At 66.0% G+C, this 56555-nt stretch carries 52 protein-coding genes (1 of these 52 running past the window's edge); 30 read left to right on the forward strand and 22 right to left on the reverse strand.

Features of this window, described 5'->3' with window-relative positions; genetic code table 11:
• Positions 1 to 365: 365 nt before the first annotated feature.
• A complete protein-coding gene (locus ACQR03_RS12585) occupies positions 366 to 2273 on the forward strand; it encodes an acyl-CoA synthetase (protein WP_315751950.1) in 1908 nt (635 codons plus the stop codon).
• A 62-nt stretch (positions 2274 to 2335) separates the two neighbouring features.
• A complete protein-coding gene (locus tag ACQR03_RS12590; protein ID WP_315715210.1) occupies positions 2336 to 2845 on the forward strand; it encodes a GNAT family N-acetyltransferase in 510 nt (169 codons plus the stop codon).
• A gap of 223 nt (positions 2846 to 3068) precedes the next feature.
• Here the strand turns inward: ACQR03_RS12590 and ACQR03_RS12595 are convergent, their stop codons facing one another.
• On the reverse strand, positions 3069 to 4091 hold the full coding sequence (locus ACQR03_RS12595; protein ID WP_316203488.1) for a glycerophosphodiester phosphodiesterase: 1023 nt from the start codon (positions 4089 to 4091) through the stop codon (positions 3069 to 3071).
• Positions 4092 to 4301: 210 nt separating this feature from the next.
• Here ACQR03_RS12595 and ACQR03_RS12600 point away from each other — a divergent pair, with 210 nt between their 5' ends.
• From ACQR03_RS12600 to ACQR03_RS12610, 3 genes are all read left to right on the forward strand, one after another.
• The gene (locus ACQR03_RS12600; protein ID WP_434842297.1) at positions 4302 to 5600 is read left to right on the forward strand and encodes a flavin-dependent oxidoreductase; all 1299 of its coding nucleotides are present in this window, start codon (positions 4302 to 4304) and stop codon (positions 5598 to 5600) included.
• Between the two features lie 74 nt (positions 5601 to 5674).
• On the forward strand, positions 5675 to 6808 hold the full coding sequence (locus ACQR03_RS12605) for a glycoside hydrolase family 3 N-terminal domain-containing protein (protein WP_434842296.1): 1134 nt from the start codon (positions 5675 to 5677) through the stop codon (positions 6806 to 6808).
• A 199-nt stretch (positions 6809 to 7007) separates the two neighbouring features.
• Positions 7008 to 8132, forward strand: coding sequence for a caspase family protein (locus ACQR03_RS12610; protein ID WP_316203125.1), 1125 nt, complete (start codon positions 7008 to 7010; stop codon positions 8130 to 8132).
• A gap of 142 nt (positions 8133 to 8274) precedes the next feature.
• On the opposite strand, the gene secA is transcribed toward ACQR03_RS12610, so the two are convergent.
• The gene (gene secA / locus ACQR03_RS12615) at positions 8275 to 11127 is read right to left on the reverse strand and encodes a preprotein translocase subunit SecA (protein WP_316193280.1); all 2853 of its coding nucleotides are present in this window, start codon (positions 11125 to 11127) and stop codon (positions 8275 to 8277) included.
• A 392-nt stretch (positions 11128 to 11519) separates the two neighbouring features.
• On the opposite strand from secA, the gene ACQR03_RS12620 reads away from it, so the two are divergent.
• Together ACQR03_RS12620 and argJ are read left to right on the forward strand one after the other, a co-directional pair.
• The gene (locus tag ACQR03_RS12620; RefSeq protein WP_434842295.1) at positions 11520 to 12419 is read left to right on the forward strand and encodes a peptidylprolyl isomerase; all 900 of its coding nucleotides are present in this window, start codon (positions 11520 to 11522) and stop codon (positions 12417 to 12419) included.
• A gap of 255 nt (positions 12420 to 12674) precedes the next feature.
• Positions 12675 to 13916, forward strand: a complete 1242-nt coding sequence (argJ, locus tag ACQR03_RS12625; RefSeq protein ID WP_315715203.1) for a bifunctional glutamate N-acetyltransferase/amino-acid acetyltransferase ArgJ — start codon at positions 12675 to 12677, stop codon at positions 13914 to 13916.
• 63 nt (positions 13917 to 13979) lie between these two features.
• On the opposite strand, the gene ACQR03_RS12630 is transcribed toward argJ, so the two are convergent.
• Positions 13980 to 15308 (reverse strand): TadE/TadG family type IV pilus assembly protein, encoded by a 1329-nt coding sequence (locus tag ACQR03_RS12630; protein ID WP_316174461.1) that lies wholly within the window; start codon positions 15306 to 15308, stop codon positions 13980 to 13982.
• Between the two features lie 180 nt (positions 15309 to 15488).
• Between ACQR03_RS12630 and ACQR03_RS12635 the strand changes: the two genes are divergently transcribed.
• Complete coding sequence (locus ACQR03_RS12635) at positions 15489 to 15899, forward strand: (deoxy)nucleoside triphosphate pyrophosphohydrolase (RefSeq protein WP_315715200.1); 411 nt, start codon at positions 15489 to 15491, stop codon at positions 15897 to 15899.
• 31 nt (positions 15900 to 15930) lie between these two features.
• On the opposite strand, the gene ACQR03_RS12640 is transcribed toward ACQR03_RS12635, so the two are convergent.
• Both ACQR03_RS12640 and ACQR03_RS12645 read right to left on the reverse strand, forming a co-directional pair.
• Positions 15931 to 16353: a VOC family protein gene (locus ACQR03_RS12640; RefSeq protein WP_434842294.1), complete on the reverse strand. Its 423-nt coding sequence runs from the start codon at positions 16351 to 16353 to the stop codon at positions 15931 to 15933.
• Between the two features lie 62 nt (positions 16354 to 16415).
• Complete coding sequence (locus ACQR03_RS12645) at positions 16416 to 17261, reverse strand: methyltransferase domain-containing protein (RefSeq protein WP_434842293.1); 846 nt, start codon at positions 17259 to 17261, stop codon at positions 16416 to 16418.
• A gap of 78 nt (positions 17262 to 17339) precedes the next feature.
• Between ACQR03_RS12645 and ACQR03_RS12650 the strand changes: the two genes are divergently transcribed.
• The 5 genes from ACQR03_RS12650 (at position 17340) to ACQR03_RS12670 (ending at position 20374) form a co-directional block, all read left to right on the forward strand.
• Positions 17340 to 18143 (forward strand): ComF family protein, encoded by an 804-nt coding sequence (locus tag ACQR03_RS12650; protein WP_434842292.1) that lies wholly within the window; start codon positions 17340 to 17342, stop codon positions 18141 to 18143.
• A gap of 29 nt (positions 18144 to 18172) precedes the next feature.
• Positions 18173 to 18448 (forward strand): glutaredoxin 3, encoded by a 276-nt coding sequence (grxC, locus tag ACQR03_RS12655; RefSeq protein WP_315715197.1) that lies wholly within the window; start codon positions 18173 to 18175, stop codon positions 18446 to 18448.
• A complete protein-coding gene (locus ACQR03_RS12660; RefSeq protein ID WP_315825538.1) occupies positions 18445 to 19323 on the forward strand; it encodes a carbon-nitrogen hydrolase family protein in 879 nt (292 codons plus the stop codon). Before grxC ends, ACQR03_RS12660 begins: the two co-directional genes overlap by 4 nt.
• Entirely contained in the window at positions 19320 to 19796 is a 477-nt protein-coding gene (locus ACQR03_RS12665) for a DUF1178 family protein (RefSeq protein WP_315751936.1), read from the forward strand. Before ACQR03_RS12660 ends, ACQR03_RS12665 begins: the two co-directional genes overlap by 4 nt.
• Before the next feature lie 140 nt (positions 19797 to 19936).
• On the forward strand, positions 19937 to 20374 hold the full coding sequence (locus ACQR03_RS12670) for an EamA family transporter (RefSeq protein WP_315751935.1): 438 nt from the start codon (positions 19937 to 19939) through the stop codon (positions 20372 to 20374).
• Here the strand turns inward: ACQR03_RS12670 and ACQR03_RS12675 are convergent, their stop codons facing one another.
• The gene (locus tag ACQR03_RS12675) at positions 20375 to 21274 is read right to left on the reverse strand and encodes an EamA family transporter (protein ID WP_434842291.1); all 900 of its coding nucleotides are present in this window, start codon (positions 21272 to 21274) and stop codon (positions 20375 to 20377) included.
• Positions 21275 to 21507: 233 nt separating this feature from the next.
• Between ACQR03_RS12675 and ACQR03_RS12680 the strand changes: the two genes are divergently transcribed.
• Entirely contained in the window at positions 21508 to 21789 is a 282-nt protein-coding gene (locus tag ACQR03_RS12680) for a GIY-YIG nuclease family protein (protein WP_316170998.1), read from the forward strand.
• A gap of 102 nt (positions 21790 to 21891) precedes the next feature.
• Here the strand turns inward: ACQR03_RS12680 and ubiG are convergent, their stop codons facing one another.
• Entirely contained in the window at positions 21892 to 22656 is a 765-nt protein-coding gene (gene ubiG / locus ACQR03_RS12685) for a bifunctional 2-polyprenyl-6-hydroxyphenol methylase/3-demethylubiquinol 3-O-methyltransferase UbiG (RefSeq protein ID WP_409977941.1), read from the reverse strand.
• A gap of 47 nt (positions 22657 to 22703) precedes the next feature.
• On the reverse strand, positions 22704 to 23171 hold the full coding sequence (locus ACQR03_RS12690) for a PH domain-containing protein (protein ID WP_315715189.1): 468 nt from the start codon (positions 23169 to 23171) through the stop codon (positions 22704 to 22706).
• Positions 23172 to 23318: 147 nt separating this feature from the next.
• Between ACQR03_RS12690 and ACQR03_RS12695 the strand changes: the two genes are divergently transcribed.
• The 5 genes from ACQR03_RS12695 (at position 23319) to ACQR03_RS12715 (ending at position 30756) form a co-directional block, all read left to right on the forward strand.
• Positions 23319 to 24575, forward strand: coding sequence for an aspartate kinase (locus ACQR03_RS12695; RefSeq protein WP_315715188.1), 1257 nt, complete (start codon positions 23319 to 23321; stop codon positions 24573 to 24575).
• 302 nt (positions 24576 to 24877) lie between these two features.
• Positions 24878 to 27145: a phosphoenolpyruvate--protein phosphotransferase gene (ptsP, locus tag ACQR03_RS12700; protein WP_315715187.1), complete on the forward strand. Its 2268-nt coding sequence runs from the start codon at positions 24878 to 24880 to the stop codon at positions 27143 to 27145.
• Between the two features lie 62 nt (positions 27146 to 27207).
• Complete coding sequence (gene prfA / locus ACQR03_RS12705; protein ID WP_316203481.1) at positions 27208 to 28293, forward strand: peptide chain release factor 1; 1086 nt, start codon at positions 27208 to 27210, stop codon at positions 28291 to 28293.
• Positions 28294 to 28486: 193 nt separating this feature from the next.
• On the forward strand, positions 28487 to 29374 hold the full coding sequence (gene prmC / locus ACQR03_RS12710; protein WP_315825542.1) for a peptide chain release factor N(5)-glutamine methyltransferase: 888 nt from the start codon (positions 28487 to 28489) through the stop codon (positions 29372 to 29374).
• A 551-nt stretch (positions 29375 to 29925) separates the two neighbouring features.
• On the forward strand, positions 29926 to 30756 hold the full coding sequence (locus ACQR03_RS12715; RefSeq protein WP_315751931.1) for a DUF4167 domain-containing protein: 831 nt from the start codon (positions 29926 to 29928) through the stop codon (positions 30754 to 30756).
• Between the two features lie 87 nt (positions 30757 to 30843).
• On the opposite strand, the gene ACQR03_RS12720 is transcribed toward ACQR03_RS12715, so the two are convergent.
• Complete coding sequence (locus tag ACQR03_RS12720) at positions 30844 to 31620, reverse strand: class I SAM-dependent methyltransferase (protein ID WP_315751930.1); 777 nt, start codon at positions 31618 to 31620, stop codon at positions 30844 to 30846.
• A gap of 193 nt (positions 31621 to 31813) precedes the next feature.
• Between ACQR03_RS12720 and gloB the strand changes: the two genes are divergently transcribed.
• Together gloB and ACQR03_RS12730 are read left to right on the forward strand one after the other, a co-directional pair.
• A complete protein-coding gene (gloB, locus tag ACQR03_RS12725) occupies positions 31814 to 32581 on the forward strand; it encodes a hydroxyacylglutathione hydrolase (RefSeq protein WP_316166271.1) in 768 nt (255 codons plus the stop codon).
• A 14-nt stretch (positions 32582 to 32595) separates the two neighbouring features.
• Complete coding sequence (locus ACQR03_RS12730; RefSeq protein ID WP_315715181.1) at positions 32596 to 33030, forward strand: cupin domain-containing protein; 435 nt, start codon at positions 32596 to 32598, stop codon at positions 33028 to 33030.
• Position 33031: 1 nt separating this feature from the next.
• Here ACQR03_RS12730 and ACQR03_RS12735 read toward each other — a convergent pair whose 3' ends face one another.
• From ACQR03_RS12735 to ACQR03_RS12750, 4 genes are all read right to left on the reverse strand, one after another.
• On the reverse strand, positions 33032 to 35041 hold the full coding sequence (locus ACQR03_RS12735) for a putative bifunctional diguanylate cyclase/phosphodiesterase (RefSeq protein WP_316193272.1): 2010 nt from the start codon (positions 35039 to 35041) through the stop codon (positions 33032 to 33034).
• 227 nt (positions 35042 to 35268) lie between these two features.
• Entirely contained in the window at positions 35269 to 36141 is an 873-nt protein-coding gene (gene yddG, locus ACQR03_RS12740) for an aromatic amino acid exporter YddG (RefSeq protein ID WP_315751928.1), read from the reverse strand.
• Positions 36142 to 36294: 153 nt separating this feature from the next.
• Positions 36295 to 37020: a beta-ketoacyl-ACP reductase gene (locus ACQR03_RS12745; protein WP_315715178.1), complete on the reverse strand. Its 726-nt coding sequence runs from the start codon at positions 37018 to 37020 to the stop codon at positions 36295 to 36297.
• A gap of 272 nt (positions 37021 to 37292) precedes the next feature.
• Positions 37293 to 38471 carry an acetyl-CoA C-acetyltransferase gene (locus ACQR03_RS12750; protein ID WP_434842290.1) on the reverse strand — a complete coding sequence of 393 codons (1179 nt, stop codon included), beginning with the start codon at positions 38469 to 38471 and terminating at the stop codon, positions 37293 to 37295.
• Positions 38472 to 38853: 382 nt separating this feature from the next.
• Between ACQR03_RS12750 and phaR the strand changes: the two genes are divergently transcribed.
• Positions 38854 to 39447, forward strand: coding sequence for a polyhydroxyalkanoate synthesis repressor PhaR (phaR, locus tag ACQR03_RS12755; RefSeq protein ID WP_315751926.1), 594 nt, complete (start codon positions 38854 to 38856; stop codon positions 39445 to 39447).
• A 21-nt stretch (positions 39448 to 39468) separates the two neighbouring features.
• On the opposite strand, the gene ACQR03_RS12760 is transcribed toward phaR, so the two are convergent.
• Positions 39469 to 41136, reverse strand: a complete 1668-nt coding sequence (locus ACQR03_RS12760; RefSeq protein WP_316171117.1) for an EAL domain-containing protein — start codon at positions 41134 to 41136, stop codon at positions 39469 to 39471.
• Positions 41137 to 41503: 367 nt separating this feature from the next.
• On the opposite strand from ACQR03_RS12760, the gene ACQR03_RS12765 reads away from it, so the two are divergent.
• Positions 41504 to 41725: a hypothetical protein gene (locus tag ACQR03_RS12765; protein ID WP_316195412.1), complete on the forward strand. Its 222-nt coding sequence runs from the start codon at positions 41504 to 41506 to the stop codon at positions 41723 to 41725.
• An 18-nt stretch (positions 41726 to 41743) separates the two neighbouring features.
• Here ACQR03_RS12765 and ACQR03_RS12770 read toward each other — a convergent pair whose 3' ends face one another.
• From ACQR03_RS12770 to ACQR03_RS12780, 3 genes are all read right to left on the reverse strand, one after another.
• Positions 41744 to 42454 carry a hypothetical protein gene (locus ACQR03_RS12770; RefSeq protein WP_316195411.1) on the reverse strand — a complete coding sequence of 237 codons (711 nt, stop codon included), beginning with the start codon at positions 42452 to 42454 and terminating at the stop codon, positions 41744 to 41746.
• A 187-nt stretch (positions 42455 to 42641) separates the two neighbouring features.
• Positions 42642 to 42824: a 50S ribosomal protein L32 gene (rpmF, locus tag ACQR03_RS12775; protein WP_006610266.1), complete on the reverse strand. Its 183-nt coding sequence runs from the start codon at positions 42822 to 42824 to the stop codon at positions 42642 to 42644.
• A gap of 168 nt (positions 42825 to 42992) precedes the next feature.
• On the reverse strand, positions 42993 to 43664 hold the full coding sequence (locus tag ACQR03_RS12780; protein WP_315715422.1) for a transglycosylase domain-containing protein: 672 nt from the start codon (positions 43662 to 43664) through the stop codon (positions 42993 to 42995).
• 185 nt (positions 43665 to 43849) lie between these two features.
• Here ACQR03_RS12780 and ACQR03_RS12785 point away from each other — a divergent pair, with 185 nt between their 5' ends.
• Complete coding sequence (locus tag ACQR03_RS12785) at positions 43850 to 44773, forward strand: polyprenyl synthetase family protein (protein ID WP_315751923.1); 924 nt, start codon at positions 43850 to 43852, stop codon at positions 44771 to 44773.
• A 9-nt stretch (positions 44774 to 44782) separates the two neighbouring features.
• Positions 44783 to 45475, forward strand: coding sequence for a DUF1345 domain-containing protein (locus ACQR03_RS12790; RefSeq protein ID WP_316171004.1), 693 nt, complete (start codon positions 44783 to 44785; stop codon positions 45473 to 45475).
• On the opposite strand, the gene ACQR03_RS12795 is transcribed toward ACQR03_RS12790, so the two are convergent.
• Entirely contained in the window at positions 45476 to 47371 is a 1896-nt protein-coding gene (locus ACQR03_RS12795; protein ID WP_316195409.1) for a caspase family protein, read from the reverse strand.
• A 219-nt stretch (positions 47372 to 47590) separates the two neighbouring features.
• Between ACQR03_RS12795 and ACQR03_RS12800 the strand changes: the two genes are divergently transcribed.
• Together ACQR03_RS12800 and ACQR03_RS12805 are read left to right on the forward strand one after the other, a co-directional pair.
• A complete protein-coding gene (locus ACQR03_RS12800; protein ID WP_315756871.1) occupies positions 47591 to 47965 on the forward strand; it encodes a nuclear transport factor 2 family protein in 375 nt (124 codons plus the stop codon).
• Positions 47966 to 47995: 30 nt separating this feature from the next.
• The gene (locus tag ACQR03_RS12805) at positions 47996 to 49603 is read left to right on the forward strand and encodes a Na+/H+ antiporter (protein WP_316193269.1); all 1608 of its coding nucleotides are present in this window, start codon (positions 47996 to 47998) and stop codon (positions 49601 to 49603) included.
• A 143-nt stretch (positions 49604 to 49746) separates the two neighbouring features.
• Here the strand turns inward: ACQR03_RS12805 and ACQR03_RS12810 are convergent, their stop codons facing one another.
• From ACQR03_RS12810 to ACQR03_RS12825, 4 genes are all read right to left on the reverse strand, one after another.
• The gene (locus ACQR03_RS12810; RefSeq protein ID WP_315751918.1) at positions 49747 to 50259 is read right to left on the reverse strand and encodes a GNAT family N-acetyltransferase; all 513 of its coding nucleotides are present in this window, start codon (positions 50257 to 50259) and stop codon (positions 49747 to 49749) included.
• Positions 50260 to 50715: 456 nt separating this feature from the next.
• Positions 50716 to 52017, reverse strand: a complete 1302-nt coding sequence (gene ispG, locus ACQR03_RS12815) for a flavodoxin-dependent (E)-4-hydroxy-3-methylbut-2-enyl-diphosphate synthase (protein WP_315715167.1) — start codon at positions 52015 to 52017, stop codon at positions 50716 to 50718.
• A 13-nt stretch (positions 52018 to 52030) separates the two neighbouring features.
• Positions 52031 to 52984 (reverse strand): DMT family transporter, encoded by a 954-nt coding sequence (locus ACQR03_RS12820; RefSeq protein ID WP_315751917.1) that lies wholly within the window; start codon positions 52982 to 52984, stop codon positions 52031 to 52033.
• Positions 52985 to 53180: 196 nt separating this feature from the next.
• Positions 53181 to 53672, reverse strand: a complete 492-nt coding sequence (locus ACQR03_RS12825) for a Fur family transcriptional regulator (protein WP_315715165.1) — start codon at positions 53670 to 53672, stop codon at positions 53181 to 53183.
• A 173-nt stretch (positions 53673 to 53845) separates the two neighbouring features.
• Here ACQR03_RS12825 and ACQR03_RS12830 point away from each other — a divergent pair, with 173 nt between their 5' ends.
• The 3 genes in view from ACQR03_RS12830 to ACQR03_RS12840 are tightly spaced (at most 4 nt apart) and all read left to right on the forward strand, a layout consistent with a single transcriptional unit that may run on beyond the window.
• Positions 53846 to 54325 (forward strand): MarR family winged helix-turn-helix transcriptional regulator, encoded by a 480-nt coding sequence (locus ACQR03_RS12830; protein ID WP_434842289.1) that lies wholly within the window; start codon positions 53846 to 53848, stop codon positions 54323 to 54325.
• Positions 54318 to 55475, forward strand: a complete 1158-nt coding sequence (locus ACQR03_RS12835; RefSeq protein ID WP_315715163.1) for an HlyD family secretion protein — start codon at positions 54318 to 54320, stop codon at positions 55473 to 55475. The genes ACQR03_RS12830 and ACQR03_RS12835 overlap by 8 nt, the downstream gene beginning before the upstream one ends.
• Before the next feature lie 4 nt (positions 55476 to 55479).
• Positions 55480 to 56555, forward strand: partial view of an MDR family MFS transporter gene (locus ACQR03_RS12840; RefSeq protein WP_315751914.1) — the 5' portion only. The gene runs 481 nt beyond the window's last position; only the first 1076 of its 1557 coding nucleotides appear in the window; its start codon is at positions 55480 to 55482; the stop codon falls past the right edge of the window.

Consider the following 56555-nt stretch of genomic DNA (forward strand, 5'->3'; position numbering starts at 1 on the left):
TGCTTGACGAATCGAGCCGATTTTGAAGTGTCAACCATCTCCCCGAACACCCGTCAGCTATGTCCCCGGGCTGAACATCAGCGAAGCAATCCAGAGTCTTGGGCGGGACTCTGGATTGCTTCGCTGCGCTCGCAATGACGCGGAAATCGGAGCGGTCTTCGCGTCGCATCAAGACGACTTGACCACGCCTCGTCTCCTCGCCTGCGGCAAATCGGGCGGTCCGCCCGGCAACGCCGGGATAGACGCAAGACGAATCCTCCCTCATCCTGTCCTGTGACGATCGCGACGAACGGGCCGCATAGAGCCCGCGCGCGGTCGCCGGCCGCAATCGACCGGACGAGGACACGACACAGGGAGGACAGGCCATGGGCATTCACCTGCTCGATCGCGCCATCGGCAGCGATTATCCGACATTCGCAAGCACCGCTGACATCCGCGCCTTCGAGCAGACGCCGTATGGCGAACGGATCGCCGCGCAGAGCACCTATGAGGCGTTGAAGTGCGGCGCCTCGGTCAACCCGGATGCGCCGGCGATCCAGTTTCTGACCAACGCCGATCCGGCCGACACGCCGGTCGTGATCTCCCATCGCGACTTCATCGCCCGGGTGACGCAGGCGGCGAACATGTTTCATGCGCTCGGCGTCGGCCCCGACGACGTCGTCAGCTTCATGCTGCCTTTGGTGCCCGACGCCTTCGTCACGCTGTTCGGCGCCGAGGCCGCCGGCATCGCCAACCCGGTCAATCCGCTGCTCGAGCCGCACCAGATCGCCGAGATTCTCGATGCCGCCAGGACCAAGGTGCTGGTGGCGCTCGGCCCCCTGCCCGGCACCGACATCTGGCAGAAGGTCGAGAAGGTGCGCGGCGGCCTCAAGCACCTCAAGGCGATCGTGCAGGTGCATGGCGGCGGCGGGGACCCCGCCAACGGCATTCACGCGTTCAATGACCTGATCGGAGCGCAGCCGAGCGACCATCTCGTCAGCGGCCGGCAGATCAAGGCCAGCGACACCGCCGCCTATTTCCACACCGGCGGCACGACCGGCACGCCGAAGCTGGTGCGCCACAGCCATGGCAACCAAGTCTATCAGGCCTGGGGGATCAACCTGGTCCTGAAGGCCAAGCCCGGCGGCACCTTGCTGTTCGGCATGCCGCTATTCCATGTCGGGGGATCGCTGACCCAGGCGCTGCAGACGCTCTCCGCCGGCGGCAGCCTCGTCGTGCTGTCGGGCGCCGGCTGGCGCAATCCGAATGCGGTGCGCAACATCTGGGGCCTGGTCGAGCGCTTCAAGCCGGAGACGCTGTCGAGCGTGCCGACGGTGCTGGCGGCGACGCTCGCGGTGCCGCAAGGCGCCGCCGACATCTCCAGTCTGCGCTATGCCGCGGGCGGCGGCTCGGCGATTCCGGTCGCCGTGGGGCAGGCGATCATGGACAAGCTCAAGCTGCCGGTGATCGAGGTCTACGGCATGACCGAGACCGCGAGCGTGCACACCATGGCCTATCCGGACCAGCCGATCCGGCTCGGCTCGGTCGGCCTGCCGCTGCCTTACGCGAAGGTGCGGATCGTCAAGCTCGATGCCGACGGGCGCTATGAGCGCGACTGCGCAACGGATGAGATCGGCGTCGTCATCATGGCCGGGCCCGGCGTGTTCTCCGGCTATCTCGACGACGCCCACAACAAGGGCGCCTTCGTCCAGGGCCATTGGGTCAATTCCGGCGATCTCGGCCGGCTCGATGCCGACGGCTTCCTGTGGATCACTGGCCGCGCCAAGGACCTCGTGATCCGCGGCGGCCACAACATCGATCCGGCGCCGATCGAGGAGATCCTGTTCCAGCATCCGGCCGTGGGCTTCGCCGCGGTGGTCGGTCAGCCCGACGCCTATGCGGGCGAGCTGCCGATCGGCTATGTGCAGCTCAAGCCCGGCGCGAGCGTGCAACCGGGCGAGCTGGAGGACTGGGTGCGCGCCCGCACTCCGGAGCGCGCCGCGGTGCCGGTGCAGATCATCCCGATCGATCCGATGCCGGTGACCGGCGTCGGCAAGGTGTTCAAGCCGCAACTGCGCTGGGACGCCGCGACGCGGGTGTTCGCCAAGGTGTTGTCGCAACTGACCGACCGCGGCATCGATTGCAGCGTCAAGGTCGGACCGCACGGCAGCCACGGCAGCATCGCGACGGTGACCTTGCGCAACGTGCCGGCGGAGACCCGCGAGGCGGTCGAGAACGAGGTGCACACATTGCTGGCGCCGTTCGTGATCCGGCACGAGGTGGTGATGGAGTGAGCCGCGATTCCGGGTGAGACAGCCGTCTCGGCATTTGATCGGGACGGTGGTGCTCTGGCACGATGCTGACGCGTTTCGTCACGTTTGCCAGGCCGGGACGGATGAACCCAACCGACATCACCATCGCGATCGAAGATGCCAGACAGGCTGATGTGGCCGACCTCATCGCGGAGGCCAATGCCTTTCTGCGGACGCTATACCCTGCTGAAAGCAATCATCCCGTCGATGCCCACGCGCTTTCGGTGCCCGGGGCCGCATTTTTTGCCGCCCGTCGTGACGGGACGCTGCTCGGGTCGATCGCCCTTCGGCTCATTGGTCCAGGACACGCCGAGATCAAGCGATTGTTCGTCCGCGAAACCGCCCGCGGCTGTGGGCTCGGACGCAGGCTCCTCATGACGTTGGAAGACGAGGCCCAAGGTCGCGGGCTTGGCCGCGTGAGCCTCGAAGTGGGCATCAGACAGCCGCAGGCGATCCAGCTCTATCGCAGCTCCGGCTATCAGGATTGCGGGCCGTTCGGGATCTACCGACTCGATCCGCTCAGCCTGTTCATGACCAAACGGCTGGTGGCTTGACCAGGCTGGCGCGAACGGTGCTTGGGTGTCCGGATGCATCGAACGTGCAGTCAGGGGGAGTGACGACAGGTCGGACAACAAAGTATCCCCGCGCGGCGGCGCCTCACCCCGGCCTCCTCCCTCGTCAGAACGAGGAGAGGGAGCCGACTGTCTATGCCGCGACTCATCGCCTATGATCCTGTCAGGAGCCACGGATTCCGACGCGTGAGAGCTCTCGGCTCCGCTAGTCCGGATGCGCCCTTGGCTTCGTCGATTGCAGCCGCAGCTCACCCGTTGGATTTGCCACCCCCTTGTCGGCAGCAACCTTGCGCAGCACATCCGGCCGATCGGAAATGATGCCATCGACGCCGGTGTCGATCAGCCGCGCCATGTCCTCCAGCTTGTTCACGGTCCAGACCACGACCTGCAGCCCGAGCGCATGCGCTTCGGCGACCAACTCCGGCGTGACGTCGGCGAAATAGGGCGACCACACCTTGCCCCCGGCCGCTTTGATCGTGCGCGGCAGCGAGCCGCCGTGATCGGCAGGATTGAAGCCGGCGGTCCAGCGGGTGGCCGCGGTCAACGACACCGTCGGCGCCTTGCCCCGCTGCAGTGACAAATAGACGGTTGGAATCCGAGGTGCGCGTTGCTGTACCAACTGCAGGGTGCGCCAGTCGAACGACTGGATCATGACGCGATCCGCGAACTGCTCAGCATCGATCAGGCCGAGCAGCAGGCTGACGAACCGCGCCGGGTCAGGCGCTTCGTTGGGAAACGCCGGATCGAGCTTGGTCTCGATGTTGAGACGCACATGGTCGTCTCCCGAGCGCCTGACGAGATCGAACAGCTGCTTCAGGGTCGGAATGCGCGGCGGCACGTCGCCTGCGAGCGGCTGCGGCTCCGGAAACTGCCTGGCATAGTCGCTGCCGGGGCGAATCCGGCCGACATCGTAGGACTGCACCTCGGCCAGCGGCAGGTCGATCAGCAGCGGTCCGGGCGGCGCGACGTAGTTGCCGGAAGCGTCGCGGGCGAGATCGGGATTGAGCCGCCGCTCGTGCGAGACGACCAGCACGCCGTCGGCCGTGGCGCCGACATCGAGCTCCAGCGTATCGACGCCCAACGCGAGCGCTGCGGCGAAGGCCTGCAGCGTGTTCTCCGGATGCAGTGCCCGCCCGCCGCGATGAGCCTCGACGTCGAAGGCTGTCGCGGGACTCGCCAGACCGGCCAGCAACAGGGCCGCACAGAGGGAGAGAGTTGGACGGTGCATGGCACCAGCCTACCATGACGGCGCGGATTGCCCATTCCCCTTGTTTCGGCTGGCCTTCTGAATTAGGCCTTTGCCACAGACCGGCGGATAACGCTGGCCACGGATGGATCGAGGGAGGCGATCCGCGCGCTGCACGCGTCGTGCCAGCATCCCTATCGACCCTCCTTTCGAGCTTTGTTTCCCGAGTTCAGGCGCGACGGACCCATGCCCATGACCGACCTTCCTGTCATCATCGCCGGCGGCGGCATCGGCGGCCTGGCGACCGCGCTCACCCTGCAGCAGATCGGCGTGCCCTGCGTCGTCTACGAGAGCGTGCGCGAGATGCGGCCGCTCGGGGTCGGCATCAACCTGCAGCCCAATGCCGTGCGCGAGCTGTATGATCTGGGCATTGGCGCCGACGATCTCGATCAGGTCGGCGTGCCCGCGAAGGAATGGGCGCTGGTCGGGCTGAACGGCAACGACATCTATTCCGAGCCGCGCGGGCTGCTTGCCGGCTACAACTGGCCGCAATATGCGGTTCACCGCGGCAAGCTGCACATGCTGCTGTACAGCCGGCTGGTGCAGCGGGCTGGCGCTGATTGCGTGCGGCTCGGCAGCCGCGTCAGCGGCTATGAGAAGCATGCGGACGGCTCCGTGACCGCACGCGTCGAGCATGCCGATGGGTCGCGCTCCGAGCAGCGCGGGCGGCTCCTGATCGGCGCCGACGGCATCCACTCGGCGGTGCGCGCGCAGATGCACCCGGCGCAGCCGCCGATCCATTGGGGCGGCGCGGTGATGTGGCGCGGCGTCACCTGGGCGAAGCCGATGCGCACCGGATCGTCCTTCGTCGGCCTCGGCACCCATCGCCACCGCGTCGTGGTGTATCCGATCTCGCATCCCGACCCGAAAACGGGGCTGGCGCTGATCAACTGGATCGCGGAAGTGACGATGGACAACACCGAGGGCTGGAAGCAGACCGGCTGGTTCCGCCAGGTGCCGGTCAAGGAGTTCGCGCATCATTTCGCCGGCTGGACCTATGACTGGCTCGACGTGCCCGCGCTGATCGCCGGCGCCGATGGCGCCTATGAGAATCCGATGATCGACCGCGATCCGGTGCCGACCTGGGTCGACGGCCCGGTGGCGCTGATAGGCGACGCCGCGCATGCGATGTATCCGACGGGGAGCAACGGTGCGAGCCAGGCGATCGTCGACGCCCGCGTGCTCGGCGCCTCGCTGCTGGCGCACGGCGTGACCCCGGCCGCGCTCGCCGCCTATGACGAGAAGCTGTGCGGTCCGATCTCGCAGGTCATCCTGCGCAACCGCGGCGCCGGGCCGTTCGGATTGCTCAACCTGGTCGACGAGCGCTGCGGCGGGACTTTTACCAACATCGATGAAGTGATCCCACCCGCCGAGCGCGATGCGTTCATGGCGGGCTACAAGAAGGCCGCAGGCTTTGCGATCGAGCAGCTCAACGCGGCGCCGCGGACGATTGCGGAGGGGGCGAAGGTCGGCAGTCTGGCGACGATCTGAGCCGCTTTTGTCAGCGGCGCGATCCGAACCGGTGTAGACGAGCCGGTCGCCGAAACAGCCGCCCGGGGACCGCCATGCTCCGACGAATTGGCCGACTTTCCCTGGCCACCGTATTGCTGATGGTGTCGAGCCACGCCGGCCTTGCTGCCGGCTGCCACAACACAGCGGCAACGTCGCGGCTCGTTGGCGCGATGATCATGGCCGGCTTCTTCGGGACCAAGGCTTCCGATGCTGGATTTCAGCAGGTCCTGTCCGATCTCGAGGAGGGACTGATCGGCGGGGTCGTCATCCTCGGCCGCAATGTCGGCACCCGCGGTGATCTCGTTGGGATGATCGAGCGGATCCGAGGCTGCAAATGCGCGGCTCCTCCGTTCATTGCCATCGACGATGAGGGCGGCACGGTGGAGCGGCTCGGACCCAACATCGGCGTTGCGGCGACGCCGTCGGCCGCGGAGATCGCCCGCGGCTCCGTCGCGGCGGCGCGCGGGACTTACGCAACTCTCGCCGAGAAGCTCGCGGCGCTGCACATCAACATGAACCTCGCGCCGGTGGTCGACCTCGACACCAACCCGTCGAACCCGATCATCGGGCAGCGGCAGCGCAGCTATGGCAGCGACGCCGGCGCGGTCGCGCGCTATGCGACGGCGTTCATCCAGGCGCACCGGAAGCAGGGCATCATCACGGTGCTCAAGCATTTTCCGGGCCATGGATCGTCCACCGCCGACAGCCACGCCGGCATTGCCGACGTCACGACCACCTGGTCATCGGCGGAGTTGAAGCCGTACAAGCGGCTGATTCGGCGGGGGATGGCCGAGGCGATCATGGTCGGCCATCTCGCCAATACCCGCCGCTGGGGCGGTGTCGCAACGCAGAATGGCGCGCACGCGATCGACCGTCTTCTGCGCCGCGAGCTCGGCTATGACGGCGTGGTCATGACGGATGACCTCGCCATGAAGGCCATTCTCGACGCCAAGCCGCCGGCCACCGCCGCCATCGATGCCGTCAAGGCAGGCGCCGATATCATCATGTTCACCAAGCTGAGCGACGAGGACCAGACGTCCGACGTCGGCCGCGAGATCAACAGCGCGTTGACAGCAGCCGCTTGCTCACGTGAGCTCCCGTTGGATCTGGTCAAACGGTCGTATGCCCGTGTTCGTGGACTAAAGGCGATGAGCATCCAGCGAGATCGAAGCGGGGGGAGTCATTAACTTGTGTCTAAGCGCCAGATTTTTGTTGATCTGCTTAGCGGTATGTGCGTGGTCGGCCGCTGTATGCTCAGTACATGCGCGGCCTATCGAGAGCGATGCTTGGAAACGCTGCCAATCGTCGGATGCCGACCAGCGGATATCCGGCTGCAGCGAAGTAGTCTCTCAAGGTAGAAGTCCTAAGTCTCGGCTTGCCGACGCTTTGGACGGGCGCTGCTGGGCATACCACGTCAAGGGACTGTATGAACTGGCCGTTGCAGACTGCAGGGCAAGCATATCGCTTCGACCGAACTATTCGTACTCCTACAACAATCTGTCCTCGGCTTTCCTGGGATTGAAGAATTTTGGGGAAGCTGCCAACGCCGCGAGGAAGGCTATCGAGCTAAAGCCTCGGTTCTTTTGGTCCCATCTAAATCTGGCCCGATCACTCGCTGGGCTCGGTGAGCTCGATCGAGCCAGAGCGGAATACCAAATAGCTCTCGCTATTGAACCGAGCAGCTCAGAAGCCACCGAAGAGCTGAGAATTCTTTCAGCTCAGACAGCAGAAAAGTTAAATCAACCTTCTTCTTCTGAAACCTCTACGAGGCCTTCCGGTGGCGCCTCTCTACCTATTTGGTCTAAACCCAGCCGTCGGGTTGCCCTCGTGATCGGCAACTCGAAATACAGTTCCGTTCCGGAGCTTCCAAATCCTGTGAGAGACACGGACCTCATTTCACAAACGCTGAAGTCTATCGGGTTTGACGAGGTAATCGCAGGAAAGAACCTGTCGCGCGATGCTTTACACAAGTTGTTGTTGGAGTTCTCGAAGAAGTCTTCGGAGGCCGACTGGTCGGTCATCTACTACTCGGGACATGGCATCGAAGTGGGTGGCGCCGACTACATGATCCCCGTCGACGCTCACCTCGAATCCGACAGAGATGTAGATTTTGAGACCGTTCCACTCTCCTTGGCAATCTCTGCTGCGGACGGTGCAAGGAAGCTGCGCATGGTGATCATGGATGCCTGTCGCAGCAATCCGTTTCTGAGTCAGATGAAACGGACCATCGCCACCCGCTCGTTAGGGCGCGGCTTGGCTGCCGTCGAGCCGGAGCCGGGATCGCTAGTTATATTTTCGGCAAAGCACGGAGAGACTGCCCTCGACGGAGATGGCTCCAACAGCCCGTTTGCGATAGCGCTCGCAAGCCGGCTGAAAGTCGCCGGTCTTGAGGTCCGTCGCTTGTTTGATCTCGTGCGAGACGATGTGCTCCTAGCGACCAATCGCCGGCAACAGCCGTTCTCTTATGGCTCGCTCTCAGGTAACGAAGACTATTTCTTTGTTGCCAAATGAACTGACTGAATCAAGGGCAGTTTCGGAACTCGACGGCTCTTAAATCTAGCTCGATCGGCGGAGCGACATTCGGGTCTTTCCACCCATCCGTCGCTTCGCTCCTTTCACGCGAGCACGTCGAATGTTACTGCCCGACCCGAGCTTACGCGTAGCGGCCGTGGCAGTGCTTGTACTTCTTGCCGGAGCCGCAGGGGCAGTCCTCGTTGCGGCCGATCTTGCCCCAGGTCGAGGGATCGTTCGGGTTGCGTGCTTCGGCCGGGACCGGAGCGGCCCCCGAGGACGGCACCAGGGAGACGTTCGCGAAGGCCATCTCGTCCTCGCCGGTGCTGGGATCGGCGTGGTGCGCCTGCATCGGCGGCAGCACCGGCTGCTGCTCCTCCGGCGGCACGATCTCGACCCGCATCAGCTGCGCGGTGACTGCTTCGCGCAAGTGAGCGATCATGGCCTCGAACAGCGTGAAGGCTTCCGACTTGTACTCCTGCAGCGGATCGCGCTGGCCGTAGCCGCGCAGGCCGATGACCTGGCGCAAATGGTCGAGCATCACCAGGTGCTCGCGCCAGAGGTGGTCGAGCGTCTGCAGCAGGATGGTCTTCTCGACGTAGCGCATCACGTCGGGGCCCCATTGCGCGACCTTGGCGGCCATGCGCTCGTCGGCGTGGGTCTCGATGCGCTTGAGCAGCTCCTCGTCGGCGATGCCCTCTTCCTTCGCCCATTCGTCGACCGGCAGGTCGATGTCGAGCACGCGCTTCAGCTCTTCTTTCAGGCCGGCGACGTCCCACTGCTCGGCATAGGCGTGCTCGGGAACGTGCTTGGCGACGAGATCGTCGATGAAGGCGTGACGCATGTCGGTGATCGTCTCGACCACGCTCTCGTCCTGCATCAGCTCGACGCGCTGGTCGAAGATCACCTTGCGCTGGTCGTTCTGGACGTTGTCGAACTTCAGGAGGTTCTTGCGGATGTCGAAGTTGCGCGCCTCGACCTTCTGCTGCGCCTTCTCCAGCGCCTTGTTGATCCAGGGATGGATGATGGCCTCGCCTTCCTTCAGGCCGAGCCGGGTCAGCATGCTGTCGAGCCGGTCGGAGCCGAAGATGCGCATCAGGTCGTCTTCCAGCGACAGGAAGAATTTCGACCGGCCGGGGTCGCCCTGACGGCCGGAGCGGCCGCGCAGCTGGTTGTCGATGCGGCGGGATTCATGGCGCTCGGAGCCGATGATGTAGAGGCCACCCGGCTTGGTCACGGTCTTCGCCGCCTTCGAGCCCTTGGCGGGCTCGATCTCGACCGTCTCCTCGGCCTTCAGCACGATCTCGCGGAAGCGGGCGATGTCGGCCTTGATCTGTTCGATCTTGGCGGCCTTCTCGGCCTCGTCGGTGATCCCGGCGGTCTCCTGCTGCAGGCGCATCTCGAGCGAGCCGCCGAGCTTGATGTCGGTGCCGCGGCCGGCCATGTTGGTCGCGATCGTGATCGCGCCGGGCACGCCGGCTTCGGCCACGATATAGGCTTCCTGCTCGTGGAAGCGCGCATTGAGCACCGCGAACAGTTTTGCGGGCTTGCCGGCGCGGGCCGCCGCATAGAGCTTGTCGAGCGCGCGCTCGCTGCCGAAATCGATCTGCTTGTAGCCGTGCTGCTTGAGATAGGCGGCCAGCACCTCGGACTTCTCGATCGAGGCGGTGCCGACCAGCACCGGCTGCAGGCGTGAATTCGCCCGCTCGATCTCGGCGAGGATGGCGGCGTATTTCTCCTGCTGGGTGCGATAGACCTCGTCGTCCTCGTCGAGACGTGCGACCGGCAGGTTGGTCGGGATCTCCAGCACCTCGAGCTTGTAGATGTCGAACAGCTCGTCGGCCTCGGTGGCCGCCGTGCCGGTCATACCGGCGAGCTTCTCGTACATCCGGAAGTAGTTCTGGAAGGTGATCGAGGCCAGCGTCTGGTTCTCGGGCTGCACCGGCTGGTGCTCCTTGGCCTCGAGCGCCTGGTGCAGGCCTTCCGAATAGCGCCGGCCCGGCATCATGCGGCCGGTGAATTCGTCGATGATCACGACCTCGCCGTCGCGGACGATGTAGTCCTTGTCGCGGGTGAACAGCGTGTGCGCGCGCAGCGCCTGGTTGATGTGGTGCACGACGGAGACGTTCTCGACGTCGTAGAGCGACTCGCCCTTGAGTTGGCCGGCATCGCGCAGCAGGGTCTCGATCTTCTCCATGCCGGCTTCGGTGAGCGTCACCGTGCGCTGCTTCTCGTCGACCTCGTAGTCGGTCTTGTCGAGCTTCGGCACGAAGGTGTCGATGGTGTTGTAGAACTCCGAGCGATCGTCGAGCGGGCCGGAGATGATCAGCGGCGTGCGCGCTTCATCGATGAGAATGGAGTCCACCTCGTCGACGATGGCGAAAAAGTGCCCGCGCTGGACCATGTCCTCCAGACGGTACTTCATGTTGTCGCGCAGATAGTCGAAGCCGTATTCGTTGTTGGTGCCGTAGGTGATGTCGCAGGCATAGGCCGCCTTGCGCTCGGCATCGTCGAGGCCGTGCACGATCACACCTGTGGTCAGGCCGAGGAAGCCGTAGATCTGGCTCATCCAGCCGGCGTCGCGGCGGGCGAGGTAGTCGTTCACCGTCACGACGTGGACGCCCTTGCCGGCGAGCGCGTTGAGGTAGACCGCGAGGGTCGCCACCAGCGTCTTGCCTTCGCCGGTCTTCATCTCGGCGATGTCGCCCTCGTGCAGCACCATGCCGCCGATCAGCTGGACGTCGAAATGGCGCTGGCCGAGGGTGCGCTTGGAGGCCTCGCGGACGGTGGCGAAGGCCGGGACCAGGATGTCGTCGAGCGTCTTGCCGTCGGCGAGCTGCTTCTTGAACTCCTCGGTGCGCGCCTTGAGCTGCTCGTCGGTCAGCTTGGCGAGCTCCGGCTCCAGCGCATTGATGGCATTGACACGGGACTGGTAACCCTTGACGCGACGGTCGTTGGCGGAGCCGAATAGCTTACGGGCGAGCGCGCCGATCATTGCTGAAATCCTGCCTCTATGGGTCTGCGTTGCAGCCGTAACTCATGGTTTGGGTTTGCTGTTCCCGACGTGATGCACCGCAGCACCCGCGCCAGCCTCGACCTTCGGCGCCGGGCGGCGTCCGCCAGATGAGTGGGAGACAGGCAAACCAGGGTTCAACGGCCAAAAACGCAGCAAAATAAGCGCCATCGCCCTTGAAGCGACCGGGCAGAGATATGGCTGGGGGGGAACGTTGTCAACGGCGCCCGACAGCGGGGCCGTCGTCGCCAACCTGTCGCCGATTTCACGAAATTGACAGACTTTTCGCGTTGCCAAGGCACGGCGATTGGGCGAGTGTCCCGGCCGCCCTGAGGCCTCCCCCTCGAGCCCCCTCTTCTCAACAAGGATTTTCCATGACCACGTCGTTCCCGGTTACGAAAACCGGCCTGCGCCTCGGCCTTGCCACCGCTCTCGCCGGAAGTCTCGCGTTGTCCCTGCTTGCCGCGCCCGCACGCGCCGCCGACGATGCCAACCCGGTGCTGGCCAAGGTGAACGGCGCCGAGATCCGCAAGAGCGACGTGACGCTCGCCGAGGAGGAGCTCGGACAGAGCCTCGCGCAGATGGATCCGGCGACCAAGGACGAGAACGTGCTGTCGTTCCTGATCGACATGAAGCTGGTCGCCAAGGCGGCCGAGGACAAGAAGGTCGCCGATACCGAGGAGTTCAAGAAGCGCCTCGCCTTCACCCGCAACCGGCTGCTGATGGACAGCCTGCTCGCCACCGAGGGCAAGGCCGCGACCACGCCGGACGCGATGAAGAAGGTCTATGAGGAGGCCGCCAAGCAGATCGGCGGCGAGCAGGAGGTCCACGCCCGCCATATTCTGGTGGAGACCGAGGACGACGCCAAGGCCGTCAAGGCCGAGCTCGCCAAGGGCGCCGATTTCGCCGAGCTCGCCAAGAAGAAGTCCAAGGATCCCGGTGCCTCGGACGGCGGCGACCTCGGCTTCTTTACCAAGGAGCAGATGGTGCCGGAATTCGCCAACGTCGCCTTCTCGCTGGAGCCGGGCAAGATCTCCGATCCGGTGAAGACCCAGTTCGGCTGGCACGTCATCAAGGTCGAGGAAAAGCGCAGCCGCAAGCCGCCGGAGTTCGACCAGGTCAAGGGCCAGATCGAGACCTACGTCACCCGCAAGGCTCAGGCCGACTACGTCGGCAAGCTGCGTGAGGCCGCCAAGATCGAGCGCCTGGACAAGCCGGCCGCCGACGCCGCCAAGCCGGCGGACGCGAAGCCGGCCGAGCCGGCGAAGAAGTAAGCGGCTCGGCTACTTGGCTTGAGACGGGACATGGTCGCGTCATAAATGGTGTCGTCCCGGCGAAAGCCGGGACCCATACCGCGTGATGTTTGAAACAGGCACGCGGCCGATACCAGGGCTCCCAACTGGACCCTGTGGTTATGGATCCCGGCGTTCGCCGGGATGACAGCAGTGGGTGCAGTGACATCCACTCCCACAACGACGACCGAGATGATACAGAGCGCTTCCCGCTCATTCCTGCCGGAAGCCTCTCCGATGTCCTCAGCCGTCTCCCCGCTCGCCCCCACCGATGTCCCCGACATGCCCGCCGTTGCGGGCGTCAAGCTCGCGACTGCGGCGGCCGGCATCCGCTACAAGAACCGCACCGACGTGCTGCTGGCGCTGCTCGATCCCGGCACCACCGTGGCCGGCGTGTTCACCCTGTCGAAATGCCCGTCGGCGCCGGTCGAATGGTGCCGGGCCAAGCTGAAGGGCGGCAAGGCGCGCGCGCTGGTGGTCAACTCCGGCAACGCCAACGCCTTCACCGGCAAGACCGGCAAGCAGTCGACGGCCCTGACGGCGGCGATCGCCGCCAAGGCGGTCGGCTGCAAGCAGGACGAGATCTTCCTCGCCTCGACCGGCGTGATCGGCGAGCCGCTGGATGCGACCAAGTTCGACGGCGTGCTCGAAGGGTTGGCCGGCACCGCGGCGCCTGAGGACTGGATGGGTGCAGCGCGCGCCATCATGACCACCGACACCTTCCCGAAGGTCGCCACCGCCACCGTCAAGCTCGGAAAGGCCAAGGTGACGATCAACGGCATGGCCAAGGGCGCCGGCATGATCGCGCCCGACATGGCGACGATGTTGTCGTTCATCTTCACCGATGCGCCGATTTCGGCCCCCGCGCTGCAGGCCCTGCTCAAGGCCGGCGTCGAGGACACCTTCAACGCGGTGACGATCGACGGCGACACCTCGACATCCGACACGCTGCTCGCCTTCGCCACCGGGGCCGCCGCGGCGAAGGGCGCACCGAAGATCAGCCGCGCCAGCGATCCGCGCGCGAAGGCGTTCGTGAAGGCGTTCAATGCCGTGCTGGCCGACCTCGCCGAGCAGGTCGCGCGCGACGGCGAGGGCGCCCGCAAGCTGGTCGAGATCATCGTCGAGGGCGCCAAGAGCAAGCCGTCGGCGCGCAGAATCGCGATGTCGATCGCCAACTCGCCACTGGTCAAGACCGCGATCGCCGGCGAGGACGCCAATTGGGGCCGCGTCGTGATGGCCGTCGGCAAGGCCGGCGAGCCGGCCGACCGCGACAAGCTCTCGATCTCCTTCAACGGCATCCGCGTCGCATCGAAGGGCGCGCGCGATCCGTCCTATGACGAGACGGAAGTCTCCGAGGCGATGAAGGCGCAGAAGGTGCAGATCAAGGTGGCGCTCGGCCTCGGCAAGGGCCGCGACCGCGTGCTGACCTGCGACCTGACCAAGGAGTATGTCGCGATCAACGGCGACTACCGATCCTGATTCCGCAACCAACCGCGGCCAGGAAGCGCGCAGATGCCGGCGCGCTTCCTGGGGCCGAGTCGATCAGCTCGCGATCCGTGCGTCGGCGACCGCCTTCTGGAACAGCGCCTTCATCGCCTCCGCGATGCCCTGCGTCGGCGACACCTCGAAATAGAATCCGTCCGAGGCGCAGGCCTGCATCTTCTGCGCGATCTCGCTGTTCGGCGACGGGCCGAACGGCCCCTTGTTGAAGGGATCGATCCAGCTCATGTACCAGCTGTTGGTCGGCAGTTGCAGATAGGTCGTATAGAGGACCGCGATCTTGATGCCGCGGTTCTTGAGCGTGGTGCAGAGCGCCGGATTGATCGGCGACTGGCAGCGATTGCCGCTGGCCTTTGGCTTCAGGCAGGAGGCGTTGCTCTCGTCCGCGACGCCATCGGAGACAAAGAACAGGTATTTCAGCGGCGAGCCGGTCGTGCCGTCACCAGGCGTCGAGATCTCGTTGTTGATGGCGGGGAACACCGTGGTGAACGGCGTATCCTTGTCGGCCGTGTAGGAATCATTGTTGCCGTAGACGCCCATCAGGTCGATGTTGCCCGCGGCGCTCTTGGCGCTGGACAGGCTCGACGACAGCGAAAACAGCGCCCGCAATCCGATCGTCTTCGACGCTGCGCCGAAATCGTAGATCGCCATGCGGAACTGGTTCGTATAGGTCTGCGTCTGCTGCGCCGTGTCCATGAGCTGCTGGGTGGCGCTGCGCAGCACGTCGATCCGGGTGGTCACGTTGAGCGTCTTGGCGAGATTGTAGTAGTTGTTGGAGTCGTTGTAGTCGTGGCAGGCGAAGGCGCATTTGTCGGAGGTCGCATTGACCATCTTGGTCACGTCCGCCGGCGTCGCCGCCACGCCCATCGACGGCGAATTGTCGAGCAGCAGATAGAAATCGATGTATCGCGGCATCGAAGCCTTGGCGGTCGACGATCCCTGCAGGGTCATGGTCTTGAACCCGACGATGTTCATGAACATCATCGGCACGGTGGCCGAGAACGACACGGTGGCGGTCAGCACCGAGCCGGCCTTCTTCACCTCCGGCGTCAGGCTGGTCAGCGTATAGCCTGACGTGCCCGACATGTTGCCGTTGAAGATCTTCGCCGCGTCGTCATTGCCGGCGGCGATCACGCCGTCCGAGGTCATCGTGCCTGCGGCGATGAAGGCCGGCGAGGTCCGGGACACCGCGCCGACCGAGGCGGCGTCGACCGCCGCCTGCAGTTTGGCGCGCATCTGGTTGGCGCGGCTGTAGTCGACGCCGCAGCCGACCGCGGTGATCAGCGGGACGCAGACGATCGCGAACGTCACCGCGACGTTGCCGCTGACGTCGCGCCGCAGGCGGCCGAGCAGGCTGGATAAAATTCGCATGAATGATGCCTAACAAACCATGAGGGGGCCATGGCGTTCACCCGTGAAAATACGCGGCCGGCCATTAAGGTTGGCTTATTTCGACCGTGGAAACCGGGCTCGAAACGGCCTAGGTTAAGATTCCCTCAACAGGCGCACTTGGTTCTCGGACCGGCGCATCCCTCTCAAACCGATCGGACCATGCCCGACCTGAAACTCACGCTCGTGGTCGCCTGCGCGCTCGTCGACGCCGACAATCGTGTGCTGCTGGCGCAGCGGCCGCCCGGCAAGACGCTCGCGGGACTCTGGGAGTTTCCCGGCGGCAAGCTCGAGCCCGGCGAGCGCCCCGAAGCCAGCCTGATCCGCGAGCTCGACGAGGAGCTCGGCATCATCGTGCGCGAGGCCTGTCTCGCGCCGCTGACGTTTGCCAGCCACGCCTATGAGACGTTCCATCTGTTGATGCCGCTCTACATCTGCCGGCGCTGGGAAGGCGTGGTCACCGCGCGCGAGGGACAGCAACTGGCCTGGGTGCGGCCGAACAAGCTGCGCGACTACCCGATGCCCCCGGCGGACATTCCGCTGCTGCCGCATCTGATCGATCTGTTGATGTGAGGATCGTACGGCGACGTCTCTCCGGGCGAAGTCACGGCCCGTCCGGAATTCCCCGCTTCATTCTTGCAACGGCGTTTTCGTCGATCCAGTTCTGGTTATTATCGGAAATATAAAATTCATTGCCGTCTGGATCGTAGAACGACACGAATTCAAGCCCGCCATTGAGGTGACAGTGGAAGCGAACTCCCTTTGCAAGCAGAGCGTGGTAGGTCTGCTCCAAATCCGTACAGCTCAGCATGATCGGGGTGCTGCGCGAGGTGTCGCCGGGCGGGCGTAAGGTGAGTTGCAGCATCATGCGCTGCCCGGGCAGGCCTACGGTCAGATCATATCCCCAATTGATGATGCCGCCAGGCGAGCAATGCCGCAGTTCAAATCCGAGTGTATCGACATAGAAGTCGAGTGCAGCTCTTTGATCGGCGACATAGACCGCGACGTAGTCGATCCGGGTAAGCATGGCAGGCGATACCGTGCGACTTGATAGGCGACGACTATAAGGCCCGGCCTTCGGGAGAAAGTCTAGTCGCGGCCTGCTTTCTTCACCGCCGCCTCCAGGCTCGCCGTCGCCGAACCCGGCTTCAGCGGCTTCTGCTGGCTCTCGTGCGGGGCCCAGCCTGACAGCCAGATGATGTCGAAGGTGGCGCGGATACGGCCGTCGGGATCGGCGAAGCGCTCGGCATAGATCTCGGCCATGCGCAGCAGGGTGGCGCGGCGCAGCGGCGTGCGGCGGCGCTCGACCAGGCTGTTGGTCGCGCCCATGCGGCGGAGATCCTGCATCAGGCCGAGCGCGCTGGCATAGCGGACCACGACGCGGTCGACGTCGGTGACGGGCAGCGCGAAGCCGGCACGCTGCAGCAGACCGCCGATGTCGCGCAGATCGGCGAACGGCGCGACACGCGGCGAGACGCCGCCCTCGCATTCGGCTTCGGCGGCGGCGAAGCTCTGCCGGAGCTCGGTCAGCGTATCGCCGCCGATCATCGCCGCCAGCAGCAGACCATCGGGACGCAAGGCCCGGCGAATCTGCACCAGCAGTCCGGGCAGATCGTTGACGAATTGAAACGCCAGCGCCGACAGCGCGAGATCGAGCGATTGCGCGGCCAACGGCAGCCGCTCGTCCGCGGTGGCGGGCGCGGCGATATGCGCGAGCTGCGAGAGGCGTCCCGAAAGATACGGCTTCAAGCCGGCGGCCGGCGTCCAGACGTCGGCAGCCGCGGTGAAGGACCGGTTCACCGCGGCAAGGCGATCCGCGATATCCTCGGCGACGCGCTCCAGCAGGAAGGTCTCGGGCGCGCGCGCAGCCCGCCGCAGCCTGAGCGCGAGCAAGCTGCGATCGAACAGAACGGGAGCGGTGCCGGGCGGGGTCATGGGGGCTGGTTACGCCGATCCTGGTGGCCGGGCAATGCACCGCTTGAGCAGCGTGGGTTGCGGCGCTAGCCTCAACACATGGGTGTGACGTTTGCTCCAATCAGCGTCGGACGACTTCGTGCAGCCGTGGGCGCGCTGCATGGCAGTCTCGCGCGCGTTGCGAAGCTCGCACTCGACGTCGCGCTTCCCACCCTGTGCATCTGCTGCCGCGAGCCGGTCGACGGCGAGGGCGTGTGTGCGGCCTGCTGGGGCAAATTGTCGTTCATCGAGCGGCCGTATTGCCCGAAGCTCGGCATCCCCTTCGTCTACGATCCGGGCCCCGAGCTGCTGTCGATGGAAGCCATCGCGGCGCCGCCGGCGTACGCCCGCGCCCGCGCCGCCGTGCGCTATGACGAGGTCGCCCGCACCCTGGTGCATCAGCTGAAATATCAGGACCGCACCGATCTGGCGCCGATCATGGGCCGCTGGATGGCGCGCGCCGGCCGCGAGCTGCTGGCCGAGGCCGACCTCGTGGTGCCCGTGCCGCTGCATTGGCGGCGCGGCTTTTCCCGCCGCTACAACCAGTCCGGCGCGCTGGCGCGGGCGGTCGCCCGGTCCAGCGGCGTCCGCATGCAGGGTGATGCGCTGCGCCGCGTGCGGGCGACCGAGCAGCAGGTCGGGTTGTCGCGCGCCCAGCGCACCAGCAATGTGCAGGGCGCATTCCAGGTATCTTCAGACCGCCTGCATGACGTGCAGGGGCGCCGCATCGTCATCGTCGACGACGTGCTGACCACCGGCGCGACGGTGGATGCCTGCGCCCGCGCTCTGCTGCGCGCCAAGGCGGCCGAGGTCAGCGTGCTGGTTTTCGCCCGGGTTGTCGATGCGCCCCGCGCTCCCATATAATCTGTCGTTCTGAAACAGCTGAGCGCGACATGACCGCTGCGATCGAAATCTATACCCGTCCGGGGTGCGGCTACTGCACGGCCGCCAAATCGCTTCTGACCCGCAAGAACGTTGCCTTCACCGAGCATGACGCGGGCAAGGATCCGACGATTCGGCAGAAGATGTATGATCGTGTCGGCCCGGGCTCGACCTTTCCGCAGATCTTCATCGGCCACACCCATGTCGGCGGCTGCGACGACCTCTATGCGCTCGATCGCGAGGGCCGGCTCGACGCCATGCTGGCGGGAGACAAGGCGACATCATGAGCAACGACCGCAGCTTTACCGCCGCCATGGTGCAGATGCGCACCTCGCTCCTGCCCGAGCCGAGCCTCGAGCAGGGCACCAGGCTGATCCGGGAAGCGGTCGCGCAGGGCGCGGAGTATGTCCAGACGCCGGAAGTGAGCAACATGATGCAGCTCAACCGGACGGCGCTGTTCGAGCAGCTCAAGAGCGAGGCGGACGATCCCTCTCTCAAAGCCTATCAGGCGCTCGCCAAGGAGCTGGGCATCCATCTGCACATCGGGTCGCTGGCGCTGCGCTTCTCGGCAGACAAGGCCGTGAACCGCTCGTTCCTGATCGGCCCCGAGGGCAACGTGCTGGCGAGCTACGACAAGATCCACATGTTCGACATCGATCTGCCGGGCGGTGAGAGCTATCGCGAGTCCGCCAACTATCAACCGGGCGAGACGGCCGTGATCTCGGATCTGCCCTGGGGTCGTCTGGGGCTGACGATCTGCTACGACGTGCGCTTCCCGGCGCTGTATCGTGCGCTGGCCGAGAGCGGCGCCTCCTTCATCAGCGTGCCCTCCGCCTTCACCCGCAAGACCGGCGAGGCGCACTGGCACACGCTGCTGCGCGCCCGCGCCATCGAGACGGGATGCTTCGTGTTCGCCGCCGCCCAGTGCGGCCTGCACGAGAACAAGCGCGAGACCTTCGGCCACTCGCTGATCATCGATCCATGGGGCGAGATTCTCGCCGAGGGCGGCGTCGAGCCCGGCGTGATCATGGCGCGCATCGATCCGTCGCGGGTCGAGAGCGTGCGCCAGACCATTCCTTCGCTGCAGCACGGCCGCCGGTTCGGCATCGCCGACCCCAACGCGGGTCCGGACTATCTGCACCTGGTGCGGGGCTCGGCATGATCCGCTATGCGCTGCGCTGCGAGCGTGACCATACGTTCGAAAGCTGGTTCCAGAGCTCCTCGGCCTACGATTCGCAGGTGAAGCGCAAGCTGGTGGAATGCCCGACCTGCGGCTCGACCAAGGTCGAGAAGGCTATCATGGCGCCGCGCATCGTCAGCAAGAAGGGCCGCGAGGCCGTGCCGGTACCGGCCTCACCGACGCCAGCGCAGGAAGTGATTCCGCCGGGATCGACCGCGCTGATGATGGCGCAGGAGCGCGAGCTGCGCGCCAAGCTCAAGGAGCTGCGCGACCACATCGTCAAGAACGCCGACGATGTCGGCGAACGATTCCCGACCGAAGCCCGCAAGATGCATTACGGCGAGACCGAGCACCGGCCGATCTATGGCGAGGCCTCGCTCGACGAGGCCCGCGAACTGATCGAGGAAGGCATCGAGGTCGCGCCGATCCCGGTGCTGCCGGACGACCGGAATTGAGCAATAGAGACGCCCTCTCCGTCATTGCGAGCGAAGCGAAGCAATCCAGCGCCGGGCAAAGATTCTGGATTGCTTCGCTTCGCTCGCAACGACGGGAGAGAGATCTCGGCCTGCACTCTCTCTTTCGCCGGTGTGACGACATGTCCCCCCTCTCCTCGTCCTGGCAGCTCTGGGCCCTCCTCTCCGCGCTGTTCGCGGCCCTCACCGCCATCTTCGCCAAGGTTGGCGTCGAAGGTCTCAACTCCGATCTTGCCACGCTGATCCGCACCGCGATCGTGCTGGTGACGCTGGCGCTGATCCTGTTTGCGACGGGCCAGCTCACCAGCCCGGGACCGATCTCGACCAAGAGCTGGGTGTTCCTGACGCTGTCGGCGCTCGGCACCGGCGCCTCGTGGCTGTGCTACTTCCGCGCCTTGAAGCTCGGCCCCGCGACCTTGGTCGCGCCGATCGACAAGCTCAGCGTCGTGCTGGTCGCCTTGTTCGGCGTCGTGTTTCTCGGCGAACGACCGAGCCTGCAGGGCTGGATCGGCATCGCCCTGATCGCGGCCGGCGCCGTGCTGATCGCGATCAAGGGCTGACTACACGGCGACCAGCAGCGCCACGCCGGCGACGATCAGCGTGATGCCGCCGATCTCGCGCAGCGAAACCGGCTGCTTGAACGAATAGTACGACACGCCCTGCGCGAACAGTACCTCGATCAGCGCGAGCGTGCGGACGTTGGCGGCCGCGGTCAGCGCGAACGCCAGGAACCAGAACTGCGACGCGAAGGCGCCGACGAAGCCGGCCATCATCGATGGCCGCCACAGCGACAGGATTCCGCGCAGGATGTCGGGCGCGCGCGCCAGCAGATAGACGGTGAGGAGCGCCGTCTGCACGAATAGGCCCCAGACCAGCGTGTACGACGCGGCGGTGACGAAGGACACGCCGTCGACGGTGATGATGGCGCCGCGGAAGCCGACGGCCGACAAGGCGAACGACGCCGCGGCAACCAGGCCGGTTACGGTCGGCCTCAACTCGGCAAAGCTCTTCTCACCGCCGGGCCTGAGCGCGGTGATGACGACGCCGATAGTGGCGATCAGGATCGCGATCATCTTTGGAAGCGAGAGCGGATCGCCGAGAAAGATGAAGCCGAAGATCGCGGTCTGGATCGCTTCGGTCTTCAGATAGGCCGTGGTGACGACGAAGGAGCGGTCGGTCATCGCCAATAGCATCAGCCCGGTGGCGATGATCTGGCTGAGCGCACCGAGCAGCAGCCACGGCCAGAACACCGCCGGCGGCCACGGCAGGTGGTCGCCGGTGGCCAGCAGCACCGCGGTCAGGAACACCAGCGAGAACGGAAAGCCGAACAGGAAGCGGATATTGGTCGCCCCCCAGGTGCCGAGCTTCGCCGTCAGCGACCGCTGCATCGCATTGCGCGCGACCTGGCCGGCGGCGGCAACCAACGTGAACGGAATCCAGAGCGAGGTGATGGAGAGCATGCGGCACAATGCAGTAGTGAGATTGGCACCGTGACGACCACGGGGCGCTGGGTCAACAGCGGTGAGGCGGTTCAGCCGCATGTCAGGATTGCAGCTCTCGCCGGAAGGGCCAGGACGGATTGCGTCTTGTGGTAAGCTCGCGCCACACATCCGGTGTCGTCCCTGCGAACGCAGGGACCCATAACCACCGGCTTCAATTGGGTTAGGCGATCCATCCACGCGATGGTGCGGCGATGTACTATGTCTATATTCTCGCCAGCGGCCGTCACGGTACGCTGTACATCGGTGTGACCAACTCGTTACGGACGCGGCTCGAGCAGCATCGCAAGGGCGAAGGCTCGGAGTTCGTGAAGAAGTACGGGGTGTTTCGGCTGGTCTATGTCGAAATCTACACTGTTGCTGCGGAAGCGGTCACCCGCGAGAAGCAGCTCAAGCGCTGGAAGCGTGATTGGAAAATCGAACTGATCGAGCGCGACAATCTTGAATGGCGCGATCTCAGCGACCTGATCTCCTAGCGTGCCTCAAACCCCTCCCTGTGGTTATGGGTCCCTGCGTTCGCAGGGACGACACCGGTTATGGAGCGGCAGACGGGTCAAGCTGATGATTGGCCGCGCGCGCTAAACCATCTGCTCGGCGACCATCATGTAGTTCACGTCCATGTCGGTCGACAGGCTCCAGCGGTCGGCGAACGGGCTGTAGACCACGCCGCTCTGCTCGGTGATGACCAGGCGGTTGTCGAGCAGGTATTTCGTCAGCTCGTCCGGCGTGACGAACTTGCTCCACTCATGCGTGCCGCGCGGCAGCCAGCGCAGCACGTATTCGGCGCCGACGATGGCGAGCGCAAAGCTCTTCCAGTTGCGGTTGAGGGTCGAGACCACCATCATGCCGCCCGGCTTCAGCACCGCGGCACAGCGGCCGAGGAAGGCGCTGACGTCGGTGACGTGCTCGACGACCTCCATCGCCAGCACGATGTCGAAGCGCTCGCGCGGGTCCATCTCCTCGATCGTGGTGCAGCGGTAGTCGATCGACAGATGACCCTTCTCGGCATGCAGCCTGGCGGCGGCAATGTTGCTGGCCGAGGGGTCGACGCCGACGACCTGCGCGCCCAGCCGCGTGAACGGCTCGCACAGCAGTCCCGCGCCGCAGCCGATGTCGAGCATGCGCAGCCCCGACAGGCAGTTGAGGCTCTTGGCGTTGCGCTCGAATTTCCGGCAGGCGGCATCGCGGATATAGGTCAGGCGCAGCGGGTTGATCTTGTGCAGGGGCGCCATCTTGCCCTTGGGGTCCCACCACGTCTCGGACAGTTTGGAGAACTTCGCGATCTCGGCCGGATCGACGGTCGAGCCGGAGGGAACAGAAGTGCTGCGGGAATCCTGAGGCATTGTCATCGCTGAATACTCAATGATCGAAGCTGCGGCGCCGTACCGGGCTAACGCGCCGTGATGGCGTTCCGGAACGCCAGCGGCTCCGCGATGGTCGAAATGGTTTCCTTGCCCTCGCCCACACCCAAGATGGTGACATCGCCGTAATTGAGAACCCGTCCCATGATGGTCTGGTTGACGTCGACGCTCTCGACCTTGTCGAGAGCCATCTCGAAGGTACGGCGCTTGATGAAACCGGTTTTGTGCACGACACGGCGATTGGTGACGTCCGTCTCGGTGGTCAGGCGATGGAACCAGGCCCGGACCGTCCAATACAGGGCAACAATGGCGATGACGGCGGCGGTGGCCAGGCACAGCAGAACCAGATTGTCGTTCACGGTCATGCGGGAGAGGACGAGCAATCCAAACACGACGATCCAGGCCCCGATCGCCGGCAGGTAGAACATCCAATGTGCATTGGTCGAATACAGCACCTTCTCGCCGGGTTGCAGGATTTCGTCGATGTAACGCGCCATTCCAAAGCCTCTACCTGACCCTGTCACCACAAGGAACCGTCTTGCCCCCAGCCGCGGCGCTATGTATACGCGCGTTTCGGCTGGCGCGCCTCCGGTTTCGCGCCCAGCCGGTCAACTTATCCTCCTGATGGGAATGAGCGCGTCGTCATGGGTCGCCTCGTGCTGAAATTCGGCGGCACATCCGTCGCCAACATCGACCGCATCCGCAACGTCGCGCGCCACGTCAAGCGCGAGGTCGACGCCGGTCATGAGGTCGCCGTCGTGGTCTCGGCCATGTCCGGCAAGACCAACGAACTGGTCGCCTGGTGCACCGAGGCGTCGCCGATGCACGATGCGCGTGAATACGATGCCGTCGTGGCCTCGGGCGAGCAGGTCACGTCCGGCCTGCTGGCGATCGTGCTGCAGAGCATGGGCATCCAGGCCCGCTCGTGGCAGGGCTGGCAGATCCCGATCAAGACCAGCGACGCCCATGCCTCGGCGCGAATCGTCGATATCGACGGCTCCGAGCTGATCCAGCGCTTTCGCGACCGCAAGGAGGTCGCGGTCATCGCCGGCTTCCAGGGCATCAACGCCGAAACCGGGCGAATCACCACGCTCGGCCGCGGCGGCTCGGACACCTCCGCGGTGGCGATCGCGGCCGCCATCAAGGCCGACCGCTGCGACATCTATACCGACGTCGACGGCGTCTATACCACCGACCCCCGGGTGGTGCCGAAGGCCAAGCGGCTCGACAAGATCGCCTTCGAGGACATGCTGGAGCTGGCGTCGCAGGGCGCCAAGGTGCTGCAGGTCCGTTCGGTGGAACTGGGCATGGTGCACAACATGCCGATCTTCGTCCGCTCCTCATTCGACAAGCCCGAGGATATCGACCCGCACGCCAACCAGCCGCCGGGGACGCTGATCTGCAGCGAGGAACAAATCATGGAAAATCACGTCGTGACCGGCATCGCCTTCTCCAAGGACGAGGCCCAGATCTCGGTGCGCCAGATCGAGGACAAGCCGGGCGTCGCCGCCTCGATCTTCGGACCACTGGCGGATGCCAATATCAACGTCGACATGATCGTCCAGAACGTCTCCGAAGACGGCAAGACCACCGATCTCACCTTCACGGTGCCGGCCACCGATTACAATCGCGCGCGCGAGACCATCACCGCGGCCAAGGACAGGATCGGCTATCAGCGCCTGGATACCGCGACCGACGTCGCCAAGGTCTCGGTGATCGGATCGGGCATGCGCAGCCATGCCGGCGTCGCCGCCAAGGGATTCGCCGCGCTCGCCGCCCGCAACATCAACATTCGCGCGATCACGACCTCCGAGATCAAGTTCTCGGTGCTGATCGACGCCGCCTACACCGAGCTCGCCGTCCGCACGCTGCATACGCTCTACGGACTGGACCAGGCCTAGAAAATCCTCCTCCGCGACCACACCTGTCCCGTTCTGTGACAGCGGGACGGGCCGGAGATCGTTCGAAAGCCGTTGACGCCGCCCGCGGTGGCAGGCGTTTTGCTTGGCAAAACAAGCCCTAATTCGCTATACGCCATCGCAGGATGGCAGCCGCAAACTGTGCTCCAGTGAAGGTTGTTCTGGTTCGGGCCGGCACTCTGAGCGTGCGATAGTGCCGAATCGAGAAAGCTGTTCGATGCCGCGAGTTTAGCGCCAGATCCGGCCGCGTGCCGGGCTGGCCCCAGGAAGGGGGATTGTGCCACATGCGAAGCGCGTCGGGAGGCCCCCGCGTCCTGCTCAGACGGCTTCGCGAGACCATGGCGGAGCAGGTCTCGGCACAGGAGCGGCTCGACAAGATCGTGGTGCTGATCGCGGCCAACATGGTCGCGGAGGTCTGCTCGGTCTATGTGCTGCGCGTCGACAACACGCTCGAGCTCTATGCCACCGAAGGTCTGAACCGCGACGCCGTGCACATGACCGTGCTGAGCGCGCATGAAGGTCTCGTCGGCCTCGTCGCCAGCGAAGCGACGCCGCTCAACCTGAACGACGCGCAGAGCCATCCCGCCTTCTCGTATCGGCCGGAGACCGGCGAAGAGATCTACCACTCCTTCCTTGGCGTGCCGATCCTGCGCGCCGGCAACACGCTCGGCGTGCTGGTGGTGCAGAACCGAGCCAAGCGCACCTATGTCGAGGAAGAGGTCGAGGCGCTGCAGACCACCGCGATGGTGCTCGCCGAGATGATCGCCTCCGGCGAGCTCGCAGCACTGGCGCAGCCCGGCGCCGAGCCGGCGGCGCGGCACTCGATCCACAAGACCGGCACGGTGCTGTCCGATGGCATCGCGCTCGGCCATGTCGTGCTGCACGAGCCGCGCGTCGTCATCAACAACTACATCGCCGAGGACCTGCCCAAGGAGATCAAGCGGCTCGACGCCGCGCTGCTCAAGCTGCGCGCCGACCTCGACCGCATGCTGGAGCGCGGCGACGTCGCCGATGGCGGCGAGCACCGCGAGGTGCTCGAAGCCTATCGCATGTTCGCCAACGACCAGGGCTGGTCGCACAAGCTGCACGAGGCGGTGGCGACCGGCCTCACGGCGGAAGCCGCCGTCGAGCGCGTGCAGTCGGACACCCGCGCCCGCATGCTGCGCTCGACCGATCCGTATCTGCGCGAGCGGCTGCACGACCTCGAGGATCTCGGCTACCGGCTGCTACGTCAGCTCGTCGGCCAGGACCACGCGCCGCGGCGCGAGCACCTGCCGGACAACGCCATCCTGATCGCACGCGCGATGGGTCCGGCGGCGCTGCTCGACTACGACCGCAAGCGGCTGCGCGGCCTCGTGCTCGAGGAAGGCACCGCCAATTCGCACGTCGCGATCGTGGCGCGCGCACTCGGCATTCCCGCCGTCGGCGAGGTGCCGAACGCGCCGGGCATCGCCGATCCCGGCGACGCCATCATCGTCGATGGCACCTCAGGCTCGATCTATGTGCGCCCGTCGTCGGAGATCGAATCCGCCTATGCCGAGCGGGTGCGCTTCCGCGCCCGCCGTCAGGCGCAATATGGCGAGCTGCGCAACAAGCCCTGCGTGACCAAGGACGGCCAGCCGGTCGAGCTGATGATCAATGCCGGCCTGGTCATCGACCTGCCGCACATCGAGGACACCGGCAGCGCCGGCATCGGCCTGTTCCGCACCGAGCTGCAATTCATGGTGTCCGCCAGCCTGCCGCGCTCGAGCGACCAGCTGGCGCTGTATCGCACGGTTCTCGACGCCGCCGGCCACAAGCCGGTCACGTTCCGCACCTTGGACATCGGCGGCGACAAGGCGCTGCCGTACATGGAGACCGTGATCGAGGAGAATCCGGCGCTCGGCTGGCGCGCGATCCGCCTCGGCCTCGACCGTCCGGGCCTGCTGCGCGGCCAGATCCGGGCGCTGCTGCGCGCCGGCGGCGGCCGCTCGCTGCGCATCATGTTCCCGATGATCTCGGAAGTCGCCGAGTTCGACACGGCCAAGGCGATCGTCGAGCGCGAGCTGACCTATCTGCGCCAGCACGGCCATACGCTGCCGGAACGCGTCGACGTCGGCACCATGCTCGAGGTCCCGGCGCTGCTGTATCAGCTCGACGAGCTGCTTTCGAAGGTCGACTTCATCTCGGTCGGCTCGAACGACCTGTTCCAGTTCCTGTTCGCGGTCGATCGCGGCAATGCCAAGGTCTCCGAGCGCTTCGACACGCTGTCGACGCCGATCCTGCGGGCGTTGCAGCAGATCGTGCACAAGGCCAAGGCCGCCAAGCGGTCGGTGTCACTGTGCGGCGAGATGGCCTCCAAGCCGATCGGCGCATTGGCGCTGATCGCGCTCGGCTACCGCTCGCTGTCGTTGTCGGCCACCGCACACGGCCCTGTGAAGGCGATGATCCTCGAACTCGACGCCGGCAAGGCGGCGACGAAGATGGCCGAATGGCTGGCCGCGCCGGCCGGCAGCTTCTCGATGCGGCAGAAGCTGACCGAGTTCGCCGAGAGCGAAGGCCTCGCGCTGTAGCGGGTCTGTCGCGGCCTGCGCGTCTTCCGTTCGTATCGTTTGCTCCTAGAACAGATTGCATCATGTCGTCGCTTCCCCAAGCCAAACTGGATGTCCTGCTCGCGCATCACGCCTCGCTCGAGGCGGAGCTGCTCGGCCAGGTCAATTCCGACCGCTACGTGCAGATCACCCGTGAGCTGGCCGAGCTCAATCCGCTGATCGACGCGGTGAAGGCCTATCGCGCCGGCGTCAAGGAGCTCGCCGACACCGAGGCGCTGATCGCCGATCCCACCACCGATGCCGAAATGCGCGCGATGGCCGAGGCCGAGCGCGACGAACTGATCGCGCGCCGCGGCGAGCTGGAGCAGAAGATCCGCGTCGCGCTGCTGCCGAAGGATGCGATGGACGACCGCAACGTCGTGCTCGAAATCCGCGCCGGCACCGGCGGCGACGAGGCCTCGTTGTTCGCCGGAGACCTGTTCCGGATGTATGAGCGCTTCGCCGCCCTGCAGGGCTGGAAGGTCGAGGTGGTCTCGGCCTCCGAAGGCACCGTCGGCGGCTACAAGGAGATCGTCGCCGAAGTGCAGGGCCGCGGCGCCTTCGCCAAGCTGAAGTTCGAATCCGGCGTGCACCGCGTGCAGCGCGTGCCCGATACCGAGACGCAGGGCCGCATCCACACCTCGGCGGCGACAGTCGCCGTGCTGCCCGAGGTCGAGGATGTCGACGTCGACATCAAGCCGGACGACCTGCGCATCGAGACCATGCGCGCGCAAGGCGCCGGCGGCCAGCACGTCAACAAGACGGAATCGGCGATCCGCATCACCCATATCCCGACCGGGATCGTCGTGATGATGCAGGACAGCCGCTCGCAGCACAAGAACCGCGCCTCCGCGATGAACATCCTGCGCTCGCGCATCTACGACGCCGAGCGGCAGAAGGTCGACGCGGCCCGCTCGGCCGAGCGCAAGGAGAAAGTCGGCTCGGGCGACCGCTCGGAGCGCATCCGCACCTATAATTTTCCGCAAGGGCGCGTCACCGACCACCGCATCAACCTGACGCTCTACAAGCTGCCGCAGGTGATCGCCGGCGAAGCGCTGGGCGAACTCATCGACGCGCTGACGACCGAGCACCAGGCCGCGCAGCTCGCCGCGCAAGGTGCTGCGGCGTGATGCGCACCGGCGCATTGCAGGAGGCGATGCGACGCTGCCCCGACACAAACGGTGTCGTCCCGGCGAACGCAGGGACCCCTAACCACCGGCCTTCGTGGCTGTCACAGAAGGCAACTCCGACCGCCCGTCCCGCCACGGCACGGCGTATGGCTCCCCGCGTTCGCGGGGATGACGCGTGGAGGGAGTTTGCGCGATGACCGGCCTCATCGCCGGCGTGACGATCGATGCCGCCCGCCGTGCCCTGGCCGCGCGCTTTGCAGATGCGGGCCTCGACTCGCCCGAGCTCGATGCGCGGCTGCTGGTCGGCCATGCGCTGCAGCTCGAGCTCACCGGGCTCGTGATGCACGGGAGACGACAGCTCTCCCATGACGACGCGCAGCGCCTGGAAACGCTGGTGCAGCGCCGGCTGGCCGGCGAACCGGTCGCCCGCATCCTCGGCACCAAAGAGTTCTGGGGCCTGGACCTGCGATTGTCGGCCGACACGCTGGTGCCGCGGCCGGACACAGAGACTGTCGTCGAGCTGGCACTGGAACATCTCGCGGCCGGCGGCGACCTGAAGCGTCGCTTGCGCATCGCCGATCTCGGCACGGGCTCCGGCGCGATCCTGCTGGCGCTGCTGTCCGAGCTGCCGCGGGCCTTTGGACTCGGTACCGACATCAGCTTGGCCGCGCTGACCACCGCGCGGGATAATGCGCGCGCGCTCGGATTAGCCGACCGCGCCGGCTTCGTCGCCTGCTCCTACGCCGCAGCGCTGTCTGCGGGTTTCGACCTGATCGTGTCGAACCCGCCCTACATCCCATCGTCCGAGATCAGCGAGCTCGACGTCGAGGTGCGCACTCATGATCCGCTGCGCGCCCTGGACGGGGGCAAGGACGGGCTCGACGCCTACCGCGCGCTGATCCCGCAGGCGGCGGCCCTGCTGCGGCCGGACGGCGCTGTCATCGTGGAGGTCGGGCTTGGCCAGAGTGACGAGGTCGCTGCATTGATGGTGAGGGCTGGCCTGACGGCCGATTCCTCGACGATCCGGGCCGATCTGGCCGGTATTCCCCGAACCGTCATGGGCCTAAAAAAGCTCCGGTAAAGGTCGGGGAATGCAGAAAAAGCTCTTGGAATATCCCCCGGGAGCGACTACGTTCCATCCATAGCACCGGTGCAGGCCACGACGAGCGGTATTCACGGAACACCGCCGCGGTCAGATGCCAGAGAGCCGCGCCGGGCGATAGGTTCCAGAACGCAGATCTGCTGAGCGCGAGAGCCCGGATGGCTGCGCAGCCCGCGACTGCAAAGCGAACGAAAGCCTGACTTTGCACTTGAGGTCTTACGCTAAGCAAACTGGGTCGGTCGTGGCGCATGTCGCCTTGGCTGGCTGAATGACGTGGTTCGCCGGTCCCAGGGGCTGGCGGGTGGGGAACGCGTTTTGAACGCGCTTTTGTCGAGAGAATCGGCTGTCGATCACATCGGCATGGGTCAAACCGGCATGTCGGAACCGACATGGGTCGGATGGGACCATTTGGACCGCGCGCGAGGCGTCCGAGCCCGGCGAAGGTATTTCAATACACTCTCGGTATTCCGATAACAATCAGTGCTCAGACAATCGGTGCTCCTAACGCAGGGTTGGAATAAAGGCAGGACATGAGAAACGGTCAGAACAACAAGCGGATGCGCAACCGGAACAGCGGCGGTAACAACAACAATAACCGGCGCGGCCAGAATCCGCTGACCCGGGTGTTCGAGTCCAATGGACCGGACATCAAGATCCGCGGCACTGCCTCTCATGTCGCCGAGAAATATGTCCAGCTTGCCCGCGACGCCCGCTCTTCGGGTGACCCCGTAGCCGCCGAGAACTACTACCAGCACGCCGAGCACTATTTCCGCCTGATTGCCGCCGCGCAGGAGCAGTTCCGCCAGAATCAGCCGCAGCAGCCGCGCAACACCGAGGACCTGACCGTCGACGACCTCGACGATGACGGTGAGAGCTTCTCGCATTTCGGCCAGGAGCCCGGCTTTGTTCCGGCCCAGCCGCAGCCTCAGCCCCAACCCTTCATGCGCGACCGCGAAGGCGGCCAGCGCGAGCGCGGCGACAACCAGCCCTATCAGCGCGAGCAGCAGCCGCGCGAGCACCGCGAAGCGCGTGAGCATCGCGAGCCGCGCGAACACCGCGAGCCGCGGGAACACCGTGAACCCCGCGAACATCGCGAGCGGGAGCCGCGCGAGCACCGGGAGCGGCCGCAGCCCGTCCAGTACCAGCCGCAGCCGCAACCCCAGCCCGTCATCGCCGACAGCGGCGTCGATCGGCTGCCGTCCTTCATCACCGGTCCGCAGCCGCAGATCGCCAATCCCCCGGCCGCCTTCGAGGGCGCTGCCGAGCGCTATCCGCGGCGCCGCCGGCGTCCGCATGGTCCGCGCGCTGAAGCAGCCGCTGCTGCACCGGCGCCGAGCGAGGACCTCAATCCGGGCGAATAGCGATTACCCTCCATCATGACGAAACGGGTGGGCTCTTGAGCCCACCCGTTTTTTTGCGCGGGAAGCGCGCAGGAAAACGGCCCGGGATCATGCTTCGCGCGACGGCGGACCGACCTCGCGGCGACCGGCGCCACCGGATCCGGGGGCCGACGGTGACGGCGCCAGCACCGGTTCGAGCCGCGGGATCAGCCGAATGCGCTCGCGGCGCGCCGGGATCACCCGGTAGACCTGCTTGGTCGCCTCCACGATGTGGACACCGGCGAACGGCAGCGACAGCGCCGCGCCGACGCGCTCCCAGGCCATCGCCGATTTCAGGAACCAGCCGCCGACCGGAGGCATGAACAGCGCCTCGCCCCAGCCGGTCGGCGTGAACCAGGTCTGCCGCAGCAGTTGCGTGATCTGCGAGCGCGAATAGGGCCGGCCATGGCCGAACGGCGTGTTGTCGGTCCGCGTCCAGACGCCGCGCCGGTTCGGGATCACGATGATCATGCGTCCCGCCGGCGCCAGCACCCGCCACATCTCGCGCAGCAGCCCGGCCGGGTCGTCCGACATCTCCAGCGCATGCACGATCAGGATGCGGTCGATCGCCGCATCGGGCAGCGGCAGCGAGAACTCGTCCACCAGCGAGGCCAGCGTCGGCCGCGCCGTCGGCCATTTCAGCACCCCCTGCGCCGCCGGCATGAAGGCGATGCAGCGTTCGGAATCCTCGCGGAACAGGCCAAGATAGGGCGTGGGATAGCCGACGCCGAGCACCCGCTGCCCGGCCGCGCTCGGCCAGCGCGCGCGGATACCGCGGTTGATCAAGAGCCGCGCGACGATCCCGAGGCGACCCGAATAGAAATTTCGCAGATCGATCACGTCCATGACGTCAATGTATCATGCGAGCGCGCGCTGCCGCGCGCCGAATATTGCGTTGCGCCTCCAGCGTTAACGCCATATCTCTGCGCGGGACATCGGAGGCCGCCCCGCAGCGCTGCGCCCGGGCTCCGCTTCCACGACCTTCTGGCATCGCGAGCGCGACCATCGTGCCTCGCCCGGTCCCGCCGACGGAGACATCATGGCCGCCGACATCCGCGCCTTCACCTGCCTGTCCGACAATTTCGGCTATCTGATCCATGACCCCGCGACCGGTGCGACTGCCTCGATCGACGCCCCCGAGGCCGGACCGATCGTCCGGCAATTGGACGCCGAAGGCTGGAGGCTCACCGACATCCTGATCACGCATCATCATCACGACCATGTCGGCGGCGTCGCCGAGCTCAAGCAGAAATATGGCTGCCGGGTGGTCGCGCCCCACGACAAGACGACGGCGATCGCCAACGTCGATCTGCGAGTCGCCCATGGCGATGTCGTGAAGATCGGCGAGTTGCTCGCGCGCGTGCTGGAAACGCCGGGCCATACGCTCGACCACGTCTCCTACGTGTTCGATGCCGACAAGGCGCTGTTTGCGGCCGACACGCTGTTCTCGGTCGGCTGCGGCCGCGTGTTCGAGGGCACCTATCCGATGATGTGGGACTCGCTTCTCAAGCTGCGCGCGCTGCCGGACGACTTCCGGCTCTATTGCGGCCACGAATACACAGCCTCGAACGTCAAATTCGCCCTCACCGTCGACGGCGACAACGCGGCGCTGAAGGCTCGCGCCGAGGAGGTCACGCGGCTGCGTGCCGCCAACCGGCCGACCATTCCGTCGCTGCTGGGCGACGAGAAGACCGCCAACGTGTTCCTGCGCGCCGACGATCCGGCCGTCGCAGTGCGGCTGCGCATGAAGGGCGCCAGCGCCGAGCAGGTATTCGGCGAGTTGCGCGAGCGCAAGAACAAGTCGTAACGGCGAGGACGACGATGGCCACGCTCTCGGCTGCCGACATCATCGCGCGTCTCGGCCTGCAGCCTCATCCGGAGGGCGGACATTTTCGCGAGACCTTCCGCGATCCGGCCGTCGACGCCTCCGGCCGCGCCGCATCGACCTTGATCTATTTCCTGCTCGCGCGCGGCGAGCGTTCGCATTGGCACAGGGTCGACGCGGTCGAGACCTGGCACTTCTATGCCGGTGCGCCGCTGACCTTGCGGATCGCCGCCGAAGGCCAGGCGCCGCAAACGACGACGCTGGGCATCGACCTCGCAGCCGGCCAGCAGCCGCAGGCGGTGGTGCCCGCCCATGCCTGGCAGGCCGCCGAGAGCGCCGGCGATTGGACGCTCGTCGGCTGCACGGTGGCGCCGGGCTTCATGTTCGAAGGATTCGAGCTTGCGCCGCCCGGCTGGGAGCCGGAGGTCTGAGTCAGGCGCTCGCGCCGGCGACCTTCGCGGCCGGCTCGGCGAAGCGCTGGCGCTCCTGGGCGAGGAAGCCGGAAATCGCGTCGGCCGGCATCGGCTTCGCGAAGTAGTAGCCCTGGATGTAGTCCGCGCCCAGACGTCGCAGGCTGTCGAGCTGCTCCTTGGTCTCGACACCCTCGACGACGCACGAAATTTCCATGTCGGCGCAGAGGCCGGTCAGCGACTTGATGATCTTGTGGCTGATCGGGTTGGCGTTGACGTCGCTCACGAAACTGCGGTCGACCTTGAGCTTGTCGAGCGGCAGCCGGTGGACGTGACTGAGCGACGAGTAGCCGGTGCCGAAATCGTCCAGCGAGATGCCGCAACCGATCGCCTTCAATGCCGCGATCGACTGCTCGGCGCGGGCGAAGTCGAAGGTGACGGCGGTCTCGGTGATCTCGAACTCGATGCGGCGCGGCGGCACGCCGCTGGCATGGATGACCGCCAGCAGCGGCAGGACGCCATCCGGCGAACAGATGTCGTGCGCGGAGAGATTGAACGACACGCGAATGTCGTCCGGCCAGGTCCGCGCGGCGGCGAGCGCCTTGACCAGCAGACAACGCGTCAGGCTGCGGATGACGCCGATCCGCTCGGCGGCCGGGATGAAGCTTGCGGGCGACACCGTACCCAGCTTGGGGCTGTGCCAGCGCGCCAGGACCTCGAATCCGGTGGTGCGCGAATTCATCGCGTCCATGATCGGCTGAAACGCCAGGTCCATCTCGGCGTCGAAATCGGCCGTGCGCAACAGGTGCTCGATCACGCTGCGGCTACGGATCTCCGCCTCGAGCTCGGTCGAGAAGATGATGGCCTGGCCGCGGGCGCGGCGCTTGGCGTGGTAGAGCGCATAGTCGGCGCATTCGTACAGCGCATCCGCAACCATGGCCGAGCGCGGATACAACGCAAAGCCGGTCGAGCACGACAGGCCGGTATGGGTCGTGTCGAACTGATAGGGCAGCTTGATGAGGTCGGTGATCTGCCGTCCGAGGTTGAGCAGATCGTCGTCCGTGGGATTGCCGGCGACCACCAGTCCGAACTCGTCGCCGCCGAGCCGGGCGAGATGGACCTGGCCGCCATGGCCGGCACAGGCGTCGCGGATGCGGCGCGCGGCCTCGATCAGCACGCGGTCGCCGACCGTGTGCCCATAGGTGTCGTTGATCGGCTTGAAGCCGTCGAGATCGATGATGCCGACGGCGAGCCGCGTGCCGTCCCGGTCGGCCTCGGCGAAAGCTTGCGTGAGCTCCGAGAAGAAGCGACGGCGATTGGGCAGATCGGTCAGCGAATCCAGATTGGCGAGGCGGAAGTTTTCATCCGACAGCGCTTGCGTCGCCGCCTGCTCCGCGAGCAGCGATTTGCGGCTGGCGACGAGCGCGGCGAAATCCCGATAATAGATGAACAGCACCGTGACCATCGCGCCGGACACGAGCAGCTGATTGACCGCGATCGCCCGCAGCGCGTGAACGCCCGTGGACATGAAGAAGATGACATAGGGCACGATGACCACGAGGGTCACGATCAGGGCTGCGGAGCGCAGGTGCATCAGGCAGAAGATGATGCCGATGACCGTGACCGCCATGTAGAACGCGACCTGCCCCTTGGCGAATGGGTCGCCGTAGGGAAACAACGCGAAGGACCAGACGACGAACAGCGCCCCGATCGGGCCGGCAATCCGGTTGGTGACACGCAGGTTGCGCAGCACCTCGGCGTCGCTGCTGGCGGCCTCGCCCTGCCGCAGCCACCACAGCATGCGCGCGCCGGTAATCGTCGATAGCAACGCCGGCACGGAAATCGTGAGCCACGTCGGCGCCAGCGGAAGGAACGTGTAGGCGAGCGCCAGGCTGTTGGTGATGAGAATGAAATAGAGCAGCGGCACCTGCTTGGAGAACGCCTGGAACTGCGCGCGCGTCAGCTCGGGACTGTCGGCGGGAACGCGAAACAACTCCCCTGCGCGGGCCATGTAACGTCTCACGTCCGGCATTGCCGCCCCGTTGTCAGCACCATTTCGCAGGGACTATCGCTCAGCACGGGTAAAGGGCGGGTTAGGTGCAGACCGCGCCAAACTGTAATCGGCGGTTGTGAGCTACCGGCCGGCGCGCCGGTTTTGCGCACGATTAAGTGCGCATCAAGGATAACCGGCGGATTCGGACCGCCGTGCCGAGTCCGCATGCGAGCCGGCCCCGCCTGACGTCGCTCGACCTGATGCGGTCAGCGCTTGCGCAGGAGGAACATGTCCTTGGCCGCGACCAGACCGCCGCCGGCAATCAGCAGTGCGGCCACCGCCAGGGTGGCGCTCGGTCGGGCATAGCCGGCAACGATCAGGAAAGCCGTCGACAGCAGCGGCGTCGCATAGGATGCGGCACCGAGCACGCGAATGTCTCCGCGCTTCATCCCGATGTCCCAGGCATAGAACGCGGCGCCAACCGGGCCGATGCCGAGACCGGCAACAGCGAGCCACTGCGTCGGGCTGTCGGGCCAGACCGTTCGCTCGACCGCAACATGGACCAGGGCCGCGAGCGCGGACGTCGCCATGCAGAAGCCGGCGACGGCATCGGTCGGCACCGCCTTCAGACGGCGCGAGAGCACCGAATAGATCGCCCACACGAACGCCGCGACGAAGGCGGCCGCGAGCCCCGGCAACTGGCTCGCAGCGAAGCTCGCACCGTTGCCGAGCAACAGCAGCGCGGTGCCGACAAGCCCGATCACGGCGCCGGTCACGTGATGAACCGCGAGCCGCTCCCCCGGCAGAAAGGCCGAAAATAGCACGATCAGCAGCGGCCAAAGATAGTTCAGCAGCCCGGCTTCTGCCGGCGGCGCGAAGCGCAGCGCCAGGAAGTACAGCGCGTGATAACCGAACAGCCCGCCGACGCCCACGGCCCACGCCGTCAGCGGCTGCCGCAGCACCCGTAGCCCGTCCGGTCGGCGGACCAGACTGAGCAGGCCGACCGCGCCGCCGATCGCGAAGGTCATCGCCGCAAGCTGGAAGGCGGGGATCGTGCCAGTTGCCACCGTCAACAAGGCGAGCAGCGACCACATCAGGATCGCGGTCAGACCGATCAGGGTCGCATTGCGCTGGGACATCAGGCGGCAGGCTCCGTCACGGCCGGCTCATGCCGGCCACCCACGCCTGCGTCCGTGCGGGGAGCGTCCAAGACGTGAATGCCCGCGGCGAGCGCGGGCATCAGGTTTTCCTTAACCGCAGATGGTGGCCGGAGGCAACGCCGCCGGCGAGGCTCACACCATGTACTGGCCGCCATTGACCGACAGCGTCGAGCCGGTGATGGCTCCGGCCTCATCAGCCGCGAGGAACACCACGGCGCGCGCGATCTCCTCGGGCTCGCCGAGGCGCCCCACCGGAATCAGCGGCAGGATGGCTTTCTCGAGCACGTCCTTCGGCACCGCCTGCACCATCTCGGTGTTGATGTAGCCCGGGCAGATCACGTTGACGGTGATGCCGGCCTTGGCCGTCTCCAGCGCGAGCGCCTTGGTGAAGCCGATGTCGCCGGCCTTCGCCGCGGAGTAGTTGACCTGGCCGAACTGGCCCTTCTGGCCGTTGATCGAGGAGATGTTGATGATGCGGCCGAACTTGCGCGCGCGCATGCCCTCGATGACCGGGCGGGTCATGTTGAACAGCGAGCCGAGATTGGTGTTGATCACCGCGCTCCACTGCTCGAGCGTCATCTTGTGGAAGGCCGTATCACGGGTGATGCCGGCATTGTTGATCAGCACATCGATCGGACCGAGATCGGCTTCGACCTTCTTGATGCCTTCGCCGCAGGCCTCGAACGAGCTGACGTCCCATTTGTAGACGGGGATCTCGGTCTCGCTCTTGAACTTCTCCGCCGCGGCATCGTTGCCGCCGTAATTCGCCGCGACCTTGTATCCCGCCGCCTTCAGCGCCTTGCTGATCGCCGCTCCGATACCGCGCGTTCCCCCCGTCACCAACGCCACACGTGCCATGTCGAATCCTTCCCTCGATGACTGATCGCACAGGGACAACCTCTGGCTGCCACCGCGCTTGCCGTTGTTATTGGATCATGAACCTCCGCGCGATGATCAACTTGCCGCACGACCGTCCATGCTCGCTCAACTCCATTTTTTTAGTGGTCGATTATGCGACGTGTTTGACGGACATCAAGAACAAAACGCCCGGCGAGATCGCCGGGCGTTGATCTTTAGTTGAGCTGGACGCGATTGCGAAGGCTGAACGGTTCGCAGTCACTGCCGGCTTTTTAGTCGCGTGCAACGCACAGCGCGATGCCCATGCCGCCGCCGATGCACAGCGTGGCAAGACCCTTCTTCGCGTCGCGCTTCTGCATCTCGTGCAGCAGAGTCACGAGCACGCGCGCGCCGGACGCACCGATCGGATGGCCGATCGCGATCGCGCCGCCGTTGACGTTGACCTTGGCCGGATCCCAGCCGAGATCCTTGTTCACCGCGCAAGCTTGCGCGGCGAACGCCTCGTTGGCTTCGATCAGGTCGAGGTCGGCGATGTTCCAGCCTGCCTTCTTCAGCGCCGAACGCGACGCCGGGATCGGACCGGTGCCCATGATCTTCGGGTCGACGCCGGCCTGGCCCCAGGACACGATCCGCGCAAGCGGCGTCTTGCCCTCCTTGGCCGCCTGCTTGGCGGTCATCAGCACCACGGCAGCCGCGCCGTCATTGATGCCCGACGCGTTGCCGGCCGTGACCGTGCCGTCCTTCTCGAACGCCGCACGCAGCTTGGCCATGGCCTCGATCGTCGCGCCATGACGCGGATATTCGTCGGTGTCGACTACGGTGTCACCCTTGCGGCTCTTGACCGTCACGGGTGCGATCTCGTCCTTGAACCTGCCGGCCTTCTGAGCCGCCTCGGCCTTGTTCTGCGATGCAACCGCTAACTCGTCCTGCTGCGCACGCGTGATCTGATATTGCTTCGCAACGTTCTCGGCGGTGTTGCCCATGTGATAGCCGTTGAAGGCGTCCCACAGGCCGTCCTTGATCATCGTGTCGACCAGATCGAGCGAGCCCATCTTCACACCGGCGCGCAGATATTGCGCATGCGCCGCCATGCTCATCGACTCCTGGCCGCCGGCGACCACGATGTCGGAGTCGCCATTGACGAGCGCCTGGTAGCCGAGCGCAACGGACCGCAGGCCGGAGCCGCACAGTTGGTTGATGCCCCAGGCCGGGCTCTCGACTGGAATGCCGGCGGCGATCGAAGCCTGGCGCGCCGGGTTCTGGCCCTGCGCCGCAGTCAGGATCTGGCCCATAATGACCTCCGAGACGCGGCCCGGCTCGACGCCGGCGCGCTCCAGCGCGGCCTTGATGGCCACCGCCCCCAATTCGTGGGCCGGGACACTGGCGAAGGCACCGTTGAAACTTCCAACCGCGGTGCGGGCGGCGCTGACGATGACGACATCGTCTGACATGAGCATCTCCTGGGGTTCTTGATCTTGGACGTGAAAGCGAGGGCTTGAGACTCGAGGGTATTTGAAATGAAAATGATCTTTTCAGTTCACGGTCGTGCCGGCCCTCCGCAAGCCCCGGATTGGCGAGTGCGCAACCTTCGTCCTTCATCCTGTTAACGTCGTTGCGACATGTCAATTGGCGGCATCAGCAATTCCTGTTGCAGCGCATTCAAATTGGGATGCTTGGCCGTTTCGTGGGCAAGATTTCTGCTGCGGGATTAACCGTTCCGCACAAAACCGTAGCCGAACTCGCTCGAAAGTGATTACGTTATTGCATTGCGTAGCTCTTCGCCCTGCGGCGACGCCGCCGGGTTCCCTGTTCTCGGTTTGCATGTGTGAGCTCATGGCGAAATCTGACCAACCCACCACAATCAAGAAATACGCGAACCGGCGGCTCTACAATACCGGGACGAGTACCTACGTGACCCTCGAAGATCTGGCCTCGATGGTTAAGAACGGGGAGGATTTCCTGGTCTACGACGCCAAGACCGGCGACGACATCACGCGGTCGGTCCTCGCGCAGATCATCTTCGAGCAGGAGAACAAGGCCGGTCAGAACCTGCTGCCGACCACGTTCCTGCGCCAGCTGATCCGCTTCTACGGCGACAGCATGCAGATGGTGGTGCCAAAGTACCTTGAGCAGTCGATCGACACCCTGACCCGGGAGCAGGAGAAGTTCCGCAAGCAGATCGCCGACACCTTCAGCGGGACGCCGTTCGCGCCGCTCGAGGAGCAGGTGCGCCGCAACATGGAGCTGTTCCAGCAGACCTTCTCGATGTTCAAGCCGTTCACGCCGCCGGTGCGCACCGACGAGAAGGCCGCCGAGCCGGCCCCGGCCGCCGACGACAACATCGACGAGCTGCGCCGTCAGATGAAGGAAATGCAGGACCGGCTCGATCGCATGTCGGAGCCGAAGAAGGACGAGCAGCAAGGCTGACGCCGAAGGGCCGGCGGCTGATCAACCCGCCGCCGGCAGCTCCACCCTGCCGTTACCGATCCACGGCCGATCGACCGAGGCGAGGCCAATCACCCGGCCCTGGATGTAATCGCAGCCCCAGTCGCGCAGCAGCGCGACCGACGCCTCGTCCTGCACCCATTCCGCGACCGTCTTGATCTGCAGCCGTCGCGCCAGCTCGACCAGCGTCTGCACAAAGGCGCGGTCGTCAGCCGAGCGCACGAGATTCTGCACGAAGGCGCCGTCGATCTTGACGATGTCGACGCCGAGCTTGCGCAGATTGCGGAACGAGGTGTGCCCGGCGCCGAAATCATCGATGGCGATTCGGCTGCCGAGATCTTTCAGCCGCGTCACGAAGCCGCGGAGATCGTCGACGTCCTGGATCTCGACCGTCTCGGTGATCTCGACGATCAGCCGTTCGGCGACCCCAGGATGGGCGCGCATCATGGACTCGATCGAGGCCCACCAGTCCGGATCCATGGTGGTCTCAGGCGAGATGTTGAGGCTCAGGGTGACGTCGGGCGTGCTCGCGAGCTCCGCCACCACCAGCTCCAGAATGCGGTGATCGACCAGACGGATCAAACCGAGCCGTTCGGCGACTGGGACGACGTCCGGCGCCAGCAAGGCCCGGCCGTCATCCTGGCGCATCCGCACCAGGCATTCATAGAAGGCGGGCGCAAGCGTGTTGGCATTCACCACCGGCTCGAACGCTGTGACGATGCGCCGCTCATTGAGCGCGGTCACGATCTCGTCGGTGACGCGGATGTTGACCTTGCGCTGTGCGTCGCGCTCCACGTTCGGCCGCCAGGTCGAGAACGATCCGATGCGGCGGCGCTTGGCGGCGTCGAGCGTCTCATGGGCGCGGTTGACCGCTTCCTCGACCGAGCGGGCGTGACGGGGAACGCTCACGGCGCCGATCGTCGCGGTGACGGCGACCGGACCTGACTTGGTCGGCACCACCTCGTCGCGCACGGTCGCGAGAAAGCGCTCGGCCGCGGTGGTCATGTCGTCCATCGTGCAGTTCTTCAGGATCAACCCGAACTTGTTGCCCGAGAACCGCCCGAGCGTGTCGCCACCGCGGAGCCGGCCCCGGATGCGCTGGGCGATCTCCAGCACGACGCCGTCGGCGACGTCGAAGCCGAAGGCGTCGTTGATGCGCGCGAGATGATCGATGCCGACCAGCATGAAGGCGCAGGAGAAGCGGAACCGCTGCGACTCCTCGATCACCTCGGCAAGCGTCGCCAGCAGATGCGTTCGGTTCAGCTCGCCGGTCAGCGGATCGTGCCGTGACAGCTTGAGCAGCTGCTCCTCGCGGGCGTGGCGCTCGTTGTTGATCCGCACGATGCCCTGGGCACGCAAGGGCCGCCCATCGGGGCCGGCGAACCAGCAGCCGGTCTCCTCGACCCAGATCAATGGCGCACCGGCGTGGGTGCGCACGCCATATTCGATCCGGTACGGCGTGCCGGCGGCGCCATGCAGCGGCGCCCCCTGGTGCATGATCTCGGAGCGGATGCTGCGGTCCGGCTCGATCAGCTTGCTGAATTCGGCGCCGTTGCAGAGTTGCGGCAGCGGAACGTCGGCAAACACCGCCCCGACGTGATCGCTCCAGACGATCACGTCGCTCGCCAGATCCCAGACGAAGGCGGCTTGGCCCAGGGACGCCAGGATCATCGCGGTCTGTGGCAATTCGGATGTCAAGGTCGCCTCGTTTCGGCACAGGCCGGCAGGACCGGCGCTGATTTGGGAACGGCCAGCGCGCATCCGCGCGAGCGGCGGCGGCCGAGTTCGCGAATCAGACTACGCATCTCTGGTTAACGGAGAGCATGCCGAGGCGACGAGCGCGTGTCCGAGACGCGTCAACCATGTTTGGAACATGCAGCGCTCCAGAGCGCTTGGAACGGCATTGCTCTTGCGAGATCGAGGAGCGAAAGGCTCCGGCGTCCCAGAACGTGACAATCGCGCCGGCGGTGGTTGGACAATGTTAACGATTGATCAGGACGGCGATCGCCTGGATGGGTCGGAGGAGACCTCCCGCTCCGTGACGCTGCTGCCGAGCGATGCGAGCCATGACCTTCGCGCGCGGATCGTTCGCGCAGCACGCCCCGACGCCGGCTTCGTGACCCATCTGATCGCGACCGCCGAGCAGCTGCCGCAAACCCGCACGCTCAGGCGCGCGGCGGTTGCCGACGTCCACAGTGCCTATGCGGCGAGGCTTCAGCCGGTCACGCGTGCCGGCGGCCGGACCCGAGAAATGATGTGAGCGGCGCGCTCCTGCGCCTCAGGGCTTCGGCGCGTCGGGTTTGGGCGGCTCTGGAGCGCCCGGAGCAGCGGTCTCGGTCTCCTTTGCCTCCGCGACCCAGCCGGTCGTCGGAGCGGGAGCCGGCCGGGGGACCGAGCGGTCGAGCAGCACGGACTCGGCGACCGAAGCAGCAGCCGGCACGGCATCGATCGGCTCTTCAACGACGGGCGCGGCAGCATCCGCCTTCTGAACCTCCGCCTTGGCCGGTTCTTTGACCGAATCTCTGGCCGGCTCCTCGATCGGCTGAGGTTCCGGATCAGGCACGGTCGCTTCGGCCGGCGCCGGCACGGAAGCGGGAGCTGCGACGACTGAGCGGGCGGCGCGCTTGGTGCGCAGCGAGACTCCGCCGAAGAAATCGACCATCGCCAGCAGGGTCAGCAGCAGGAAGGTCGAATTCCCGAACTTCTGCCACATCGCGAATTCCGCCGCGGCGCCGCCGAAGACCAGCAGCGACAGCAGATGATCGGTCAGATATTTCCCGTTCGGCTTCGCCGCCTTGATGATTTCGAGCAGCAGCAGCAGCACGCCCAGGGCCAGCAGCATGTCGCCGAGCGAGATCGTCCAGACCTCGCCGGACGGAAGCTGAAGGCGCAGCAGCGTCTCGCTGAACGCGACCCCCGGCATCAGGAAGACGATCATGTTGTAGATCGCCAGCGGGATCAGCAGCAGCGGGAAACCGACCATGGACATCGGTTGAAGCCTTGGATGGCGCGGGCGGCGGCCCGGCGCAAAATCAATCGGTGCGAAGATGAGACAGCGAGACGGGATCACGCGACACAGATACGCAACGGTCCCGGCGAATCACGTCGCACGGGACCGCTTTCAACCCCATCGATGGCCGAATTCGGGCAGCTTGGAAAGCGGCCCGCGCGGACAATCAGGCGTCTTTCTTCTTCAGGACCTGGCGGCCCTTGTACATGCCGGTCTTCAGGTCCAGGTGGTGCGGACGACGCAGCTCGCCGGAATCCTTGTCCTCGACATAGGTCGGCTTCTTGATGGCGTCAGCCGAGCGGCGCATGCCGCGGCGCGACGGCGAAGTTTTTCTTCTGGGGACGGCCATATCGGTATCCTCTAGGGTATTTTTGCAAGGCATCGTCCGCAAAGGACGGCTGCAGCCATGAAGCTGGCGAGCCCGGATGCCGATCAAGGCCGCGCTTATAGAGGAAGGGGTGCGGCATGGCTAGGGCTCTCCGAGGCATTTTTGGCCAAAATTGCGCCCGCTCGGACCTCACCGCCGTTCCCCCCAGCAGGCCTGCAGGCTGGAGGCCTGGGCCCGCACCATGTAGGTCGCCGACAGCCGCCGCACACCCGGCCCCGGGGCCCGGGCGCTGCGCCGGACGGGGTTCGGCAGGATCGAGGCCATCAGCGCCGCCTCGCGCGGCCCTAAGCCAGCTGCCGAGCGGTTGAACGCGTAATTGGCGCCCGCCTCCACCCCGAACTGGCCGCTGGGACCGAGCTCGGCGATGTTGAGGTAGATTTCGAGGATGCGCCGCTTGCCGAGGACGAGGTCGATCCACAGCGCCAGCGGCAGTTCCAGCGCCTTTCGAACATAGCTGCGGCCCTGCCACAGGAACAGGTTCTTGGCGACCTGCTGGGTGATGGTCGAGCCGCCCCGCGAGACCTCGCCGTCCTCGGCATCGTCCATGACCTCGCGCAGCGCGCCCCAGTCGATGCCGTGATGGCTGCAGAATTTGGCATCCTCCGCGGCCACCACCGAGCGGGGCAAATACGGCGACATGGCCGAGAGGTCGATCCAGTGCCGCGTCACCGGCTGCCCCGTCACCGACCGCCACAGCATCAGGGTCGAGGCGGGGTGACCCACGGCATAGAACGGCGTCAGCGCATAGGGCACGAGCAGCACCAGCACGGCGATCACGAGGATGGTTCTGACGGTACGCAAGGGCAGGCGCCGCTCGGTTGGGACCACCGCGGGGGCGGACAATTGGAGGGGATTATCCGACATCTCGATGTGGTTTCCTGCTTTTTTCCGCCGTCGCGGCCGAAAGCCGCCACCGCTCCGGCAATTGACGAAGTCGCCGCCATCAACGATTGTCCGGCGAATTTTGCCCCTGGAGCTCTTGTTAAATGACTGCGACGGCCCTCACCGACTTCACCCAACGCCTGGACAAGACCGCGGAAGAGACCGAAGCCTTGCTCGGCGAGCTCCTCGGCGATGCGCCGCTGGCGGACGAGATCATCAGGCCGAAGCGGCTGATCGAGTCGATGCGCTATTCGAGCCTGAACGGCGGCAAGCGGCTGCGCCCGTTCCTGGTGGTCGAGAGCGCCGCCGTGTTCGGCGTCCCGCGCAAGGGCGCGCTGCTGACCGGCGCGGCGCTCGAATGCATCCACTGCTACTCGCTCATCCACGACGATCTGCCGGCGATGGACAATTCCGACCTGCGGCGCGGGCGTCCGACCCTGCACAAGGTCTATGACGACGCCACCGCGATCCTGGCCGGCGACGCACTGCTGACCATCGCCTTCGACATCATCACCCGCGACGAGATCCATCCCGATGCCGGCGTCCGCCTCGCTTTGACCCGGGCGCTGGCCCGCTGCGCCGGTGTCGGCGGCATGGCCGGCGGCCAGATCCTCGACCTCGCCGGCGAGGGCCGGTTCGGCGACAGCGGCCCGGTCGACGTCGCCCGCGTCCAGCAGATGAAGACCGGCGCCCTGCTCCGCTTCGGCTGCATCGCCGGCGCCCTGCTCGGCCAGGCCTCGGCGGCCGAGTACCAGGCGCTCGACGACTACGGCCGCGCGCTCGGCGAAGCCTTCCAGATCGCCGACGACCTGCTCGACGTCGAGGGCGATGCCGCCACCCTCGGCAAGCCGGCCGGTGCCGACGCCGAGCTCGGCAAGACCACCTTCGTCACCCAGCTCGGCGTCGAGGGCGCCAGGCAGCGCGTCCGCGACCTGCTCGCCCGCGGCGATGCCGCGCTGTCGGTGTTCGGCGCCAAGGGCGACGTGCTGCGGGCGGCCGCGCATTTCGTCGCCGAGCGCAAGAGCTGAGGCGAGGCATTGGGCGGAGTCCATCCCGACGATCCGGACCTCGCCCGCTTCACGCGGCTGCCGGCTGCGCTGCGCGTCATCTATGCGCGGCCGCGCACCTTCATATCGCTGGGCCTCGCGATCGTCGCGTTCTTCCTGCTGCCGCCGGCACTCCGCCTGATCACGCGGCTCCTGATCAGCTGGGACATCTTCACCGCGCTCTACCTCGTGCTGGTCGCGGCGATGATGCTGCGCAGCGAGCATCATCACATCCGCCGCAAGGCGGTCATGCAGGACGACGGCCGTTTCGTGATCCTGCTGGTCACGGCGCTCGGCGCCTTCGCCAGCATCGCCGCGATCGTGCTCGAGCTCGGCGCTTCCAAGCGCGACGCTCCGGCGCTGACGCTGGCGCTGCTCACCGTCTCGCTGTCCTGGGCCGCGGTGCATGCGACCTTCGCCCTGCACTACGCCCATGACTACTACCGCGGCGCCAAGCCCGGCGGCCTGCAATTCCCCAGCGGCGACAAGGACGAGCACGCCGACTACTGGGACTTCGTCTACTTCTCCTTCATCATCGGCATGACCGCCCAGGTCTCCGACGTCGGCATCACCGACAAGATCATCCGCCGCACCGCGACCGTGCACGGCATCATCTCATTCGTCTACAACACCGCGCTGGTCGCCCTGATGGTCAACATCGCCGCCAGCGTAATCTCGTCCTGATCAGTTGCACACCTCGACGCTGGCATTGTTGGCCGGGCCGCCGCCGCCGCGATATTCCAGCCGGCAGCCGGGCCTGACGGCGCGGCACAGATAGGCGTCGCAATAGATCTGCCCGCCCGACTTCGGCCGGGCGGCTTGCGTCTGCGGCCTGGTGTAGCCCGAGGCCGTCCCGACGCCGAGACCGCCACCACCTCCGATCCCAACCCCGACGCCCGCACCGGGAGCCGGCATCGGCAGGCCGGCATCCGGCGCCGCGCGGGCGCGGCGGCGCGACGGCACATCTTCGTCGCTGCCATCGCGCTTGGCGACCGGCTTCCTGTCGCGCCGCTTCTCGCATTCATTGTCGTCGTTGACGAACGAACCCTCGGCGCAAACGATGCGGGCGCAGCGGTCGCCGTCCGGCTTGGTGCCATGCTGGCAGACCAGCGGGCAGACGCGCGCCTGCTTGAGCTTGATCGCCTGGAGCGCATCGGCCGAGGCGGCCTGGGTATCGAGCTTGGTACCGGCATAGCGGTTGAACTGCGACAGCGAGCGGCGCGAGGCCGAGCCCCAGTCGCCATCGGCATCCTCGGTGAGGCAGCCGACGCGGCGCAGCTCGAGCTGCACCGACTTGGCGAGATCGGCGGGCTGCGCGGCCGGGGTGAGCGAGGCGACCTGGCCCTGCTGCGGTGCTGCGGGCGTGGGCGCGCCGGGCGAGGTCGCCGCGCGCGGATTGTCGACCGCCGCGAGCTGCTGCTCACCGCGCTTCTTCTCGGCGTCGGCCGCCTGCTGCTGCGCCACCTGATTAGCCTTCTCAGCGACAATCCGAGCCTGCTCCGCCGCCCTGGCCTCGGCCTCCGCCTTGGCGAGGGTCTCCTTGCGCGCGCCCTCGGCGGCGAGCCGCGCCCGCTCGGCCTCGGTGGCGCGGGCCTTCTCGGAAGCGGCGGCGCGATTCTCCTCGGCGGTGAGCTTGTCGAGCTGCAACTTGGCGAGGCTGGCGTAGAACCCGTCGGGATATTGCGCCAGGAAGGCGTTCAGCGCGCCCTTGTTGCCGACCTGCATCGCGAGCTCGTAGTCGCGCCGGATGTCGGCCTGCGGGCTCGGCGGCGGCGTCACCGGCATCTGTGTCACGACGCGCGGCACGCCAGGGACCAGCGGCACGTCCTCGCCGCCGAGCGAGCCGTACACGAACGGCTCCTGGCGGTTGGCGGTCGCTTTCAGCACCTCGTCGCGGACGAAGCCGAACGCCTTGCGGACGTCGAGGCCGGGGGTCGCGATATGCCGCGACAGCGCTAGCGTGAATGGCGAGTTCTTGCCGTCGCCGTCCTGCGCGGTCGAGCCGGCCTTGGCGGAATAGGCGATCAGCGTATTTGGGCTGGTCGGCTCGACCTTGGCGAGGCCGCGGCCGAGGCTGCGGGTCGCCACCGTCCGCTGCATGTTGCGGGTGAACGGGTTGTCGCGGCAGGCGTCGAGAATGACCAGGCGCAGCTTCTTCGCCGGCTCGACGGCGACCAGAATACGGTCGAGCGACAGCGTCTCGTCATAGACGTCGGTGTCACGCTCGAGCCGGGCGTCGATCGGGATCAGATAGTTCGCCCCTTCGACCTCCATGCCGTGGCCGGCGTAGTAGACCACCGCAATATCGGCATCGCGGGCGGCGTCGGCGAAATCGCGCAAGGCCCGCCTGGTCTCCCGCGCGGTCAGATCGCGCCGGTAATCGACGACATCGAAGCCCGCGCTCTTGAAGGTCGCCGTCATCACCGCGCCGTCATTGGCGGGGTTCGTCAGTTGCGGCACGTTCTGATAGGCGGAATTGCCGATGACGAGCGCCACCCGCTTGTCGGCGAGCGCGGGGTGGCCGACCAGCAGCAGCGCTCCCGCCAGGATGTAACCGCCCAATCGAAGTGACCAAGACATCGTACCTACCCCATACCGCTGGGAGACCTGCTGGGACCTGCCTATCAGAGTGCAGCCCATTGGGCTTGTGACCGGGATCACGCAGATTTATTCCCGATCGACCTGGCCTCGGCCATTATAGTCTGTCGCTGGCGCAATGACGCCAGTTCATGCCTTGCCAAGCGCCGTTTTGCATCGAAAATGCGATCCTTGTTTGTCCAGGTTCCCAGGGAGTTGGCCGTGAGCACAGACCGTTCCACCGTCGAGGCCGTCGTTCAGGGATATTTCGATGCGCTCTACGAGGGCGACGCCGACAAGCTCGGTGCCGTGTTCCACCCCACCGCGGACCTGCGCTGGGTCGAGAATGGCGAACTCAAGATCCTGACCGTGCCGGACTGGCTGGCCTGGGTGCGCAAGCGCCCATCGGCCAAGGCTGAGGGCAAGCCGCGCGAGGACTTCATCGTCACCATCGATCGTTCGGACGACAAGACGGCCTTCATCAAGGTGCGCTGCCAGCTGCCGCCGCGCTATTTCACCGACTATCTCGTGGCGATGAAACTGAAGGACGGCTGGCAGATCGTGTCGAAGTCCTACCGCTACGACCTCCGGGATTGACGCCGGCGCGACGACGCCAAGCCCCCAGCCATGGAAGCTCACTTTCAGATATTCCTGATCCTGCTGGCCGTGTTGGCGGGAACCGCCCTGATCGCGCGACGCGCCAATCTCGCGCCGGCGATCCTCCTGATGCTCGCCGGCATCGCGCTCGCCTTCGTGCCGACGATGCCGGCGTTCGCGCTGCCCCCCGAGCTCGTGCTGCTGGTGGTGCTGCCGCCGCTGATCTATTCGTCGAGCGTCGCGATGAGCTGGCGCGAGTTCAAGCGCAATCTGCGGCCGATCGTGCTGCTCGCGGTCGGCTGCGTGATCTTCACCGCCTCCATGGTGGCCACCGCGACCCACTATCTTCTCGGCCTGCCCTGGAGCCTCGGCTTCCTGCTCGGCGCCATCGTTGCGCCGCCAGACGTGGTGGCGCCGCTCGCCATCGCCCGCCGGCTGCACCTGCCGCGCCGGGTCATGGTCATTCTCGAAGGCGAGGGCCTCGCCAATGACGCGACCGCGCTGATCCTCTATCGCTTCGCGGTGGCCGCCATCACCACCGGCGCCTTCTCCTTTCCGGTCGCGGCCGGCGAGTTCGGCCTGATCGTGGTCGGCGAGATCGCGTTCGGCATCGGCGTCGGCTGGCTGATGCTGCGCGCCCGTCACTATGCCCGCGACCCGCAGGTCGAGATCACCCTGTCGGTGCTGACGCCGTATCTGGCGTTCTGGATCCCCGAGCATGTCGGCGGCTCCGGCGTGATCGCGACGGTGGCCTGCGGCCTCTACATGAGCTGGAACGGACCGCTGTGGATCTCCTCGGCGACCCGCCTGCAGGGCATCTTCTTCTGGGACCTGATGATCTACCTCATCGAGGGCATGCTGTTCCTGCTGACCGGCTTCCAGATGCGGCTGATCTACGAGAAGTCGAAGGTCTTTCCGCTCGACGACATCATGATCGCGACCGCGCTGGTGCTCGCCATCGTCGTTATCGCGCGCTTCGCCTGGACCTTCCCGGCGACCATCCTGCCGCGTTTGCTGAGCTCGTCGCTGCGAGCCCGCGATCCCTTGCCGCCCTGGCGGCAGACCTTCATCATCGGCTTCACCGGCGTGCGCGGCACGGTCTCGCTCGCCACCGCGCTGGCGCTTCCGCTGACGCTGTCGACCGGCGACGCGTTTCCCTATCGCGACCAGATCCTGTTCATCGCCTTCGGCGTGATCTTCTTCACCCTGATCGGCCTCGGCCTGACCCTGCCGGCCGTCGTGCGCTGGCTCGGGGTCGGCAACCAGGGTCGCGCCGAGCATCAGCGCGAGCATGAGCAGGAGATCGCCGCCCGGCGCGAGGCGCTCGACAGCGCCTTGCGGTCGCTGGAGACGATGACCAGCGATCGCGAGCTGTCGGACGAGGTGGTGCGGCTGCTACGGGCGCGCCACGAGGTCCGGACCAACCAGCTCCCGGAAGGTCTGAAGCCCGAGGACAACGACGCATCCGCGCTCGGCATCGAGCTGACCCGCGAGCTGATCACGGCAGAACGCAAATTCATCCACGTGATGCTGCGCGACGGCAAGATCACCGACGAGACCCGCCGCCGCATCGAGCGCGATCTCGATCTGGAGGAAGCGAGCCTCGCCAATCGCTCGTATGGTGAGTTGCCGCTGTAGGAGCTGAGAGCTGGTCACGCGGTTGTAGGACGCGATGTTGCGGCAAACGCCGTCATTGCGAGCGCAGCGAAGCAATCCAGAAATCCTTGCGCGGCCCTGGATTGCTTCGCTGCGCTCGCAATGACGTGGAGGGGAGCCTCACGTCACCGTTCGATCATCCAGCGCGTCACCGCCTGGTGGTAGTTCATCGGACCAGGCACGGTCTTGTAGGTCTTCAAGTAGCGGAAGCCGGCCTTCTGCAGCGCGCGGTTGGGGGCGGTATTGTAGGCGTGCGGCTCGCAGAACAGCTGCTTGAGCCGCAATCTCTCGAAATAGAAATCGATGCTGCGGCGGACGCATGCGGTGCCGAGGCCGCGGCCGCGCAGCTCCGGTTCGGTGACGTGCAGGTGCATGTGGGCGCGGTTGCCGTAGACGATGCGGTCGCAGCTGGAAAAGCCGATGGCGCGGCCGTCGAGCCGCCAGATCACCAGCAGCGCCGCGCGCTCGGCCAACGGCGTCTCGTACAGTGTCTGGAAGAGTCCGGCCCACACCGGCCTGGTCGGCATCCGCGTCGGGTCGATGCCCATCAGGTCGAGTTGCTCGATGCTCGACGAATAGAAGTAGTCGATGACCAGCGAGGTCTCGGCAAGTTCCATTTCGCGGATATCGAGATTCATCGAGGCGTCCTCTTCAGCAGGCCTCAAGGTGCTGATCATGCGGGCGGCAGTGGGGCGGCGCCGGCGCGTCCGATTACGTCGGCTGCAGCCGATCCGCGCGCGAAAATTTCAGACCGCGGCGCGCGGCACAAGCAGCCGTCGGTTGCAGGTCGGCAGTCGCTCTCACGGCAGGCCGATTGGACATGGAATCTAGCTGAGGACTCTCAAGCTCCCCGCCTGCGACAGAGCGATCGCATATGACGATCGGAGTTGTGCGCCCGTCTGCTGCCACATCGTCATGGCCGGGCTCGTCCCGGCCATCCACGCCGCTCGGCATCCTCGGAACGACGTGGATGCCCGGGACAAGCCCGGGCATGACGGAGTAACGAATGGTCAGGCCTTCTCGCCGCAAGCAACCGCGCGATCAACCCAGCGGACAGGAGGCGCCGCTGGCTGAGCCGGGACCAGCGTGCCGCCCTACTCCGCCGCGGTCACGTTCTCCGGCGCTTTCGCGCCGCTGCCGTAGCGCTGGTCGATGTAGTCGATGACGAGCGCCTTGAAGTCGGCGGCGATGGTCGGCCCGCGCAGGGTGCGGAACTTCTTGCCGTCGACGAAGACCGGCGCGGCCGGGGCCTCGCCGGTGCCCGGCAGGGAGATGCCGATATTGGCATGCTTGGATTCGCCGGGGCCGTTGACGATGCAGCCCATGACGGCGACGTTGAGCGCCTCGACGCCGGGATATTGCGTCTTCCAGGCCGGCATCTCCTCGCGGATGAAGTCCTGGATCGAGCGCGCCAGCTCCTGGAACGTGGTCGAGGTGGTGCGGCCGCAGCCGGGGCACGCCGCAACCAGCGGCACGAAGGTGCGGAAGCCCATGGTCTGCAACAGCTCCTGCGCGACCTGAACTTCGAGGGTGCGGTCGCCGCCGGGCTCGGGGGTCAGCGAGATGCGGATGGTGTCGCCGATGCCCTGCTGCAGCAGGATGCCGAGCGCCGCCGAGGAGGCGACGATGCCCTTCGAGCCCATGCCGGCCTCGGTGAGGCCGAGATGGATGGCGTAGTCGGAGCGTGCGGCGAGGTCCTGATAGACCGCGATCAGGTCCTGCACGGCCGAGACCTTGGCCGACAGGATGATGCGGTCCTTCGGCATGCCGAGCTCCTGGGCCCGGGCGGCCGACAGCAATGCCGACTGCACCATGGCTTCGCGCATCACCGCGCGCGCATCGCGCGGGTTCGCGGAAGCCGCGTTCTCGTCCATCAGCTTGCTGAGCAGCTCCTGATCGAGCGAGCCCCAATTGGCGCCGATGCGGACCGGCTTGCCGTATTTGTTGGCGAGCTCGATGATGGTCGAGAATTGCGTGTCCCGCTTGTCCTTGAAGCCGACATTGCCGGGATTGATGCGGTATTTCGCCAGCGCCTCGGCGCAGGCCGGATAGTCGGTCAGCAGCTTGTGGCCGATATAGTGGAAGTCGCCGATCAAGGGCGTGGTGATGCCGCGCTTGTCGAGCTGCTCGCGGATCTGCGGGACGGCCGCGGCGGCCTCCTCGCGGTCGACCGTGATGCGGACCATCTCGGACCCGGCGCGCGCCAGCGCTGCAACCTGGGCCACCGTCTGGTCGACGTCGGCGGTGTCGGTGTTGGTCATCGACTGCACCACGATCGGGGCGCCGCCGCCGACGGCGACGTTGCCGACCATGACGCGGGTGGTCCGATGCCGGGGAGCGGGTCCGGCGACATCGGACGCTGAAGTGTTCTCGGTCAGGATCTCGGGCTTGTTCATGGGCGCTCGGATATCAGGTTTTGGTGACATTCAGCAATGGATCAGTCGCGGCCAGGACCACGCGGTTCGGGCGGTTTACGAGAAAAAGCCCAACGATCACAAGCACGGCAGCCAGGCCAAAGGCCAGCGTCAGGGCGTCATGCAGGATGAAATAGCTCGCCACCACCCCGAATAAAGGGGTGATGAAAGTAAATGCCGACAATTTGCTGGCCGAGTAGGCCTTGATCAGGGCGAACCAGACCGTGAACGTGGTCCCGACCACCCAGATCGACTGGTAGGCCATCAGGCCGATCACGAACGGGCTGGGAACCTGGGTCAACCGCTCCCCGGCAATGAGGGCCGCCACGGCCATGATCGGGACGGAGACCGCCACCTGGTACCCCAATGCCCGCTCGGGCGCGATGAAGCGCAGCCGGGTGCCTTTGACGAACACCGTGGTCACGCCCCAGAGCAGGCCGCCGCCGACCACCAGGAGATCGCCGAGCAGCACGCGGCCGTCGACATCGGCCTGGGGAATGCCGATCGCGAGCGCCACACCGGTGAAGCTGAGCGCCAGCCCGCCCCATTGCGCCGGGCCCATCCGTTCGCCGAGGAAGCGGAACGAGCCGAGCGCGACGAAGAACGGCGCGGTATACAGGAACACGATGGCGCGCGACGCCGAGGTCAGCAGCAGGCCCTGATAGATCAGCACGAATTCCAAGCCGAACAGCAGGCCTGCCACCAGGCCGAGCCCCAGCGTGCCGTCGCGCTCGAACATCTTCACGCCGCGCACCCGCGCGAACACCAGCAGCACCGGCAGCGCACCGAGCGAACGGAAGGTGGCCTGCAGCAGCGGCGGAATTTCAGGCAGCGCGAGCTTCACGGCGATCTGGTTGAACGCCCAGGACAGGCACAGCACGAGGATGACGGCGATCGCGCCCAGGCCGAGCGGCCGGGTCGCGGCGGATGAGGTTGGCGTTGCGGACACGAGGACGTTGGCTCCCTGGCGCGTTTCGTTTTCTGGACCGCCATCAAGGTGTGGTCAGCTTTGTCTTGGTCGGTCGGAGATGATGCGGAGGTAGAGCGGCGGTGCTGGCCTCTCCCTGCGCGCGCACCGGTCTCGCGCAGAAACTCGAATACGACGGTCATTCACACGTGTACAGCTTGCGCCGCAGTGAGCGTTCTCACGCCGCCTTCTGGCAATGGGCGCACAGCCCGGTGATCTCGACGACCGACAGTTTCGGCGTGAAGCCCGATGCCGCGGCGGCCAGCTTCAGGCTTTCGGCGATCGGCGCTGCCGGAACCTCGCCGACGGCGCCGCAGCTCTCGCAGATCAGGAACGCCACCAGCGCGGTCTGCTCGTGGTCATGGGCGCAGGCGAGGAAGGCATTGCGGCTCTCGATGCGGTGCACCAGGCCGTTCGCCATCAGGAACTCGAGCGCGCGATAGACTGTGATCGGCGCCGGCCGCGCGGCGACCTTGGCAAGTTCCTCGATGATCTCGTAGGCGCCGAGCGGCCGGTGGCTCGACAGCAGCGCCTCCAACACCTGGCGGCGCTGCTGCGTGAACTTCTGGCCGCGCTGGGCGCAGATGCGCTCGGCATGGTCCAGGGCATCGGCCGCGCAGCGGCCATGGTCGTGGTCCGGCGCCGGGAAGGTGGGCTTTGCGAGGGTCATTGCTGACAATCTAGCATCTCGGGCCGGTCTCGCCAAAGGCCGCGGCCGAGCCATGCATCTGCGGCGGGGCGGGTGCGCTCGGCAGGGCCATCAAATATTCATAAGCTTGCTTATCATATCCGAGGCTCATTACAGCCAAAGCTTAGTTCCCCCTCTTGGAATCGAGATCAGCCATGACCCGCACGTCGGTAGACGTGAACTTCCTGTTTACGCTCGGCGAGCTGCAGCGCCTGGTGCGCGCCTATGCCGACAAGGAGGCGGCGCGCTTCGGCATGACCCGGGCGCAATGGGCCGTGCTGGCGAAGGTCGAGCGCAACGAGGGGATGAAGCAGTCCGAGCTCGCCGAGCAGATGGAGATGCAGCCGATCACGCTGACACGGCTGATCGACAAGCTCGCCGAGGCCGGGCTGATCGAGCGGCGCGGCGACGACAGCGACCGCCGCGTCAACCGGCTCTATCTGAAGAAGGCCGCGCGCCCGCTGCTCGCGAAGCTCGCGGTGCTGCGCAGCGATCTGACCGACACCGCCCTCCAGGGCATCAGCGCCGGTGATGCCGAGCGGCTGATGACCCATCTCGAAGCCATCAAGGAAAACGTGAGAAACGCCCTGCAGTCGCTGTGCGACGAGCAGCGAAAGGAGCAGCGCTATGGCTGAGCCCGCCCTGAAACTCGCCCCCGACCAGAAGGCCAGCCCGGATGCGGCGCCGCCCGCGGCCGCCGACGCGAAGCCGGCGCGCCCCGGATTGCTGCGCCGCTACCGTCGCACGCTGCTGCTGGTCGTGCTGCCCCTTGTCGCCGCCATCGGCGGCCTCGTGCTGTATCTCAATGGCGGCCGCTACGTGACGACCGACGACGCCTATGTCGGCGCCCAGAAGGTGCTCATCACCCCCGACATCTCCGGCAAGATCGTCAAGGTCGTCGTCAAGGAAGGCCAGCAGGTGCAGAAGGGCGACGAGCTGTTCGAGATCGACCCCGTGCCCTATCGCCTGGCGGTCGACCAGGCCAAGGCGGCGCTGGAGCAGGCGCGCATCAGCTACGACAACCTCACCGCCAACATCAAGATCTACGGCCAGATGCTCGATCTCGCGCAGCAGGGCATCGACCTGAAGCAGAAGGACGTCGAGCGCAAGCAGACGCTCGCCAAGAGCAATTTCGGCTCGCAGCTCGACCTCGACAATGCCGCGAATGCGCTGGTGACCGCCGGCGCACAGGCGCAGTACATCAAGCAGCAGCTGTCGAACGCGAAAACGCAGCTGCTCGGCAATCCCGATCTGCCGCTGGAGCAGTTCCCGCCTTACGTCCAGGCAAAGGCCAAGCTGGACGACGCGCAGCGCGACCTCGACCACACCACCTTGCGCGCGCCGATGCCGGGCATCGCGACCCAGGTCGACCAGATCCAGCTCGGCCGCTTCGTGGCCGCGGGCACGCCGGTGTTCTCGGTGATCGACATCAGCAATCCCTGGGTCGACGCCAACCCGAAGGAGAGCGACTTCACCTATGTCGCGGTCGGCCAGCCGGTCGAGCTCGACGTCGATGCCTTCCCCAACCACCGCTTCAAGGGCACGGTCGGCTCGCTGTCGCCGGGCACCGGCGCGCAGTTCGCGATCCTGCCGCCGCAAAATGCAAGCGGCAATTTCGTCAAGGTCGTGCAGCGCGTGCCGGTCCGGATCTATTTCGACAAGGCCGACAGGTTCGTCGCGAAGCTCAAGGCCGGCATGAGCGTCAACGTGTCGATCGATACCGGCCACGAGCGCACGCTGGCCGGGCTGTTCGGATCGGCGCACGCGGCGGACAAGGACGAGTAGCGTCATGACCGCGCCTGCGGCCTCATCAGCAGTTCCGGGCCTCCGCCGGAACATGGTGACGATCTGCGCCATGACGGCGACGATCATGCAGGCGCTCGACACCACCATCGCCAACGTCGCGCTGCCCTACATGCAGGGCACGCTGTCGGCCTCGCAGGACCAGATCAACTGGGTGCTGACGTCCTACATCGTCGCGGCCGCGATCATGACCGCGCCGGTGGGATGGATCGCCAACCGCTTCGGCCGCAAGCGCACCTTCATCGTCTGCTCGGCCGGCTTCACCATCGCCTCCGTGATGTGCGGGCTCGCCCAGGACATCACCCAGATGGTGCTGTTCCGCCTCCTGCAGGGCGTGTTCGGCGCCTCGCTGGTGCCGCTGTCGCAGGCGGTCATGCTCGACTCCTACGCGCTGCATGAGCGCGCCAAGGCGATGGCGATCTGGGGCATGGGCGTGATGCTCGGCCCGATCATGGGGCCGTCGCTCGGCGCCTGGCTGACCGAGACCTATTCCTGGCATTGGGTGTTCTTCGTCAACCTGCCGTTCGGCGCCGTGACCGTGCTCGGCCTGATGGCGTTCATGGAGGAGACCAAGCCGAACGCGGAGCTGACCTTCGACTGGTTCGGTTTCGCGGCGCTCGCCATCGGCATCGGCTCGCTGCAGATCGCGCTCGACCGCGGCGAGGACCAGGGCTGGCTGGAGAGCAACGAGATCATCATCGAGTTCATCATCGCCGCCGTCGGCTTCTATTATTTCCTGGCGCATTCGCTGACGACGCAGCGGCCGTTCATCCAGTTCGCGCTGTTCAAGGACCGCAATTTCGTCGGCGGCTGCGTGTTCATGACGGTGATGGGCCTCGTGCTTTTCTCGACCATGGCGCTGTCGTCGCCGTTCCTGCAGAACGTCATCGGCTATCCCATCATCACCGCCGGCGTGCTGCTCGCGACCCGCGGCTGCGGCACCTTCGTCGCGATGATGCTGGTCGGGCGTCTCTTGCGCTATATCGAGGCGCGCACGCTGATCATCGTCGGCCTGGCGCTGACCGCAGTGTCGCTGTTCCAGATGACGGCGTGGACCGACCA

It is taken from the genome of Bradyrhizobium sp. HKCCYLS3070 (genome assembly GCF_051167575.1).
Lineage (GTDB): Bacteria > Pseudomonadota > Alphaproteobacteria > Rhizobiales > Xanthobacteraceae > Bradyrhizobium.

Coding starts and splice junctions, on each gene's coding strand:
- ptsP (WP_315715187.1), top strand. CDS start 24,878: ATGCGAAGCGCGTCGGGAGGCCCCCGCGTCCTGCTCAGACGGCTTCGC.
- prmC (WP_315825542.1), top strand. CDS start 28,487: ATGACCGGCCTCATCGCCGGCGTGACGATCGATGCCGCCCGCCGTGCC.
- ACQR03_RS12590 (WP_315715210.1), top strand. CDS start 2,336: ATGCTGACGCGTTTCGTCACGTTTGCCAGGCCGGGACGGATGAACCCA.
- ACQR03_RS12695 (WP_315715188.1), top strand. CDS start 23,319: ATGGGTCGCCTCGTGCTGAAATTCGGCGGCACATCCGTCGCCAACATC.
- ACQR03_RS12760 (WP_316171117.1), bottom strand. CDS start 41,136: ATGATCCTGGCGTCCCTGGGCCAAGCCGCCTTCGTCTGGGATCTGGCG.
- ACQR03_RS12805 (WP_316193269.1), top strand. CDS start 47,996: ATGGAAGCTCACTTTCAGATATTCCTGATCCTGCTGGCCGTGTTGGCG.
- phaR (WP_315751926.1), top strand. CDS start 38,854: ATGGCGAAATCTGACCAACCCACCACAATCAAGAAATACGCGAACCGG.
- ACQR03_RS12680 (WP_316170998.1), top strand. CDS start 21,508: ATGTACTATGTCTATATTCTCGCCAGCGGCCGTCACGGTACGCTGTAC.
- ACQR03_RS12735 (WP_316193272.1), bottom strand. CDS start 35,041: ATGCCGGACGTGAGACGTTACATGGCCCGCGCAGGGGAGTTGTTTCGC.
- ACQR03_RS12730 (WP_315715181.1), top strand. CDS start 32,596: ATGGCCACGCTCTCGGCTGCCGACATCATCGCGCGTCTCGGCCTGCAG.
- ispG (WP_315715167.1), bottom strand. CDS start 52,017: ATGAACAAGCCCGAGATCCTGACCGAGAACACTTCAGCGTCCGATGTC.
- ACQR03_RS12620 (WP_434842295.1), top strand. CDS start 11,520: ATGACCACGTCGTTCCCGGTTACGAAAACCGGCCTGCGCCTCGGCCTT.
- ACQR03_RS12585 (WP_315751950.1), top strand. CDS start 366: ATGGGCATTCACCTGCTCGATCGCGCCATCGGCAGCGATTATCCGACA.
- ACQR03_RS12830 (WP_434842289.1), top strand. CDS start 53,846: ATGACCCGCACGTCGGTAGACGTGAACTTCCTGTTTACGCTCGGCGAG.
- ACQR03_RS12595 (WP_316203488.1), bottom strand. CDS start 4,091: ATGCACCGTCCAACTCTCTCCCTCTGTGCGGCCCTGTTGCTGGCCGGT.
- ACQR03_RS12745 (WP_315715178.1), bottom strand. CDS start 37,020: ATGGCACGTGTGGCGTTGGTGACGGGGGGAACGCGCGGTATCGGAGCG.
- ACQR03_RS12640 (WP_434842294.1), bottom strand. CDS start 16,353: ATGCTTACCCGGATCGACTACGTCGCGGTCTATGTCGCCGATCAAAGA.
- ACQR03_RS12675 (WP_434842291.1), bottom strand. CDS start 21,274: ATGCTCTCCATCACCTCGCTCTGGATTCCGTTCACGTTGGTTGCCGCC.
- ACQR03_RS12690 (WP_315715189.1), bottom strand. CDS start 23,171: ATGGCGCGTTACATCGACGAAATCCTGCAACCCGGCGAGAAGGTGCTG.
- ACQR03_RS12835 (WP_315715163.1), top strand. CDS start 54,318: ATGGCTGAGCCCGCCCTGAAACTCGCCCCCGACCAGAAGGCCAGCCCG.
- grxC (WP_315715197.1), top strand. CDS start 18,173: ATGACCGCTGCGATCGAAATCTATACCCGTCCGGGGTGCGGCTACTGC.
- ACQR03_RS12650 (WP_434842292.1), top strand. CDS start 17,340: ATGGGTGTGACGTTTGCTCCAATCAGCGTCGGACGACTTCGTGCAGCC.
- ACQR03_RS12825 (WP_315715165.1), bottom strand. CDS start 53,672: ATGACCCTCGCAAAGCCCACCTTCCCGGCGCCGGACCACGACCATGGC.
- gloB (WP_316166271.1), top strand. CDS start 31,814: ATGGCCGCCGACATCCGCGCCTTCACCTGCCTGTCCGACAATTTCGGC.
- ACQR03_RS12785 (WP_315751923.1), top strand. CDS start 43,850: ATGACTGCGACGGCCCTCACCGACTTCACCCAACGCCTGGACAAGACC.
- yddG (WP_315751928.1), bottom strand. CDS start 36,141: ATGTCCCAGCGCAATGCGACCCTGATCGGTCTGACCGCGATCCTGATG.
- ACQR03_RS12630 (WP_316174461.1), bottom strand. CDS start 15,308: ATGCGAATTTTATCCAGCCTGCTCGGCCGCCTGCGGCGCGACGTCAGC.
- ACQR03_RS12660 (WP_315825538.1), top strand. CDS start 18,445: ATGAGCAACGACCGCAGCTTTACCGCCGCCATGGTGCAGATGCGCACC.
- ACQR03_RS12605 (WP_434842296.1), top strand. CDS start 5,675: ATGCTCCGACGAATTGGCCGACTTTCCCTGGCCACCGTATTGCTGATG.
- argJ (WP_315715203.1), top strand. CDS start 12,675: ATGTCCTCAGCCGTCTCCCCGCTCGCCCCCACCGATGTCCCCGACATG.
- ACQR03_RS12645 (WP_434842293.1), bottom strand. CDS start 17,261: ATGACCCCGCCCGGCACCGCTCCCGTTCTGTTCGATCGCAGCTTGCTC.
- ACQR03_RS12600 (WP_434842297.1), top strand. CDS start 4,302: ATGACCGACCTTCCTGTCATCATCGCCGGCGGCGGCATCGGCGGCCTG.
- prfA (WP_316203481.1), top strand. CDS start 27,208: ATGTCGTCGCTTCCCCAAGCCAAACTGGATGTCCTGCTCGCGCATCAC.
- ubiG (WP_409977941.1), bottom strand. CDS start 22,656: ATGCCTCAGGATTCCCGCAGCACTTCTGTTCCCTCCGGCTCGACCGTC.
- rpmF (WP_006610266.1), bottom strand. CDS start 42,824: ATGGCCGTCCCCAGAAGAAAAACTTCGCCGTCGCGCCGCGGCATGCGC.
- ACQR03_RS12665 (WP_315751936.1), top strand. CDS start 19,320: ATGATCCGCTATGCGCTGCGCTGCGAGCGTGACCATACGTTCGAAAGC.
- ACQR03_RS12795 (WP_316195409.1), bottom strand. CDS start 47,371: ATGTCTTGGTCACTTCGATTGGGCGGTTACATCCTGGCGGGAGCGCTG.
- ACQR03_RS12810 (WP_315751918.1), bottom strand. CDS start 50,259: ATGAATCTCGATATCCGCGAAATGGAACTTGCCGAGACCTCGCTGGTC.
- ACQR03_RS12770 (WP_316195411.1), bottom strand. CDS start 42,454: ATGTCCATGGTCGGTTTCCCGCTGCTGCTGATCCCGCTGGCGATCTAC.
- secA (WP_316193280.1), bottom strand. CDS start 11,127: ATGATCGGCGCGCTCGCCCGTAAGCTATTCGGCTCCGCCAACGACCGT.
- ACQR03_RS12750 (WP_434842290.1), bottom strand. CDS start 38,471: ATGTCAGACGATGTCGTCATCGTCAGCGCCGCCCGCACCGCGGTTGGA.
- ACQR03_RS12720 (WP_315751930.1), bottom strand. CDS start 31,620: ATGGACGTGATCGATCTGCGAAATTTCTATTCGGGTCGCCTCGGGATC.
- ACQR03_RS12715 (WP_315751931.1), top strand. CDS start 29,926: ATGAGAAACGGTCAGAACAACAAGCGGATGCGCAACCGGAACAGCGGC.
- ACQR03_RS12670 (WP_315751935.1), top strand. CDS start 19,937: ATGTCCCCCCTCTCCTCGTCCTGGCAGCTCTGGGCCCTCCTCTCCGCG.
- ACQR03_RS12635 (WP_315715200.1), top strand. CDS start 15,489: ATGCCCGACCTGAAACTCACGCTCGTGGTCGCCTGCGCGCTCGTCGAC.